Source organism: Acidaminococcus hominis (genome assembly GCF_022484025.1).
Classification (GTDB): Bacteria; Bacillota; Negativicutes; order Acidaminococcales; family Acidaminococcaceae; genus Acidaminococcus; species Acidaminococcus hominis.
The window spans coordinates 2,700,909-2,758,579 of sequence record NZ_JAKVMG010000001.1 but is presented as its reverse complement, the minus strand read 5'-3'; the positions used below and the strand labels follow the sequence as shown (position 1 = coordinate 2,758,579).

Below are 57,671 nucleotides of genomic sequence, written 5' to 3'. Positions count from 1 at the left end.
AGAGAGTTCTTAATGGTATTGCCGGCACCCAGCACCACGGCGCCATTGCTGGAGTTCACCTTGTTGGCAGTACCGCCGATGTAGTTGGCTACGCCGGAATACATGTTGCTGAGGGATTCTGTCATGGATTCATTAGAGTTGAAGGACCCAATGACGGTAGAAAACGCATTTTTCATAGGATTATAAATTTTATCCATGCCTTCTGGGGTTAATGAGAAAGGCGCTGCATGGTACGGAGACGTTTGCACGTTGTAGCTGCCATAGGTGGTTGTGAAACCGCCATTGGTGTAGGAGTTGGTGCCAACCGTAGTAGAAGCCACGCCGCCAAACTGCGGCAACTGGCCCGCGGTGGTATCCCCGATGGCTACATTATTTTTTCTCAACGTAAAGTCACCCACAACAATAGATCCGGTCCGGGCATAGGCATTTTGCCCAATGGCAATAGTGGCAGGCAGGTTTTCTTTTGCCGCAGTATTACCATGAATATGATAGCCAGAACTAGTCTCTGTTGGCGTCTCTCCAAAGGACATAATGGATTCCTGAGTACCGCCGCCCACAAAGGCGATGGCATTTTCTCCAATGGCAATATTCGTGCCGTGATTCACAGGATTAATGTCATAGGTAACCGTCCCGCCGGCACCCTCTAGATCATTATTCACCGTAGGGTAAACAATTTCATCTGCTGCGAAGGTCCGGGGCATGCCAATACCAGCCATGAGCATCAGGGAAGCCAAAATGGAACATACCAGCCGGCGTTTCCGTCCCGATACGCTTCCGCTGCGTTTTCTCAGGCTGTAGGCCTTGCTTTTCTTTGTTCCGCTGTGGTTTACACCATTCTGCCGTTTCATGATAGCACCTCCCCTTGTTGTGCTGTGCGGTTCTTTTCCTCCTCTCGGTAATTGATGTTTTTCTTTTCTTGGAAATAGTGTTCTGAATTTACTGATATTTTTTGCTAGATTTCTGTCTTTTTCTCCTGATAGTTCTTGTGGTATGAGGAAATCAGCCGTTCATCCCGTTGTGCACTAAATAAAGTACATTTATACTTTATTTATCAGAATACTTTACCCTATATGAAACATTTTACAAGTATTCTTCCCTTCTTACTGACATTATAGTACTAAAGTGCATATTTTACAAATACACTATTATTTGTAAAATGAATTTTCTATAGCTTTTTGTAATAGAATAATTATTGTTTTCTATAGCAGCGGATGCTAAATGACTAAAACGGATAACAGCGTGGTATGGATAAACGTTATTGATGATGCAGGTATGAAAATTTGGCTAGGAACCCCATCCCGGACACGAAAAGCCGAGATTACTCTATTCATGCAAGATTTGGATACTTCCCTATAAACGAAATTCCGGACGCTTCGTTTGGGAAAGCGCCCGGAACTTCAGGGAGTTGAACATATGAGGTTGGATAAACTTCTCATCTATATTCACAGCGCAGAAGCGCTGGGAAGGTTGCTGCGGTGAAGCAGCCTAGGATCGTGGCAAAGTGGTTTTTATGCCATTAAACAACACAGCTTGCCAGCCGCCGGCATCATAAGGCGAAGTCTGGACCTTGTTGGCAGGTGCGTTCGTATCAGCTGCTACAGAAGCTGTCGGAACAGGATTCGTTGCAGAGGAAACGGGCTCTGCTGCAAAGGCCCGAGGCACGCCAATACCTGCCAGGAGTATTAGGGCTGTCAAAACAGAGCCTACCAAACGGTGTTTCAGTCCCCGTACGCTGCTCAAGCTATCTGTATAACCGATCTGTGTCTTTTCTTGTGCCATTCTATTCTGCTGCTTCATAGTAGTCGCACCTCCCAGTGTTATGCTATGTGTTTTCTTCTTCAAATTTCGTTTGTTCAATCAACTTAACATATTTCTTCTGAATTTACTGATAATTTATGATTTCAATTTCTTCTTGTGTTTCCAGCTAAGACACTTGCACTGAGGAAATTAACCGCTGTGGTATGGTGTCTACTTATTTAATTACTTATGTACTTAATTTAGTGCATTTTTTAAAATTAAATAAACATATTTGTAGTATTTTCCTTCCTTCTATTTGCATTATAGTACAGTTTTTGACATAACACAAATACCATTTTGCTTGGAAAATTTAGTTTTGATAAAATTTTCGAATATAATTATTCTTATTTACTGTGGAGGTTAACGTAATTATTTACTAATTGAGAATGGTATGCTATGAATAATATTATTTGTGGTCGTAAGGTCAGCATACCTAAAGTGATGTGGTGCCGGGTAGTCCCGTTCCTTTTTTGATATTAGTGCGGTCAGCGAACTTCCTGGTGCTGGTGCCGGGAATCCCCGCTCAGTCAGCCACTAAAGTGGCTGACAGCTCCCCCAGCGGTTCGCCGTGTTCCAATCAGCTACGTCCTGACGGACTTGCTTCTTGGACGGCTATCGCATGGGCCTTATTGACCAAACAGCCACTTGCAGAATTTGTTGGGCTGTTTGGATGCGGCCGCATAAAGGTAGGAGCCTTTAAATGGTCGTGCGGTCCACGGGAATGGGAGGTGACCGGGCCCGCAAAGCGGGCAGGAGCATATGCCCCTATTGGCGCCTACGGCGCCATTTTCCCCGGAGGGGAAAGGTCTGTCCCCTTTTGGGGCTAGTGCATGAAGGACGGTAGCTCAACTACAGAAAATTTGGCCGTAGCCAAATTTTAGCTGGAGAAAACTCTGTAACGGATTTTTGGTCGACATTCTCAACGGGTGTAGTGCAAGCATCCTACTTTTGAACCCCATCCTTGCCCCGCTCTATAGTTAGGGCGGGGCGTTCCTTCCCCTTCTCCAGTGCACGAGCAGTGCACTGGTAAGTGGAAGGCAACGGCCGGTGGCCGCAAAAGGCTTTGATAAACTTCTATCGTCGCCCATGGCGACACTTCCTTCACGCTTGAAGGAAGCTTCCATAGCAATTACTGGTCATCTTCTTATCAGCACCATGTTTTAGATTCTACTTGACCAGTGGTGGACTGGAAGCCTACCACAAGCGTGTGGTAGGTGTCAGCCGCTAGGCTGACGAAGGAAGTTTAAAGCCATATTTTATGCTTCAAAAAAAAATATAATCATATTGCTATTTCAATATTATTAGAACTCTCTTCGTCGCCTCCCGGCGCCACCTCTCTCACCTTTGATTGATGTCAACAATTCAGCACAACCACGTTTCTAAAATTACATTTTTCTGAGCACAACGTGGGGGAAACCAAGAAATCAAAAGTGCATTATTATTGCGAATTTTTCTCTAGAAGCTGACCTCGCGCGCTGGCGGGCGCAGGTGGCACTCGCCCTTCCCGTCGCACGTTGTGCGACACCCTCCCCATAGTGGTTCGCATTGGACCAATCAGCTGCGCTCTTCGAGCTTGCTTCTTGGAATGCTATCACAGAGGTCGCATTAGCCGGTCCTCCATTGCTGCCTTGATGTGGACGACCGGATGCGACTCCCAAATGTTGAGGGTTATAAGACGGAGAGTGCTCCTTCTGCGGCCAAAGGCCGCTAATAATTGATAAAAAATGATACCTGGATTAAACTTCTATCGTCGCCCCCGGCGACACTTCCTGAGCGGTTCGCTGCTAGCCAGTCATTTTCGCCCTACGGGCTCAATTTCTGGGCAGCTATCACATGGCTCGCGTATTCCAAACAGCTTTTGGAATACTTGTAGCGCTGTTTGGACGCGAACGCAACGTTTTACGGTCGCATCCAAATGTCAATCAGTTCCCCGAGGACATTTGGTATATGCGACCTATGTGATAGCCGTCCGTGAGCCGAACCCGTAGAGTGAAGGAGAACGGAGCACGGCGAACCACTCAGGAAGCTTCCAAGACACCACTGGTCAAGTGTTAATCATTACGATAGGCGTTACCACTACATGAGCTATCAAATCACCACTCGTAAAGGCCAGCACGTCCTCTGCCCTCCCCGCCTACCAGGAAGGGGAGGGACGGGCCATACCAAGAATCCATGGGCCCTGGGTGGGGCAGGTCCCTTCCGTACCCTTCGGCCGCAATATGGGTTGGGTTCGCTGGGTGACTGCTCTCTAACCGGCTTTCGCTTCATAAGAAAAGCACTGCCAGAAATGGAGTTCCATTTCCGGCAGTGCTTTTCTTATCTGGCATTGCTTTTTCTATTCTTATTTTCCTATCCGCAACAGTTCCTGGGCAAAGGTGCGGGTTCTTTCTGTCTTTTCTTGGTCCAGAAATACGGTGTTGTAGCCCAGGTGGCGTTCGCAATGGGCGCCGCAGTAGTGCAGCTGGCTATGGCGGCAATAGCGTTTCATGCCTTCTTCAAACAGGTCGGCGCCTTTTTCGGGGCGGTAGCCGCAGGTGAGGAGCAGGGCCAGGTTCTTGCCTTTCCACAGGGAGGGGCCGCGTTTGTCGCCGTAGTACATATTCAGGGCGTACACCAGCCGGTCCAGCAGGGCTTTCATGGGCGGGGTGCAGTACCAGGAATAGATGGGGGTTGCCAGTATCAACAGGTCGCTGGCCAGGATTTGGGGCAGCAGGGGGTTCAGGTCGTCCTGTTGGACGCAGGCGGCGGTGCTCCAGTCTTTCTGGCACCAGCGGCAGGCGGTGCAGGGGCGGATTTCCAGGTCCGGCAGGTTGATTTCGGTGACTTCTGCTCCGCTCTGGCGTAGTTCGTCAGCCAGGATTTTTTCCAGGGTGTTGGTGTTGCCCTGGGCCCGGGGGCTTCCTTTAAAAATCAGGACTTTCATGGTTATCCCTCCTTAGGCTCTGGGATACTGGTTGATGCAATAGGCCTGCATCAGGCTGTTTTCGCTGTTTTGGTAGGTATGGCGCAGGCTGGCGTCAAAGCGCAGGCTGTCCCCTGCCTCCAGGGTAAACACCTGGCCGCCTACAGTCATGGTGAGCTGGCCCTGCTTGACCAGCAGATACTCCAGGGCCGGGGCGGGGTGGCCTTCGGTCATGTGGCTGGCGCCGGGGTCCAGTTCCAGCAGGTAGATTTCAAAATCTCGGTCCTGGCTGGTGGGATAGTAGCAGCTGATCCGGTACTGGCCGGCTTCGTCCAATTGGGGGCGCAGGTCGGTATAGGCCACTTTTTGGACATTTTCCCGGGGCGGCTCCAACAGGGCCGAATAGGTGACGTGCAGGGCTGTGGCAATTTTCCAGATGGTATTGATGGTGGGGTTGGCTTTGCCGTTTTCCAGCTGGGACAGCACGGCCTTGGACACGCCGGTTTTCAGGGCCAGCTGGTCCAAGGACAGGCCCTGTTCCTTGCGAAGCTGCTGGAGGTTGTTGCCTATGATGGCAGAGATTTCCATATGGGGTCTCCCTCTCTGATGCCCGCACTTTTGCATTGCATAGCAGGGCACTATGGGTTATAATGTTCGATATAATGAACTTACGTTTAATATATCATTTTATCAGGGAGGAAGCAAGATGAAACTTAAAGCGCTGAAAGCGGCTTTCCCTTTTACCATACCGATTTTTGCCGGCTTCTGGTTTCTGGGCATGGCCTATGGGATTTACGCCCGGAGTGTGGGCTTCAGTTTTTGGTATCCGATGATTATGAGCATGACGATTTTTGGCGGCTCTTTGGAATTTATCACGGTGAGTATGCTGCTGATGCCCTTTGCGCCTCTGCAAACCTTCATTGTTTCGCTACTGGTCCAGGCCCGGCATCTGTTCTACGGGATTGCCATGCTGGACCGGTTCAAGGGGTTGGGGCTGAAGAAATACTACCTGATTTTCGGGATGTGCGATGAAACGTTTTCCATCAACTATACTGCGGATATTCCGGAAGACGTGGATAAGGGCTGGTTCATGGTATTTGTGACGTTGCTGAACCAGTTCTACTGGGTGTCCGGGGCTACGTTGGGCGGGCTGTTGGGGTCCTTTATCCGTATGGACACCAAGGGTATCGAGTTCGTGATGACGTCCATGTTTGCGGTGATTTTCGTGGAACAGGCCCGGAAGGAAACCACGCCCCTGCCGGCCCTGGTGGGCTTTGCCAGTGCCTTTGTGTGCCTGTGGCTTTTCGGGCCCCAGTCTTTTATGATTCCTACCATGCTGGCTATTTTGGCGCTGCTGACCCTGCTGCGCCGGCCTATTTCCCAAAGAGAGGAGAATTAAGATGAACCCATCCCCCATGCCTTTATTTGAACAAGGAATCACCATTGCCCTGTGCGTTGTGGGCACCATGCTGACCCGTTTCCTGCCCTTTTTGATTTTCTCCTCCAAGAAGCCCACCCCGCCCTACATTCAGTATTTGGGCAAGGCCCTACCCTGTGCAGTCTTTGCCATGCTGGTGGTGTACTGCCTGAAGGACGTGTCCCTGTTTACCGGCAGCCACGGGATTCCTGAGGCCATTGCGCTCTTGGTGACTGTTATCCTCCAATGCTGGAAGCGGCAGATGCTGATCTCCATTGCCGGAGGCACGCTGCTGTATATGTACCTGGTGCAGCAGGTGTTTGTGTGAAAGGATAAAGGCGTATCGTTCACTATCGATGAAGCTGTGAACGATACGCCTTTTTGGTGCAGAAAACGATGTAATTTTTGGGTTGATGCGGTCAGCGGGGTGTAGGTGTGGGGCGGGCCCATCCGAGGCGCTGCGCACCCCACCTTCCCGCAGTTGGACTGCTGTTGCTGCGGGAAGGCAAGCGGCCGGAGGCCGCAAAAAGCTTTGTTAAACTTCTATCGTCGCCCCTGGCGACACTTCCTTCACCCTTGAAGGAAGCTTCCATAACCGCCTCTGGTCAATTGTTAATCGTTACGATGGCGTCTCCACTACTGTAGCTAGCAACACTCTCATAACTGCGGCCGCCGGCCCCATGCCCTCCCCGCCTCCCAGGAAGGGGAGGGACGGGCCATACCATGCATGCAAAGGCCCTGGGTGGGGAAGGTTCCTTCTGCGGCCAAGGGCCGCAATACGTTTTGAGCTTTCTCCGTCAGCTTTTGGCTGACACCTCCAGGCATAGTACCAGCATAACAAAAAAAGCTGTAACATCAATGATGTTACAGCACCTGTTTTATATTGGTGCGGCCAAGAGGAATTGAACCTCCACGGGGTTGCCCCCACTAGCTCCTGAAGCTAGCGCGTCTGCCAGTTCCGCCATGGCCGCATGCAAACTATGGAATTGTAAAAGGTTGTCGCGTAAGTAATTGGTGCGGTTGGCGGGACTTGAACCCGCATGAGGTTGCCCTCACCAGCCCCTCAAGCTGACGCGTCTGCCTTTCCGCCACAACCGCAAAGTTGTGTGATTGTGTTTCGGTAAAAATTTGGTGCGGCCAAGAGGAATTGAACCTCCACGGGGTTGCCCCCACTAGCTCCTGAAGCTAGCGCGTCTGCCAGTTCCGCCATGGCCGCTTGTGTCTTATCTCGACAACAACGAAATTATATCATGTGGTTTGAACTTCGTCAACACTTTTTTAAAACTTTTTTTGAGAAATTTTTCCGGTGGTTTTGGCCCTAGTAATCTTTCAGGGAACGCTTGTATAACTGCTGGTAGCGATCCCGGTCCGCCAGCACTTTTCCAACATAGGACCGGGTCTCGCCCAGGGGTATCTGGGATATGTCTTTGAAGTCATAGTCCCAGCCGTACTGCTCCATCCACTCTTTGACGGTGCCCCGGCCTGCGTTGTAGGCGGCCAGCATGAGCACTTCGTTGCCGTGGAATTCGCTTTCCAGCTCGCTGAGATACCAACAGCCGAACTTGATGTTCAGTTCGGGCTTCAGCAGCAGTTCATCCCGAAAATTGGGGAAATCCGTACTCCGGGCAATCCAGGCGCCGGTTTCCGGCATAATCTGCATCAGGCCCAGGGCTCCCGTGTGGGATTCCGCGTCCGCCTTGAAGCCGCTTTCGTTTTTGATTACGGCTACGGCCAGGAACGGGTCCACCCGGTATTGGGCGCTGTACAGATGAATTTCCCGGGCGTAGGGCCAGTTATACACCAGCTTCTTTTGGGCAAAGTCCGTCCGCCAGACAAAAAAACTGGTAGTCAGCAGCAGCAGAAATACCAGCAGTGCTGGCAAGCAGCCCGGCCCTCGTCTCCGTCTTCTCGTTCTCAATAGGATCCCTCTCCAAATAGGCAAAACTGCCCTAAGGCAGCGTTTTTCAACCAAAACAACCAATAATAGCCAATGATGCTATCTATATATTGTAACAAATTTTGCAGGCTACTTTCAACCATTCTTTGTTACAAATCGGTGACCCCTGCTAAACGGGTTCTGTAAAGAGGCCTAGCGCTGGGCTTTCTGCTGGGCCAGCACCTTTTCCAGGGCGGCCCGGGTCTGGGCATACAGGTCCTCCCGGGTACCGGAGTTGTCCAGGATTACCTGGGCGCGTTTTTTCTTTTCTTCTACGGGAAGCTGCCGGTCAATCCGGTCAATGACTTCCTGCCGGGTCATGCCTGACCGGAGCATGGCCCGCTGTATCTGCTGCTCCCGGTCCAGCACCACCAGCCACACCTGGTCCGTCAGGTGGTCCCAGCCGGTTTCCAGCAGCAGGGGTACATCCAGCACGGCCACGGGTGCTGCTGCGTACTGGCGCAGGAAGGCGTCCCGTTTTTGGGCAATGGCCCGGTGGACGATGGTGTTCAGGGTCGTTAGGGCCTTGGGGTCGTGGAAGGCCAGGTCCGCCAGCTTTCCCCGGTTGAGCTCTCCAGCCGGGGTAAGAATGCCGGGGCCAAAGGCCTCCTGGAGCTGCCGCAGGGTGGGTGAACCGGCCGCCTCCACCTGATGTCCGGCGGCGTCTGCGTCAAAAACGGGGATACCCAGTTCTTTCAGGTAGGCGCTGACCGTGCTTTTGCCTGAGGCAATGCCTCCGGTAAGTCCAATAACTGTCACTGCTCTCACCTACTTCTGGCAGTGGGGACAGTAGACGCTGCCCCTGCCTGCCACTTTGATCTGCACCAGGGGTGTGCCGCAGCGGAAACAGGGCTTGCCCTTCCGGTGGTACACCTGAAGGTACTTTACGTTGTCCCCCATTTCGCCATTGGCGTCCTGGTAGTTGCGGAAGGTGGTGCCGTGGTTTCTCAGGCCCTGGGCGATGACCTGGTTCACCCCGTCCACCACCTGCTGCCATTCTTTTTTGGTTATGCGGTTCACCCGGCGGGTGGGCCGGATGCCGGCGGCAAACAGGGCTTCGTCGGCGTAGATGTTGCCCAGGCCGGCAATATGGCTCTGGTCCAGGAGGAAGGCTTTGAGCACGGTGCTCTTGCCCTTGGCCAGCTGCCGCAGGTATTCCGCTGTCAGTTCGGGGGACAGGGGCTCCGGCCCCAGGGCCTCGTAGCCCGGGTCCCTTTTGTCGTCCTGGCCCAGGAGCTCCACCACCCCAAAGGTGCGAATATCGGTAAAGTACAGGTTTTCGTCCCCGCTGAGGAAAAAGGCCAGCCGGGTATAGGGCGGCTCGGGGTCGCCCTTTTTCCCGGCCAGCAGGGCACCGGTCATGCGCAGGTGCACCAAGAGATACCGGTCGTCTGCCAAATGGAGGGTCAGGTACTTGCCCCTGCGGCCTACACGGGTGATTTGGGCGCCCTGGACGGCCTTGGCAAAAACCTCCGGGGCCGGGTAATGGACCATTTGGGCAGGTCCAGCCGGACGCCCAGGATGGTTTTCCCGTCCACGTGGGGGCCCAGGCTCAGCCGTACTTGTTCTACTTCTGGTAATTCCGGCATGCTTTCACCGCTTCCTTATTTGGCCAGGGCCCAGTTAGTGCCGGTGGCTACATCGGCCACCAGGGGCACCTGGAGCTTTACGGCCTGTTCCATGGTTTCTTTCACCAGCTTGCCCACCTGCTCGGCTTCGTCCTGGGTGACTTCCAGCACCAGTTCATCGTGAACCTGGAGCAGCACCCGGCTCTTGACGCCGGCTTCCTGGAGCTTCTTTTCCACCTGGAGCATGGCAATCTTGATGATGTCTGCTGCGGTGCCCTGGATGGGGGTATTGATGGCGGTGCGTTCGGCAAAGCTGCGCTTATTGAAGTTGGAGGCGTGGATGTCCGGCAGGTAGCGCCGGCGGCCGAACAGGGTTTCCACGTAGCCCAGGTCCCGGGCCTTTTGTTTTTCCCGTTCCATATATTCCTTGACGCCGGTGTAGCGGGCAAAGTAGCTGTCGATGTACTGGGCCGCTTCCGCCCGGGAGACCCCCAGCTGTTTGGCCAGGCCAAAGTCGCTGATGCCGTAGATGATGCCGAAGTTCACGGTTTTGGCCTTGCTGCGCATATAGGGGGTGACTTCCTCCAGGGGCACACCAAAGACCTCGGAGGCGGTGCGGGCGTGGACGTCCTGGCCATGACGGAAGGAGTCCAGCAGCAGCTCGTCGCCGGCAATGCTGGCCATGACCCGGAGCTCCACCTGGGAATAGTCGCAGGACAGCAGCAGGTCGTAGCCTTTGCCGGGGACAAACATGGCCCGCATGCGCTTGCCCACTTCCGTACGGGTGGGAATGTTCTGAAGGTTGGGTTCCGTGCTGGACAGCCGGCCGGTGACCGTGGCCATCTGGTTAAAGTGGGTGTGGATCCGGCCTGTCACCGGGTTGATCAGGGGATGGAGGCCCAGCAGGTAGGTGGACAGCAGCTTGGACAGCTGCCGGTATTCAATGAGGGTTTCTATCAGGGGGTGTTCGCCCTGGAGGGCTTCCAGCACGGACACGTCGGTAGAATACCCGGTTTTGGTCTTTTTGATGATGGGCAGGCCCAATTTTTCAAAGAGGATGACGCCCAGCTGCTTGGTGGAGTTGACGTTGAACTCCTCCCCTGCCTGGTTCCAGGCCTGCTGCTCCAGGGCAGCCACCCGGCCGGTCATTTCCTTGGTGACTTCTTCCAGCATGGCTTCGTCTATGGCGATGCCCCGGTATTCCATCAGGGCCAGGTTTTCGGTCAGGGGCAGCTCGATGTCCTGGTACAGCTGGGTCTGGTTCCGGTCCTCCAAAAAGCCCCGGAGGAGGGGCACCAGGGCTGCCGCGTCCTGGGCGGTGCCGCCGTGCCCATGGGGCAGAAAGGTTTCCGCCAGCCGGGTGAGCTCATAGGAATTTTCCCCGGGTTCGTACAGGTAGGCGGCCAGTTCCGGGTCGTCTGCCACGCCCAAAAGGTGACTTCCCTGCTCCAGCATATATTTGTACAGTTCCTTGGGATTGGGAATGGCTTTTTTCACCACAGGGTCTGCCAAAAGTTCCAGGGCAGCGGCCTTGCTGCTGTCCGTAACCTTCCAGACGTACTCCTTGTCCCCCAGAACCAGGTTCAGCTGTTCCAGGGTACGGTGGGGCAGGTCGCCGGACAGGGCATAGGTCAGGGCCAGTTCTTCGCCGGCCTGACGGATTTGCTGCAGCAGGTCCTGGGCCTCTGCCTGGGTGGTGATTTCCACCTGGGGCAGGGCCGGGGCAGCAGCTTCCACCTGGGTTCCTGCAGCCTCAGCGGCGGCGTCCCCTTCCTGGCTGCCCAGCACGGGCAGAAAGCGGTTCCACAGGTTCTTGAACTGGAGTTCCTGCATCAGCTTCCGGCTTTCGGCGGTCATGCCGGTCAGGGCGTAGGCCTTGGGGTCCCGGCTGATTTCCGGCACGTCCAGGCAAATGGTGGCCAGATCCTTGGACAGGAGCGCCTGGTCCCGGTAGGTTTTGAGTTTTTCCTGAAGGGACTTGCCTTTGACGTCGGCGGCATGGTCCAGGACGTTTTCCACGGTCTGGTACTCCGTAACCAGCTTCAGGGCCGTCTTGGGGCCCACCCCCGGCACGCCGGGAATGTTGTCGCTGGTGTCCCCCATGAGCCCTTTCAGCTCGATAATCTGCCGGGGCACCAGGCCCTGGTATTCGGCCTTAAAGGCGGCCTCGTCGTAGATGCCCAGGTTGGAGATGCCTTTTTTGGTAAAGTACACCTGGACATTGTCGCTGATCAGCTGGAATTCGTCCCGGTCCCCGGTGACAATTTTCACCTGCACATCCTTGGGGGCGGAGGCAGCCAGGGTCCCGATGATGTCGTCGGCTTCGTAGTTGTCCACTTCCAGGGTGGGAATGCCCATGGCCGTTAAAAGGCGAATGGACAGGGGGAACTGCTCTTTCAGTTCCGGGGGCGTAGCTTTGCGCTGGCCCTTATAGGCTTCGAATTTCTCCGTCCGGAAGGTTTTCCGGGACTTGTCGAAGGCCACGGCCATGTAGGCCGGTTTCAGCTCCTGGAGGAGTTTCAGCAGCATATTGCACAGGCCGTACACAGCTCCCGTAGGCACCCCGGTGGGGCTGGTCAGGGGAGGCAGGGCGAAAAAGGCTCTGTGAATCAGACTGCTGCCGTCTATAATCAGGAATGTTTCTTCCATAGTACACCATCCTTTGCTCAGATACTTCCATTATACGATATCCCCGGACCCCATGCAAAAAGCATTTTGTTTGGGGTTGCCAGCTAGTGGCGTTCCTCAGTTTTGCTTATTGTTCCTGCAAAAAATTTTAGCCATTTTTGCGGCTCACTTTCCCACCAGGAGAAAGCGGAAGGCCGCCAACTAAAAATAACCTGTATTATTTAGTACAAAAATGGTATAATTTATCCATAAAATTTGGTATTCTGTCAGGGATTCTTGACGCACCGTGGAGTTGGTGATACCATTTTTATACTGTTTTTTTATTTGCCGCATATTTCAGGTGCAGCAATATCTTAGGAGGTCTTTATTATGGAGTACAAGTTTGCCAAGCGGATGGATTCCATGCAAGCATCCGCAGTAAGAGAAATCTTAAAAGTAACCCAGCGTCCGGAAGTGATTTCCTTCGCTGGCGGTCTGCCTGCCCCAGAGCTGTTCCCGGTAGACGAAATTGCCAAGGTTTGCGCTGAAGTCTGTAAGGACGAAGGCCGCAAGGTGCTGCAATACGCTACCACCGAAGGCAATCCTGGCCTGCGCCAAAAGATTGCTGACCGCACCAACAGAAAGTACAAATCCAATCTGAAGGCTGAAAACATCCTGATCACCACCGGTTCCCAGCAAAACCTGGATCTGGCCGGCAAGATTTTCTTTGATGAGGGCGATGTTGTGCTGATGGAAAGCCCCACCTATCTGGCTGCCATCAATGCGTTCAAGGCTTACGGCCCGGAATTCAAAGAAGTTCCTACCGATGAAAAAGGGATGATTCCTGAAGAACTGGAAAAGATTTTGGCTTCCACCCCTAAGATTAAGCTGATTTATGTCATTCCCGACTTCCAGAACCCGACCGGCATTTGCTGGACCCTGGAACGCCGCAAGGCATTTATGGACCTGATCAATAAATATGAAGTTCCTGTACTGGAAGACAACCCCTACGGCGAACTACGCTACGATGGCGAAACCCTGCCGTCCCTGATGAGCATGGACACCAAAGGCCTGGTCATGGGCATGGGCACGTTCTCCAAGACCTTCTGCCCCGGCCTGAGAATTGGCTGGCTGGCTGCCAACACCACCCTGCTGGCTGAATTTGTGAAGGTAAAGCAAAGCGCCGACCTGCACACCTCCGCTTTTGACCAAGCCATCATCGACCGCTACATGGACGAATACAGCCTGGACGAACACGTCAAGGAAATCAACGCCTTGTACAAGCATCGCCGTGACCTGCTGATCAAGACCATGGAAGAAACCTTCAAGGACGGCACCACCTGGACCCATCCCGATGGCGGCCTGTTCCTGTGGCTGACCTTCCCGGAAGGCGTCAGCGCCCGGAAAGTCTTCGACAAATGCATCGAAAAGAATGTGGCCGGCGTGCTGGGTGAATTCTTCTACCCCAACGGCCATAACGACCATCATATGCGCATCAACTATTCCAATATGCCTGACGACAGAATCGTGGAAGGCATCCACAGAATGGCTGCTGCCCTGCAGGAAGTTAAAGAAGGAAAATAAACTCTGCGGTTGAAAGAGCTGTGAAAAAAAAGCTTGCGAACAAATTTGCGTTCGCAAGCCTTTTTTTATTGTTCGTTATAGCCGTTATCTACACCTCAAAACTTCCTCCGAGACCCTGCGGGCCCCACCTCCTTAGCGGTTCGCGGCTCGCTGCTCAGCTGCGTCCTACGGACTTGCTTTGCAGGCCGCTATCGCATGGGCCTTATTAACCAAACATCCTTTGGAAGGATTTGGGGATGTTTGGATGCGGCCGCAACGCTTTACGGTCGCATCCAAATGTCAATGCTGTTTTTCAAGGACATTTGGAATATGCGACCTATGTGATAGCCGTCCGTGAGCCGAACCCGTAGGGTGAAGGAGAACGGAGCACGGCGAACCACTCAGGAAGCGTTCATATCCACTACTGGCCATGTGATAAAAAGGTATATTGCAATCATCTACGTACTATAATTTCTTTTCCTATACCCGTTTAGCACATGGCTCTATGGGCCTAAGACTGGCCCCTTCAAACGTTGCGCTCACATCCAAGAGCAAATCAGTTAGTCAAAAGGCTCTTGGTTCATGTGAGCCATGTGATAGCAGCCCAAGAAGCGAGCTCGGAGAGCAAAGCTGATTGGAGCGCTGCGAACCACTGGAGGGGCTGGCAGCCTGCAAGGCTGACTGAGGAAGTTCAAATTAGGCCGCAAACAGCCCGCGGCTTATCCTACGGGCTTACTTTGCCAGCAGGTGTACAAACTTTGGTTCCTACTCTTTCCAACAGGGTGTCTCAAGGCCCAGGACTTTCTGGCTGTCAAAGGGTGCCTTGGGGTCCCGGTCCTTGCGGACGTAGTCCTGGCAGGCGGCCTGGACCAGGGCAAAGCCTTTGTGCAGCAGCGGCACGTTGCAGTACACCATAAGGATATTGGCCAGGTCGGAGAAGGCCCACAGGTTCCCCAGGTCGTAGCCGGCGATGTTGACCAAGATGCCAAAGGCGGCTACCAAAAGGCACAGGCCCCGGACGGCATTGGTCAGGGTCTGGCTGCTCCCCAGCCGGGCGGCGGCGATTTCGGAAAAGGACACCATGCCGATGAGGCAGGTGTAGGCAAACAGGCAGAAGCACAGGGTCAGCGCCAGGGTCACGGCCAGGTTCAGGCTGGTACCCGGGGTGAGTTCCGCCACGGAAATCAGATACTTGGGAAGTTTCCCCGCTTCCGTCCAGGCTGCCGGGTCCTTGGTCCACACATGGGCCATGACGATGATAAAGCCGGTCATGGTGCAGATGATATGGGTGTCCAGCATGACCCCGGCCGCAGCCAGCAGGCCCTGTTCACAGGGGTGGTTGTCATCAGCGGAAGCGGCGGACATGGTGATGGTGCCCTGGCCGGCTTCGTTGGACATGAGGCCCCGCTTCACGCCCTGGACCAGCACGGTGCCAAAGACGCCCCCAAAGAAGGCATCAGGCCGAAAGGCGCCCCGGAACACTTCCTGGAAGAAAAAGGGCACGGATTGGACATTGGCGAAGATCAGCAGCAGCACGGTGCCCACGTACACCACGGCCATCACCGGCACCATTTTATTGGTAGCCCGGGTGACCTTCTGGATGCCCCCAAAGGCCAGTACTCCGGTAAAGACCAGCACCACCAGGGCGGCGGCGTAGTAGAAGAAAGAATTGGTAGGAATGGTGCTGCCGGTGACCATTTCGGCGATGGCTCCCAGGGAGGACACCACGTTGAAGCCTTGGGCGGGCAGGCAGCCCAGGGCATAGAAGATGTACAGGCAGGAGAGCAAAATCCCCGCCAGCTTTTTGCCTCCTAGCAGTTCCCGACCGTAGAAGGGCAGACCCCCTACAAACTCCCCGCCCCAACTGGGTCACCTGGACAAAGCCCAAGCGCAGGGTGAAATACACCCCGGAGCCCACCAGCACCAAGATGGCCAGAGAAAAGCTGCCTAAAAGGGGCAGACTTTTGTACCAGCCGAACATAGTAGGAAAATCCCAAAAGAAATCCGATAACGGCCCTACAAAGTGCAGAACCGAATTGACCCAGGCAAAAAGCCCTTCCATGTCCACCATCTCCCTTGTTATTTTGTAAAATAATTTTCTGAATAATTACTCTTCTACTATAGCACATTCTTCCAGCCAGATACATGGCTGGAGCTATTTTCTTTTTTCCCCGCTCTACTTTGTACAATTGATGTAATTCTTGCCTTTTTAACTGAGTTTTCATTTTTTTGCTGGGATGCTTCCTAAAACGCTAAAACATATTACGAACCTATAATGCCTACGGCATTTTCAAAGAAGCTTTTATTGCGGAAACTAATCTTATAGATTATAAAAGGAGTAAAGAGGAATGAGAGACTGTAGATGATGAGAATAAGGAAATGGCCTACACTTCTCACAGATCATTTAGCTGATAATCAATTGATTTAGCGTTAAAAAGAGAGGCTGAAGAATAAGAAACAATAGCTGAGGGGCACAAGGAAATGGCCTACACTTTTCACTGGTCATTTTGCTGATAAGCGTTTGGTTAAGTGTAAAAAGGGTATGATGAGGAATAAGAGACGGTAGATGATGGAAATAAGGAAATGGCCTACACTTTTCTGCGAAAAGTGTAGAGGTGTTTTTGGGAATATATGGCCCGCGGGAGCGGGCGGAAACCCCATCCTTGCCCCGCTTTATGATTGGGGCGGAACGGAAAGAGTTTATAATTGAAGGCGGATTGGGCCTACACTACCATGGTCCTTGCACTAGCCCATTGCAAGGAACGGAAACAATGGAAACACGCCTACAAGGCCCCCTGTTATCCCAGGGGCCTTGTATCATTTCATCTCTATACAAAAAATGGCACTGCTCTACGCAGTGCCAAAAAACCGGAAAACATGTTGCAGGTGTTTTCCTATCTTGTTATAGCTGCCGCCTTACGCAGCCGTTTAGCCTTTTCCTCCGCTCCCCCAGCTGTCCTTATTTCCCGAACTCCGCGTACAGGGCAGGCAGGATCTGGGACAGGCGGGTAAACTCGATCATATCGTGCATGGACATGGCAAAAGCGCCTTGAAGCAGTGCTTCCTCCGGGACTGCCGGGGCCTGTTTGAGGGCTGCTTCCACTTGCTGGGCGAGTCCCGTCAGCTTTGTCATGCCCCTGTGGGTCCCCAGCCAGTAGTGGGAAATCAGTTCCAGGCCGCCGGGGACTTCCCGGCCCAGGTGGAACATCATGCCGGAGGGCACGCCGGGGCTCTGGGGCAGATCGGACCAGCCGCTGGCGCTAAAGCCATAGCCGCCCTGCTGCCAGGTTTCCTGGGTAAGTCCCAGGGCAAAGGGATCCCGGAAATGGATAGTCACATTCAGGAGCTGGTCGCCGGTGAGCTCCACCACCTGGTTGGGATTTTCCGGGTCATAGAGCTTTTCGGCGTAGGTTTTGGCTGGGTCTTCCAGCCGTTCTGGATAGGGCACCCGGTTCCGGACATGGGCATAGGGGGACCAAAGAGCGTAGCGCTCGTCATGCCCCATATGCCAGGCAAACCACCATTCCAGCATCTGGGCAGTGGCCCCGGGGAAAAAGTGCCGGCTGAAGGAGCAGATGATCCGGCCACTTTCAGCATTTCCCAAAAGCCCGTACCCGGCCACCGGCAGGTTGTAGGGCTGCTGGAACAAGCGGTTCAGTTCTTCCCTAGTAGGCGCAAACAGGGCTTTTTCCGGCAGGGGTGCCCATTTCAGGGCTTCCACCATAGCCACAGGGACTTCCAGAGTGTCGGCCAGGTATTTTTCGTAGGGGGTACCGGCCACCAGTGCCCGGTTCTTTTGGTGCTGGGCCACATATTCCGGTGGATACCAGGTCAGCAGGGTATTTTTTTCAGCGTTCATACAAATTCCTTCTTTCTTCAGGCAGGTTCCGGCAATTTCCGGGTACCTGCCAAAAAAATACCCCTCCGCTAGGAGAGGTACTTTTTTGTTATGACTGCGAAACTTCTCACAGGGAGTTTCGTCTTATAACCGTTCTTGCAGTTCTGCCAAAATGGCTTTCTGTTTTTCCAAAGCTTCCTTGCCCAGGGCGATTTGCTTGGCATTTTCACTGGGGGCAGGGCCGCCGTAGGAGGTCCGGGCTGCTACGCAGTTTTCGGGCTTCAGGCATTCCAGCAGGTCTTCTTCAAACAGGGGGCACATAGCTTTGTATTCTTCCATAGTCAGCTGGCCCAGATATTTGTGCTCGGCAATGGCTTTGGCCACGGCCTTGCCCACCACTTCATGGGCTTTGCGGAAGGGCATGCCCTTGCGCACCAGGTAGTCGGCCAGGTCGGTGGCGTTGGAGTAGTCCAGATGGACGGCTTCGGCCATGCGTTTTTCGTTGACGGTCATGGTCAGGATCATATCCCGGTAGACGGTCAGGGAGAACTTCACGGTATCCACCGTATCGAAGAAGCCTTCCTTGTCTTCCTGGAGGTCCTTGTTGTACGCCAGGGGCAGGCCTTTCACGGTGGTGAGCAGTGCCATCAGGCTGCCAAACACCCGGCCGGTTTTGCCTCTCACCAGCTCGGAGATGTCCGGATTCTTTTTCTGGGGCATCATGGAGGAACCGGTGGCGAAGGCATCGTCCAGCTCGATAAAACCGAACTCCGTGGAGGACCACAGGCACATTTCTTCACTGAGCCGGGACAAGTGCAGCATCAGGACGGAAGCAAAGGACAGGAAGTCCAGTACGTAGTCCCGGTCGCTGACGGCGTCCATGCTGTTGCCGTACACCTGGGAAAAATGCAGTTCCTTGGCCACCTGGAAGCGGTCAATGGGCAGGGTGGTGCCGGCTACGGCACCTGCGCCCAGGGGCATGATGTCGGCGTCTTCCCACACCCCATGGAGGCGGCGGAAATCCCGGCGCAGCATATTAAAGTACGCCAGCAGATGGTGTCCAAAGGTAATGGGCTGCGCTCTCTGGAGATGGGTATAGCCGGGCATCAGGGTCTTCAGGTGCTTTTCCGCCATGGTCAGCAGGGCTTCCTCAAAGCGGATCAGCAGGTCAATGACCTCGGTGACTTCCCGTTTCATGTACATATGCATATCCAGTGCCACCTGGTCGTTGCGGCTCCGGGCTGTATGCAGGCGCGCACCGGCGTCCCCGATTTTTTCCGTCAGGGCGGCTTCCACGTTCATGTGGATGTCTTCCAGCTCGGTCTGGAACTGGAAGGTGCCGGCTTCGATTTCGGCCAGGATTTCCTTCAGGCCCTTTTCAATCTGGGCCACGTCTTCCTGGCTGATGATTCCGGTATTGCCCAGCATATGTGCATGGGCAATGCTTCCCCGGATATCTTCCTTGTACAGCCGCTGGTCGTATTCAATGGAGGCGTTGAACGCATCCACCAGGGCATTGGTATCTTTACTGAATCGTCCACCCCAAAGCTTCGCCATTATTTCAACTTCCCTTGTTTCATCAGAGCTCTTACCGTCAGCGGCAGGCCAAACAGGTTGATGAAGCCTTGGGCATCAGCCTGGTTGTACACTTCGTCTTCGCCGAAGGTGACGTATTCCTTGCTGTACAGGGAGTACGGGCTGGTAGTGCCGGCGGTGATGATGTTGCCTTTGTACAGCTTCAGTTTCACAGTACCGGTAACGGTCTTTTGGGTTTCGTCCACGAAAGCCTGCAAAGCTTCCCGCAGCGGGGAGAACCACATGCCATCGTAAACCAGTTCTGCATAGCGGATGCCGATGGTTTCCTTATAGTTGAAGGTAGCCCGGTCCAGGCAGATGTTTTCCAGTTCGTTGTGGGCATAGTAGATGATGGCGCCGCCAGGAGTTTCGTAGACGCCTCTGTCCTTCATGCCTACCAGACGGTTTTCTACCATGTCGCTGATGCCAATGCCATTGCGTTTGCCGATTTCGTTCAGGGTTTCCATCAGTTCTACAGCGGACATTTTCTTGCCGTTAACGGCAACCGGTACGCCCTGTTCAAAGTCCAGGGTAATGTATTCGTCCTTGTCCGGAGCGGCTTCCGGAGTCTGGGTCATGATGTAGATTTCGGATTTCGGTTCGTTGGCCGGATCTTCCAGGTCGCTGCCTTCGTGGGACAGATGCCAGATGTTCCGGTCCATGCTGTAGTCCTTTTTCTTGGTTACAGGCACGGGAATGTTATGGGCAGCTGCATAGTCGATGGCGTCTTCTCTGGATTTGATATCCCATTCTCTCCAGGGAGCAATGACTTTCAGTTGGGGAGCCAAAGCCTTGATGCCCAGTTCGAAACGCACCTGGTCGTTGCCTTTGCCGGTAGCGCCGTGAGCGATAGCGTCAGCGTTTTCCTTCAGGGCAATGTCCACCAGGTATTTGGCGATAATGGGACGGGCAATGGAGGTACCCAGCAGGTACTTCTTTTCATAAACGGCACCGGATTTTACCATGGGCCAAGCATATTCCTTCAGGAATTCTTCCTTCAGGTCCAGAATGTAGGCTTTGCTGGCACCGGATTTGATGGCTTTGTCATGGACAGGAGCCACTTCTTCCCCTTGGCCGATATCAGCCGTTACGGTGATGACTTCACAGTTGTTGTAGTTTTCCTTCAGCCAGGGAATGATACAGGAAGTATCCAAACCGCCGGAATAGGCCAATACGACTTTTTTAATGTCTTTTTTATCCATGCTATGCAATCTCCTTTTCGTTAATACGCTATCTACATACTTTACAACACTTCGTCACTCATTAGCAAGGCCATAATGGCTTTTTGTACATGAAGACGGTTTTCTGCTTCGTCAAATACCGCAGAATGGGGTCCTTCGATGACCTCGTCGGTGATTTCTTCCCCTCTGTGGGCAGGCAGGCAGTGGAGCACCATGGCGTCCGGCCGGGCCACGCTCAGCAGTTCGGCGTTGATCTGGTAGTCGTGGAGGGCTTTCACCCGGACTTCCTTTTCCGCTTCTTCGCCCATGGAAGCCCAGACGTCGGTGTAGAGGACGTCGGCGCCTTTGGCAGCTTCATACAGGTCTTCTTCTACCTTGATGGTGCAGCCGGTGATGGCTGCGTCCATTTTGGCCATATTCACAATCTGGGGGTCCGGCTGGTAGCCCTTGGGGCTGGCGCAGACCATGTTCATGCCCACCTTGGCGCAGGCGAACATCAGGGAATGGGCCATGTTGTTGCCGTCCCCTACGTACACCAGCTTCCGGCCCTTGAGCACGTCCTTGTATTCCAGGATGGTGAACATATCGGTCAGGGCCTGGCAGGGATGGAGCAGATCGGTGAGGCCGTTGATGACCGGAACACTGGCATAGTCGGCCAGTTCCTTGACGGCTTCGTGGGAATAGGTCCGGATCATAATGCCGTCCACAAAGCGGGACAGTACCCGGGCGGTATCTTTTACCGGTTCGCCCCGGCCAATCTGGGAGGTGGACTCGGTCATGTAGATGGGGTGGCCGCCCAGCTGATGGAAGCCGGTTTCAAAGGAAACCCGGGTCCGGGTGGAGGCTTTGGAGAAAATCATGGCCAGTGTTTTGCCCTTCAGGTATTCATGGGGTTCGCCCAGTTTTTGTTTCTTTTTCAGTTTGCGGCTGACATCCAGGATGGTGGCGACTTCGCCTACAGACAAATCATGGATGGAAATCAGATCTTTATTTCTTAAAGCCATGTTCTTCCCCTCGTTTTCTTTAGAAGTCTGCCAGGAGTTCATCCAGACCCTGGAGCAGTTTGTCGATGTCTTGTTCGGTAATAATCAGCGGCGGTACAAAACGCAGGACGTTCCCCGCCGTGCAGTTGATGATAAGGCCTTTTTCCAGGCAGCCCTTTACCAGGGAGGCGCCGGGTTTGGAAAGCTCCGCCCCCAGGATCAGGCCCATGCCTCTTACGTCGGTGATTTTGTCCGGATACTTGGCCTGAAGGCCTTTCAGCCCGGCCTTAAAGTATTCGCCGGTTTTGGCAGCCTGCTCGTCTAGGTGCAGCTTCTTCATTTCGCTGATGGCCGTATAGCAGGCGGCGCAGGACAGGGCGTTGCCGCCGAAGGTGGACCCGTGGTCCCCAGGGGCGAACACGTGGGCCAGACGCTCGGTGACCAGGAAGGCTCCCATGGGGAAGCCGCCGCCGATGGCTTTGGCGGTGGTCATTACGTCGGGCTTAACGCCGCTGTACATCCAGGCAAACCAGAAACCCGTGCGGCAGACGCCGGTCTGGATTTCGTCAAACATCAGGAGGGCATCGTGCTTCTGGCACAGCTCCTTGGCTTTTTCCAGGTAGCCGGCCGGAGGTACGTGGACCCCGCCTTCCCCTTGGATGGGCTCCAGCAGCACGCCGCAGACCTCATCGTCCATGGCCGCTTCCAGAGCCTTCACGTCCCCAAAGGGCACGTACACAAAGCCTTCCGGCAGAGGGTTCAGCCCTTCGTGGTAGTGTTCCTGGCCGGTGGCGGTCAGGGTTTCCATGGTGCGCCCGTGGAAGGAATCCAAGGCGGTAATGATCTTGAATTTCTTGGGGCTCTTTTTCACGCCGTATTTCCGGGCCAGCTTGATGGCCCCTTCGTTGGCTTCGGCGCCGCTGTTGCAGAAGAACACCCGGTCGAACTGGGCGGCTTCGCACAGCTCCTTGGCGGCCTTGGCCTGGATTTCGGTGTAGAACAGGTTGGAGCAGTGCAGCAGCTTGCCAGCCTGTGCGCTCACGGCGTCCACCAGGGGCTTGTAGTTATAGCCCAGGGCGTTGACGGCAATGCCGGCCAGAAAGTCGGTGTATTCCTTGCCGTCGGCGTCGTAAAGATGAACCCCTTCCCCGTGGTCCAGGGCAATCTGGTTTCTGCCAAACACCGGCAGATAATAATGGTCCGTTTGTTCAATAATTTCTTTTGTATTCATCGGCACAATCTCCTGTATATTCTTGCATTAGTCTCTGACCACTTCGGTACCCACGCCCTTGTCGGAGAAAATCTCCTGGAGGATGGAGTGTTCCTGGCGGCCATCGATGATGTGGGTCTTCACAGCGCCCCCGGACAGGGCGGCGATGCAGGCCTTCACCTTGGGGATCATGCCCCCGTCGATGCTGCCCTTCACAATCAGTTCCTGGGCCTTTTCAAAGGTCAGGGTGGACAGGAAGGTGGACTCATCGTTGTGGTCTTCGTAGATGCCCTTCACGTCGGTGAGCATCAGCAGCTTTTCGGCCTTCAGGGCCCCGGCTACCTCGCCGGCTACGCTGTCGGCGTTGATGTTGTAGGTCTCCCCGTCTTCCCCAATACCGGTGGGGGCAATGACGGGAATGTAGTCATGGGCCAAAAGCAGGTTGATCAGGTCCGTATTGACCTTTTCCACCGTGCCCACGTAGCCGATGTCCACCAGGTTCACCTGGCCGTTTTCGTACACATCAGCCAGATGTTTCTTGGCTTCCAGCAGGCGGGCGTCCTTGCCGTTCAGGCCAATGGCGTTGCCCCCCAGAATATTCAGGCGCCGCACCAGGTCAGTGTTGGTTTTGCCCACCAGGGCCAGTTCGGCGATTTCCACCGTTTCTTTATCGGTAACCCTAAGACCGCTGACAAACTCGGATTTCTTGCCGGCTGCCTTCAGCATGGCGGTAATTTCCGGGCCGCCGCCGTGGACCACCACCGGCTTCATGCCGGCGCAGTGCAGGAACACGATATCTTCCAGCACCTTGTTTTTCAGCTCATCGTTCAGCATGGCGTTGCCGCCGTATTTCACCACAACCGTTTTGCCCTTGAAAGCGCTTAAATATGGCAGTGCTTCAACTAAGATATTCATTTCGTTGTTTTTTATCTGCATATTTCTTCCTCCTCAAAATGGGTTTCCCGTTTTGTCCGACCCTCATCGGTAGTCGGAGCCATAGTTGGCACGCTTCACCAGGACACGAGTTTTTCCGTCGTTCACCCTCGGCTGCGGGCAGGGGAAAACGACCTTTACCACTATGCAATTGTCCAAGCCGTCATCCCCTCCTTTGTCCTTATGGTGAATTATTATACACTTTCGTGCATAAATTCGCAACCGTTTTTTCCACTTTTTTTAGGAATTTCCTGTCCTGATAGTACTATTATTATAAGCCTTTCAGCAGGAATCTACACGTTTTTGGTGAATAAGTTCAGAGAAAATTGTTATAATAGGAAAGAACAAGCGTTTTTTCTATTTTTTTGCAAAATCCGGCCCTGCGCCCTACCTAACAGGAGGTCTTATGCGGAAACTGCTTTATCTTCTCATTCTGCTCTCAGCTGCACTCTGCTACTATCTTACCCGCCCTGTGGTGCATACGGGGGCCGGCCCTGCCCCGGTGCCCGCCTACGCTGCTGCCGCGGCGGCCCAGGAGGACCCGCTCACCCGGCTGCTGCCGGGAATCGACGTGCCCCGGCCCCTGCGCCTGGTGTACCGGTCCTGGCACCTGAAGGAAATCACCCGGAGCCGGATCCCGGCGGAAGACTGGGTCCCCTTAAAACGGATGTCCCCCTGGCTGCCCAAAGCCCTGGTGTCCGTGGAAGACAAACGGTTCTACTCCCACCACGGCATTGACCCGGACGGCATTTTCCGGGCCATCCTGATGAATATCCAGGCAGACGAGGTAGTAGAAGGCGGCAGCACCATCACCCAGCAGGTGGTGAAAAACAACCTGCTCACCTCAGAACAGTCCCTGGAACGGAAAATCCTGGAAGCAGGACTGGCGCTGGTGGTGGAAATCCACTACAGCAAGGACGAAATCCTGGAAATGTACCTGAATACCACCTTCCTGGGCGCAGGCGCCACCGGCGTGCAGCAGGCCAGCGAAACCTACTATGGCCTGGAGCCCAGCCAGCTTTCCCTGTCCGAGGCCGCTGCCCTGGCCGGCCTCCCCTACGCCCCCTCGGCCCTGAACCCCTTTGACAACCCGGAAGGCTGCCGGGAGCGGCGGAACCTGGTACTGGAACGGATGAACGAACAGGGCATGATTACCGAAGGAGAAATGCGGGAAGCCCAGCGGCAGGGGCTGCATTTGCGGTGATTTGAAATGAAACTTCTATCGGCGCCTTGTGGCTCCACTTCCTACAGTGGTTCGCTGCAAGCCAGAGTGGTTCGCGGCTCGCTGCGCAACTTCACCCTGCGGGTTTGCTTTGCAGGCCGCTATCACATGGGTCGCGTATTCCAAATATCTTTTGGGTAATTTATGACGATATTTGGACGCGACCACAACGTTTGCAGAAAGCATTCTATTCCGCTACTTGTCAAGTAATAAAGTCAGGTAGTGCAGATATTTGCAAACTATGTTGCTTTGCTATACCCGTTTAGTACATGACTCGTAGTGGTCTAAGACTGGCCCCTTCAAGAGTTGCGCTCACATCCAAGAGCATGTCAGTTTATCAAAATGCTCTTGGCTAATGTGAGCCATGTGATAGCAGCCCAAGAAGCAAGCCCGCAGGGCGCGGCTGATTGGAGCGCTGCGAACCACTAAGGGGCTGGCAGTCCGTAGGACTGACTGAGGACGTTTATTAGATACTGTTATAAAAAGTAAAAAAACGGCTGGCGAACTTTTTCTGTTCTCGCAAGCCGTTTTTTCTTTCGGGGATAAGTATTATTTCACACCCTCTATTTTCTTTTCTTCAACTATACTCTTCCAGCAACCGTTTGCTGTCCTCTTTGGGAGGATAGCCAAACATCCGGGCATATTCCCGGCTGAATTGGGAAGGGCTTTCGTAGCCCACCCGGAAGGCCACATCGGCAGCTTCCGCCGTTCCTTTTAACAGCAGCAGCCGGGCTTCCTGAAGCCGCAGCTTCTTTTGGAATTGCAGGGGGCTCATGGCGGTAACTTCCTTGAACTGCCGATGCACGGTGGGCACACTGACCCTGGCTTTTTGCGCCAGTTCCTCCACCCGGATGGTTTCGTTATAATGCGCAATAATATACTGAACAATTTCCTGCATCTGATAGGCCTTGCTGTCCTTCAGGGCAAATTGCCGCAGACTGGCTCCCTGGGGGCCCAGCAGCAGGTAATAAAGGATTTCTCTGGTATAAAGCGGCGCCAGCACCGGAATATTTTCCGGGGTATCCACCAGACGTACCAACCTTGCCATAGCATCCATCAAAGGCAGTTCCAAAGGACTCACATAAATGGCCCGGTCCTGCTTCTTTTGGGGCTTCTCCCCAGGAACCGCCGGCAGCAGCTCCACCAGCTGGTCCAAAGTAAATTCCAACTTCAGGGAAATATACGGCTCTTCCCGGGTGGCTTCCAGAATCTGCCCTGTCACCGGCAGTCCCACTGCGGAAACCAGGTAGTCCGAAGGGCCATACTGAAAGCGTTCCTCGGCCAGGCCGATTTCTTTTCGCCCCTGAAGAATGATGCAAAGGGAAGGCTTTTGGAATAGGGCCTCCGGTTCCGTGGTGACATACTGCCGCACAAAATACAGGGAAGGGACCGCCGTTTGAATCCAGCTGTTCTCCTTTACCTGGCGTTCCACAATGCCAGCCAGTTCTTTTCGATATGCAGCCAGTTTGTCTTCCATACGCTCTCTCCCTTCTGCCGGCAGGCCTTTTCTGCCCAGCCCAACCGGTCTTCTCCGCCATATTGTAGCAGTTCTTCCCCGGCCCCGGCAAGTCCGGCTGGGTCCTTGTCCAGCGCCTGGAGCTGATTGCCGCTGCTTATAATTTCGGATAAACTCTGGTCTTAGGCCCCAGATAGCCTTTGATGATTTTTGGAGGATTTTCCAGGGCATCTTTTGCGTGGAGATATTTGGGGTTAATGGCCACACTGTTGGGATCCACCCGGTAGTCCCCATAGCCAAACATGGTGGTGGAACCATAGGTGGATTCCGGCGGTCTGATAGAGGGCACCAGAGCGCTTTCACCTCTGTCCAGGGCATCCTTCACAGTAGCAATGAGATTATCCAAATACTTGATGTCCAGCGGCAGGGGATTGTGGCCGGTGAAAATACGTTTTGCCCGTCCGTTCAACTTGTGCTTCAGGTCCACCAGGGCCGTGTAATACCGGTCCATGGAGCATTCCAGCCCCACGTCGTCCAACAGTCCGGAGTTGGGGCCGAGGGGGTCGTTGCTGCCCAGGGAATCGGAGGAGTACAGGTCCCCTGTCTTTGCGTCCAGCAGCACCAGGCTTCCCACCGTATGGCCGGGAACAGCGTAGGCTGTCAGCACCGTATTGCCCAGGTCGAATTTGTCTCCCTCTTGAGGATCCAGGGTACCTTGGGGAATGTTGTCCCCAAACCAGCTCAGGTCCTTGTGGGGCACATACACCTTGATATGTTTATCCAGGAAGTTTTGGGTCTGGGCAGCATGGTCTGCGTGCCCATGGAGGGAAATCACGTCAAAGGGCAGTCCCCCGTCCAGCTTTTGAATCAGGGAATACAAATCCCCCTTGGCGTCCAGGCCGCTGTCAATGAGCAGAGCCCGCTGGGAGCCCACCACCAGGAACATATTGACCCGGGCGTAATCTGAGATTCGAATCAGGGCAGGGGTATCAGGGGCCGCTTCCCGGAGCACCTCATAGCTGAAGTACCCAGGCTGGTGTACCACAAAATTATACCTGAGGGTGGCCACGTCACTGGGAGCCGCACCCTTGGAAAAGGCAATGGCCTTGACCACTACGGTCTTCTCCGTCCCGGGTTTCTGGCTGGCCCCGGCGCCGAATTCCAAAATGGGGATGGCACCCTTGGCAGGGTCAAACACCGGACTGTCCTGGGTGGGCTTCGTACCGTCCAGGGTATAATGGATCTCCGCCCCTGGGGTGGCGGACCCTAGCCGGATATGGCTGTAGCTGATTTCGTAGGTGCCCGGCATAGGATACGCCCCGGGCTGGGCGGTTTTGGCCTGGCTGGTCCGAACGGGCAGAGCAACACCAGAAAGGGCGCGCTGACCGGTCCCAGCGGTACTGGGGCTCCCGTTCTCCTTTGCCAGAAGGGCCTGGACAAGCGCGGCCTGCCCAGCCCCCACCGTCTGCGCTGCCGGCTGTGCAGCCGCGGCCAGAGCTACAGGCACGTCACCGAGCTGGCCAAAAAAGCCAAAGGCTGCTGCAAAACCGGCAGCCACAATTCCTGCCTGCATTGCCTTTCGCATGCTTTACCCCTCCTGTTTCGTCAGCGGCAAATCGCCGTATTCCGTCCAGACAAAATCGGCCATCCTTTTCTTGATCAGCCATTTGCCGTCCTGTTTTACGTAGGTATCGTGGTAGCGGGTACCCCCGGAACGTTTCACCTGTCTGCCGTTTTGGGTGCTGATCAGCACCACGTAGCAATAGCTGGTGCCCGTTGCCGTATTGCCCTTGATATCCACCACCTGCTGGCCGTTGATGTGGTATACCACGTCCTGGGTTTTCAGGAAATCATCAAAGGCTTTGCCAATGTTCTCCCGGCCGGTCAGTGAGGTCATCAGTTTCCCATCGGAATAATTCTCCACCACCGCATCCTTTGTAAAAAGGGCTTCCTGGGCAATGCCATTTTTCTCATCGGCTAGGATGGAAAAGGTGTCCACCAGTTCCTTTAGGGCCAGCTTGTCCGCCAGGACGCTGGTGGCTTCCCTATTAGAGGTTGCACCCGCCTGTACCGCCGCCGCTTCCACTGCCGGCATAGGAGCCGGCTGTCCAAAAAGTACCAGGAGGGCTGCCAGTCCTGCTGCGGCCCCCAGCTTCGTCATTTTTCTCATAGGAATTCCTCCTTATTTTTTGTTTTTCAAATTTTTATCCAGAAAAGCCAGAATCACCTGCTCCACTTCTGGCTGGGCCCAATAATGGTCCGCATGCCCCGCGCCCTCTACCACATAACGCTGGGCGGGAATGCCTTTTTCCTGCAAAGCGTTGTAGAGCAGTTCGGTTTGACTGGGTGAAACCACCTGGTCCTTGTCCCCATGGAGCAGCAAAAACGGTGCCGTTTTGGGTGAAATATACGTTACCGGATTGGCGGCTTTCACCGTGCTTGGAGTAGCCTGGACGCTGCCGCCCCCTTTGTCCGAAAAGGAAGTGCCGTTGATAAACAACGCCTGAAGTGCGGCCGGGGATGCGTGGCGCTGCTGTTCCTCCTTGGAGAAATCCGCAGCTACCTTGCTAAGGTCCGAAAGCCCATAGATATCAATGGCGGCCTGCACGTCACTGCTTTGGTCCAGATTGTCCCCCTGGTCAAAGGCCTTGTACCCGTTGGAGGTGCCCACCATAGCGGCCAGGTAGCCGCCAGCGGACTCACCCATGACCGCCATACGATTGGGATCAATATTAAAGTCCCGGGCATGGGCCCGAAGATACCGGAGGGCCGCCTTCACGTCCACCACTGGGTCAGGAAACATCCCATTGGGAATCACCCGGTACTCTACACTGGCCACAAAATACCCGTGCTCTGCCAGATGCACCCGCTGCTGCAAATAATTTTCTTTGGGCGAAGCCGTGAACCCCCCGCCGGTAACAAACACCACCGCCGGCAGCTTTTCCTTGCTTTCCGGCTGCAAAATATCCATTTTCAAAAAGCTCTTGGGCCAATCAAAATACTGGGCATACGTAATATCCGAAATGGCCCGGACCTGCGGCCGGGTGAGACTGAATTTCAAGTGCTGGCTGGGAGCCGCTGCTTCCCCAGGCACCATTAGGCCCGTAAGGCCCGTCAGCAGGACTGCCAGGATATAAAACAACCTTTTTCTCAGCATTTCGCCGCTCCTTTCGTTTCCATTTGGCTATCTATTGCATCAAGGGGACAAAGGAGAAAAGCCCCACCCCCTTGTTGTTTTTCCAGCTTTCCCTACTGTTATTATGGACCTTTGAGACGCCCTGCCGGTAGACCATTTCTCTCACTGCTCTTGCCTATTCCTATCATTTTTAAAAAATTGGAACTGCCTGCAGCCCTGCTTCCTTTTTCCATCCCATAAAAAACGACCTGCCAGCTCTTCTTGAGTTGGCAAGTCGTTTTTTGCTTTTTATTTCTTCAAAAACACCCATTCTTCCGGGGTAGACCGGGCTGCGTCATACTGGTAGCCGCCGCTGCCGTGGAACTGCTGCAGCACTTCCGGGTCGTCCGAGCCTTCCTGGGCCAGGTACCGGACCATTTCCCCCCGGGCAATTTTCACGTAGACGCCTTTTTGGACGATTTTCTCCCCTGCCAGCTCCCCAAAGGTGCAGGTAATCAGCTGGTCCTGGGGCGTCAGATGCGGGGTAATGGCTTTGCTGTATTCTTTGGAGGCCAGGTTCACCACAATCCGGCTTTCGTCCAGCAGGGCCTTGTACAGCTTGTCCCCCCAAAAGGCGTACAGGTTTTTGGTGCCCGCCACCTGGGCTTTGGCCTGCATTTCCAGCCGGTAGGGCACCACCCCGTCCAGGGGCCGCAGGAGCCCGTAAAAGCCGGACAGAATCCGCAGGTGCCTGCTGATATAGGCCAGCTCCTGATCCGCAAAGACCACCGGCGCCATGTACTGGTACTGGATGCCCTGGTAGGCCAACAGGGCCGGAGAACGGAAAGTTTCCCGGTCCATAGCAAGAAGCCGCTCATGGTTCAGCTGGGCAATTTCGTCATTGCAGCCCCAAAGCCGGGTCTGCTGCTCCAGCGTCAGAGCCTGCAAATAGTCCTTCACCTGCCGGGCTTCCCTGAGGAAGGCGGGCTGGCTCAGGGGCAGAGTATTCTCCCGGTCTTCCTGCATTTTTTTCGCCGGGGAGATGATGATGCGCATTACAGTTCGGCCAGCATCTGGGCCGGGTTATCACCGGGTTTCACCTTGTCCAGGGCCCGGGTAATGATGCCGTTTTCGTCAATGAGATAGGTGGAGCGCACCACACCCATGGAAACCTTGCCGTACAGTTTCTTTTCCTTCCACACGTCGTAGGCCTGGATCACCGTCTTTTCCGGGTCCGACAGCAGGGTAAAGGGCAGGTTGTATTTCTCCTGGAACTTTTTGTGGGAGGCCACGCTGTCCTTGCTGACCCCCAGCACCACGGCGCCCTTTTCGGTAAACTGGGGATACAGCTCCCCAAAGCCGCTGGCCTGACGGCTGCACCCCGGCGTATTGTCCTTGGGATAAAAATACAGCACCACTTTTTGGCCCCGATACTCTTTCAGAGAATGCATTTGTCCGTCCTGGTCCGGCAGGGTAAAATCCGGAGCCTGGGTTCCAACTTCCAGCATAGCTATCCCTCCTTGGGTTCTTAGGCGTTGTCCGCCATTTTATTGCGCATAATGCGCTTGTAGATTTCCACGCCTGGCTGATCGTAGGCGTCCACATCGGCCAGTTCCCCTTCGTAGGCGATGCTCAGCATCAGGAAGAAGAACAGCTGGCCCAGAAAATATTCGTTCATGTAAGGCAGATTGTAGCGGGCACTGAGCCGGTGGTCACCGGCCAGGGCTTCCTCGTTGGCTTCCAGGGCAATCTGCAGGGCCCGGCCCACGTCCATTCCCTCGTACCGCTGGTAGCCATCGATTTCCGGGAAGGAGTTGTGGATGAACACCTTGTTTTTCATATCGTTGATGAACAGGAATTGGACCACCTTGTCCCGGCGGCCGTCCTGGTGGAGCTGGGTCTGGGCGTGCATATCCGTGGTGCCAATGGCCACCACCGGCGTGCGGCCGTAGAACACCGGGTTCCCCTTCCGGTCCAGACGCTTGCCCAGGGATTCTGCCAAAAGCTGCACATACCATTCCCCCAGGGCCTTCAGCCGCATGGCGTAGGGCATCATAATTTCAATATGGCAGCCGTGGAACTGGGCCGCAGCATATTTCAGCACCGCATTATAGAAGGCCGGGTTTTCCTGGGGCTTTTCGCTTTGGCACCATTGGTCCATATCCCGGGCCCCCTGGAGAAGTTCTTCCAGGTGCATGCCCAGTACCGCAGCCACAATCAGTCCCGGGGTGGACAGCACGCTGAAGCGGCCGCCAATGCCCACCGGCACGTCGAAAATCGGCCAGCCGTACTTCCGGGCCAGACGGTTGAGCGGCCCCTGTTCCAGGGTCTTGTCCGTGACCACCGCCACCCCCATGCGGAACAAGGTCCGCTGCTTTTCCAGGGTATCATAGAAATACAGGAAGGCCGTGGTGGGTTCCAGGGTGGTGCCGGATTTGGAAATGGGCACCAAAAGCACCTGCAAAGGCCGGCGCTCGCCATTGCGTACCTGCTGGGCCTGAAGGAGCAGCTGGTTCATCACAGAATCCAGGTCCTCTGCGTCCAGGTTGTTGCCGCTAAAGAAAATCCGGGGCATCCGCAGCCCGTCTTCCCGGGCCCAGTATTCACTGGTGAAGCAGTCGTAGAGCACCTTGCCCCCCAGGTAGGAGCCCCCTACCCCGCAGAAGACCACCGCATCGTACTTGCTGCGTACCTTCTGGCCAAAGTCCGTCAGCTCCTGGAGCAGCTCCTGGGTATTGGGGTAGCCTTTTTGGAGATAGGGCAGCCGGGTAAAATACACCGGTTCCGGGGTACCGTCCTTGGACAGATGGTGCACCGCCTGCCCGGTTTCCCGGATCAGCCGCAGGCCCTGGGCTGCCGCCGTGATTTTATTTTGTAATTGGTCCAGTTCTTTGTCCGTCACCTGCTCTGGTCCCAGCATATTGGTGAAATCCAGGCAAAAGCCGGAAGGCAGGGTGATGCTTTTTCGTAGTTCCATAGTGGTTCGCTCCATCTCTCTGGAAAAATACTTTGCTATATTTATAATGATACCATGTTCTTACTCTATGGGCAAAAATTTCCTCATGAATCCCGGAAAAATAAAAAAAATGGATACCCGTTTTGGCCAAAATATGGTATGCTTTTTTCAGATATTTAAACAGGAGGCAGCGATTATGACCAAGGGCGTTAACCAAAAGCTCAAACTTCTTCTTTTATATCAATATTTCACCCAGGAAACAGATGCCGACCATGGGGTAACCCTGGCAGACATTACTGCATTTTTGGCCAAACAGGAAATCCATGTGGACCGGAAGACCCTGTACCAGGATTTCGAAGAGCTCCGGGCCTTTGGTCTTGATATTGCAGCCAGCAAGGAAGGCATCCGCTACACCTACCGGCTGATCAATCCCCAATTTGAACTGCCGGAACTGAAAATGCTCATCGACTCTGTCCAATCGGCCAAGTTCATTTCCGATACCAAGTCCAAGGAACTCATTGCCAAGCTGGAACGGCTGGCCAGCAAGCCCATGGCCAGAAACCTGCGGCGCCAGGTACTGATTACCGGGCGGACCAAAACCATCAACCGCAGCGTCTACTATACCATCGACCGGCTGCACCAGGCCATCAACAGCGGAGTCCAGGTTTCCTTCCATTATATGAAATGGAACATCCACAAAACCCTGGTGGCCCGTAACCACGGCCGCCGCTTCCTGGTCAGCCCCTGGGCCATGGTCTTAAACGACGACAACTACTACCTGGTGGCCTACGAACCCATCGACGACTGCATCAAACACTACCGGGTGGACAAGATCAAGGACCTGGTCCAGCTGGAAGAACCCCGGGAAGGCCAGGAAGAATTTGAGAAATTGGACCTGGCCCGCTACGCAAATATGCATTTTGGCATGTTCAACGGAGAAACCGTGAAGGTTGACCTGCGGGCCAAAAACGGCCTGGTAGGCGTACTCATCGACCGGTTTGGCCAGGACGTAATGATTATCCCCGATGGACCGGATCACGTAACGACCACCGTAGAAGTGGCCGTCAGTCCCCAATTCCTGGGCTGGATTACAGCCCTGAAGGACGGCGTAGTCATCACCGGACCGGAAAAAGTCCGGGACGAAATGCGGGAGCTGGGCCGGCTGCTGCTGCATCTGTATCGGGACTAAATAAGTAAAATTGAAATCTCCTGCTCAAGATCATACAGATTTTGGGCAGGAGATTTCAATTTTGTGAATTGCTCCACGGTCTAGCGCCGGTTCTTTCCCCTGATTTTTTGTTGTACTCAGGAAGAAGAATAAGAACAACTTTCAAATATAATAGACGAAAAGACTATAATTGCGTTTACTTCAAGTAGAATCCTTGGTATATATTGTACTTATCTTAAATTGCATGTATTCCATCTGGAATTTTTTTTGAACTAGTAAAAATTCCGTTACATTCATCTCTCATAGTACATGATTGACATTCAGGAATAAAGCCTTGTTTCCACTGAGATATACTAAAAGTACTATATTTTCTTATTTCGTAAGGTAATAGGCATAAAGGAAGATTGTAAATTGATACAGGTATATCCCGATAATCCAATATTTTGGTTGCTTCAATTAATTCTTGCATATATGATTTTGGTTCGATCCATACATCCTCTATATTGTCGTATGCTCTTCCACACACTTCCATCCCCATTAATGCCACATGCACAGCCATTGGTAAATTCCACCCAATAAAATTTGCCAATTCAGTTAAATTAAACACATTTTTACTAGTGAGGACGATTCTAATTTCTATAGGAACTCTAAATGCAGATAAATTATATATTCCGTTTATAGTTTCTCTAAAAGCACCTGATACCCCTACGATTCTATCATGTACTTCTGGAATAGAAGAATACAATGGAATCGCATATACAGTATTAAAAGGAGCCCTATCTATAAAACTTTGGGTAAAAGACTTATTATTAAATTTTCTCCCATTGGTCAAAATAATTGGTTCTACATAGGTGTATCTTTTCAAGGTCTCCATAATTTCAAATATCTTAATTCCTACAGTAGGTTCCCCACCAGAAATACATATTTCTCTCAAGCTTTTTTTAGGAATGCATGATAAAATTTCAAGGACCTCATCGGAGTAATCAAGCGGGGTTTGAGGTTGTGGGCACATAATACATTGAGAATTACATGCTTCAGTTACAAACAGTACATTTTGTGTCGAACTAGCATTAAATACACGTTTCACTGTACCATCAGGGCATAATTTTAATATATCTCCATCATTAATATCCAACATTCCTTCTTCCGGTAAATTATAGATAATTGGATATGGTGTATTTACATGTTCAAGCATAGATATACTAGCAAACCTGTATACTTCATTTATTTTTTTTGTTTCTTTAATATACTTAGGCTTAATCCAATTCAATATATTAGACTTATGTGAATACGAAGCAATAATGGGATTAGTAATATTTTTAGCTATACCCTTTATTTGCCACATTGCCATTCCTCCATAGGTCTTCTAAATACCCAAGACCATAATACTGCAATTGTTTTGGGATCATTTTCTTTAATTAAATCCAAAATTACTTTTATCATTCCCTTATTTTTTTCACAAAATTGACTTATATACCGCTTGCCTAATAAATCCCCTGATTCAACAAAATTTCTAATTGGATCAGCACCACAGTATTGCTGATAGGCACATGTCCAACATCCTGGCATGCATTCAACGCAACTATTTAAAACCAACTCTTTTATCATGGAGGAATTAAAAATATCTAAATACGCATCTTCACATACATTTCCCATTTTAAAACTGGTGTCTCCCATTGTTGCTAACATTCTAGCTTCATCAGTGGGATATACATCACCATTATAATAATATATTGCTCCAGAAATACCTGCTCCTGCCGGAGATTGCAAATCAACAAATCCGGTAGAAAAAGGAGTCATAATGCGTTGAAACAGTAAAGCTGCATAGGATTCTATAAAAAATATCCCCTTTTTATTGAGTTCTATGATGTAATGAAGAGCCTGCCTATATTTTTCTAAAAACTTATTCGTAGAATATCCTAAATCATTTTTATTTTTTACTGCGTATCCATATGGATTAAGCGCCCTGATAAATATATTACCAAAGTCATGCTGTACATAATAATCAATTACTCTCTCCAAACAATCGATGTTATCTTTTGAAACGGTTAACAATGCATTTACAGCAGAACCCTTCATTATTTCTCTTGCTCTACTCAAATTACTTGTAAAACAATCATAAGCACTTTTTCCATTTCTTCCTTTTCTATGCAAGTCATATAATTCTTTAGGCCCATCGCATGATGTAGAAATACCGACATGATGTCGATTTAAAAACTCTAATTGAGCATCCGTTATTTCAAATAAATTAGTACAAATTACAAAAGTGAGACGTTTAGAAGGCAGCTTTTTAACTCTTTTTTCACCTTCTATTACAAAGAATTCCAATACAGGCCAATTTAATGAGGGCTCACCTCCTTGAAATTCTATTTTTATATCATCAGAAGGAGATTGTAAAATAATATCTAATGTCTTGTCAGCAATTTCAAGTGACATATCAGTGTTTTTGCAAGATATTCCTTGTGAACTTGCATGGCAATAATCACATAAGCAGTTACATCTCAAAGTAAGAACTACCATATGTAAGGAAGTAAAATAATTAAGGTAGCTTTTTCTACTTCTCAACTTTGTTGCTAATAACATTTCTATAGTTTCACTATCTTCACAATTTCCAAGGATGTGGTGTGTATATAATTTTTCTTTTGCACTTATTGTGAGTTTTTCATACTGCTGTGCTGCCAAACATGCAAAATCGTTATATGAGAGAAATACTGCTTCTCCTACAAGATTTACAACTATAAAATCCTCTCCATAATGATCAAAATAAAACGGGTATTCTTGTATATTCATTTATTTATAGTCCTCAACGGAAAAAAGGCTTTTTCGTATATCTGATTTCTAATAGATTGTGTCCTTCTTAAAATATCAATCCGCAGTTGTTCATCAATAAAATCAGCCATAATATTTTCAAGATCTCTTGGCAGCGGCTCCATACCTTCACCTTTATTTTTTACAACAAAAGATATTTCATCCTCTCCAATGGGATTGAATGTTATAAAAAATTTCTTATTATATTTATATGCTATACTAAAAATAGTTTCTCTTTCAAAAAGTTTCTTGCTTAATATAATCTGAAATCCGCCATTTATTTTCTTATAATTTTCCATGTTTTCACCTAATAGGCTCTTCACGTTTTATTGTGGGATGGCAGATTTCTGCCATCCTTCTTTTATGTCTAGCAACATCCCACTGTCGCAATCTCTAGACAGTGCCGTTTCGTATAGATGGTAATGCTGAATATCGAATCAGAGTGAAAAAATATTCATCATTTTTGTATCCATACCCTATTCGTTTTGCAACCTTAATCTTGTTATTGAAGCCTTCAAGCTTTCCTGTGGTAATCGGATGGGCTGAGTGAGCAATCAAACCCTCTTTGCGCTTTCGCTTTAAGCGGGCAAACTTTTGCAGCTGCGGTATGTTGCTCTCCTCGGCTCCTTTAAACCATTTTTCCCATTCTACGGCAGCTAAATCGGGGTTTCTAAGCTCGAATAGATCACTTAGTTCCTCTTTCATTGTATGGCAAACTGTCAAATTTTCATGTTTTTTAAGGATTTCCTTGAGATTTTCTGCCTTTTTATCGCTTAGTGTTTCTTCCTTGCAAAGCAGCGTCCAGCGAGCTTGTTTTACTTCCTTGTAAAGCCGATTCTCCTCTTTAATTGAATCCTCTGCTTTTGTTGCCTGCTCTTCAGCAATATTCTCTGTAATCCCAAGCTTTAGGTTATCGGCTTTCTCTTTGTGCTGTCTTGCTTCCTCCAGCCTTACGGCTCCCAGCACATCTCGTCCATACTGGGCTTGCATATGGTAGCGGTCGTATACTATTGCCGCATGAGGCAGATACTTTTCTACCAGGGTGTTGAACGATGCGTTCATGTCCATTGCGACAGCTTCTACTTCAGACAAATACTCCAGGTCTGTCTCTTCAAAAAACTTTGTAAAGGCAGCTATAGAGCGTCCCGCACCAACCCAGAGGATGTCTCCCATATCAAGGTCCATAACACAGGTTGCGTAAGTATGGCCTTTGTGCATTGCAAACTCATCAACGGCAAGATGCTTAGGACGGTAGCCACTTTTGCGAAGTTCCTCGCTTCGCGTTTTGAGAGCCTCGTCCATAATTTCCTTATGGATTTTAGAAACTGTTCCCCAATGGATACCGGTCAAATCGCTGACTGCTTTAATCGTCATTTGATGCATAAGCAAAATCTTGATCCATAAAGCGGCACGAGAAGTGACTCTGGTTCCAGGATACTTAAAGGTTATGTTTTCATTGAAGGTATGCCCGCATTTTTGGCACCGGTAGCGGTGGAATCTCACACGAAGAATCCGTGGCTTTCCGGGTATCCAGGGCATGTCTTTAAGTGTAGTTACAGGGTTGTCATGGACATGGACCTTACCGCCGCAGCAAGGGCATACAACGTCGGCTGTAGGCCGGGTACTATTTACATCTATGATCTCTTCAAAAAGAGAAGCAATACTCGTAGGAATATTAAAATTGTCCTGTATGTTTTTGCATAAATTTGCTATACTTGAGGTTGAGAGCACGTGGATCATTCCTTTCGTAGTTTTGTCGCTATTACTTAGAATGGAGCATCCCGTGCTCTTTTTCAATACCTTTTTTCAGTTTTTAAATTCTGTCTTAGATTTCGTATCCCCCAATTTTCCGTGATGAGCCAAATAATAGGCAAGCTAAAACGAATTAGCTTGCCTATTTCAATTACCAAGTAATGAAAGATTAATATCCACAATTTAAAATAATATCAATAATAAGAGGAATAATGAGAAGAATGGGAGTAGTGGGAGGAATGGGAGTAGTGGGAGTAATGGGAATAATGGTAAGCCAAAAGCGAATTTTCTTCTACACTTTTATCATTTAATAACAATCTTTCATTTATTATCTGTTTTCCCATGCTTTGTGTTAAAATAATGCCGGATTCATCAGGAATATTCAGTTCAAACTTGTTAACATTTAAATCAGTCAAAGTAACAAAACCAAAAAAAATCCCCACAGAAATAAAAAACGCACTTACCTTCTTTTTAAAATTCAATATATTCCCCTCTTTTTATCATTTTTTGTATTGTATCATGGATGTAATTTTTTATCAAGAATGTAGTAGTGTTTCTATGCGTCAGTGTTTTCTCAGTAAATCCTTCATCCCAATACAAATGCTGTAATTCTATTCATCTGCAATAATTCAGCTGACAATCTAGGAACCCCGAATGGTCGCTGTTTTGCCCTAGTACTTGCAGGCGAATATTAGAAACATGACCTGGCCCGCTACACAAATATGCATTTTGGCATCTTCAACATAGAAACCGTGAAGGTTGAATATTCCGGGTCAAAATACAGCACCAATCCGGTGGTTGAAAATCATGAATCCAGAAATTCGGAAAATAGATTCCGGTCGAATGGAAATCACTTAATCAGGCCTATTACAGTGCTGCGCTGCTGTGCATAATTCAACTTGGAAGCACACCCCTCTTGCCGGATTCTTCCAGACTTGACATTTCCCGCCAAGGACAAGCGTTATGCTGGCATCCTTGACGGGAAATGTTAAGCCTGGGTCAATTCTGGTTAAGCGGCTGTGTAATTCTCAGAATTTTCGAAATAAATCTGAACCCTATCAAGGTTTCAATCTGCAATCAGAACCGCCTATCTTATTTTTAAATCATTTTCGAAACGCCGGAAAGTGATTTCCAATATTCCGGACTGGTGATTCCCAGTTGTCCGGACTCATGCTTCCCGAGAGCCGAAATATACAGGAATAGCCCAGCGTCAACACCAAAACATTCACTAATAACTTAGTTCCATCTTTGCAAAGGTAAGGAATCTTTTCTTTCCAATCCAGTTGGACCTGCTCTCCAGGAACTGTTTCATAACGAACCGTATTTGTCTAGCTCAACGTTCGCTTGTTTTGAGAAAAGTAATCCTGAAATTCAGGAATGGAAGAAATGTAGGCCCGGAAAGTTGACTGTGCCCCATTTAGCCCATGGTCATCCTTAATGTACTGCCACTAGACTCGTTTATAGTAGAATCTCTGTGAAGTATCCTTTGCTGCGAGCATATCTTTGATAATGGGCTTATATCTATCAAATTAGGAAGGGTGGTTTCCTTCTTTACTGGGTTCACTCTGTTCATACCAACGTTTAACAATTCGTCTATTCTTTTTTAATTCTCTTGCCAGTTCGCTAAAAATTGATTTAGTCTCAACCACGTCATCGATCATCTTCAGTTAGAGTAAGTCGTCAAGTGATTTGACATCAAAGCTTTTTCCGTAATCCAATACATATTGCATAATACCATCTCATGCAATAGTATCCTCGATTTCAATAGCATGTACATTGTTATAAAACCACTTTTTGACCTATTTATGTAGCATTTACACGCTTCCCCGTGCGAGGAGCGATAGGCCTATGAAACCTATAATATCGTGGCCGAGCTTATCTCAATCCACGCTCCCCATGCGGGGAGCGACAATACCAAAAAATCCCGGAGTCACTCAAAACCGGATTTCAATCCACGCTCCCCATGCGGGGAGCGACTGGGCAGGTATTGGAATATATTTTGGACTTGCAATTTCAATCCACGCTCCCCATGCGGGGAGCGACCTGGATGAGAACGGGGAAATCAGTGACCAGGCAAATTTCAATCCACGCTCCCCATGCGGGGAGCGACCGGTCACATCAATATTTTGTACCTGTTTTAAAGACATTTCAATCCACGCTCCCCATGCGGGGAGCGACTGGGCAGGTATTGGAATATATTTTGGACTTGCAATTTCAATCCACGCTCCCCATGCGGGGAGCGACCTGGATGAGAACGGGGAAATCAGTGACCAGGCAAATTTCAATCCACGCTCCCCATGCGGGGAGCGACCGAGCAAGGGTGGTGATTCAAAATGACAGTCGGTATTTCAATCCACGCTCCCCATGCGGGGAGCGACTGGGGGTTGTAGGAGTGTTCTCATCCCGCTCGATATTTCAATCCACGCTCCCCATGCGGGGAGCGACATAACTTGACGCATAGTCTTTGATCCGCTCATAATTTCAATCCACGCTCCCCATGCGGGGAGCGACTGTGTGGTTTGGGGAAACGATTCTGCAGGTAGCGATTTCAATCCACGCTCCCCATGCGGGGAGCGACTTCCGGGGCAGCAGATATTGACAATGTCACGATTATTTCAATCCACGCTCCCCATGCGGGGAGCGACTGGACTGGATCCGGAAGTCAATGACAACCAGATTATTTCAATCCACGCTCCCCATGCGGGGAGCGACCCTGACCCGCTGCGGGATCACTTTTTCTGATGCAATTTCAATCCACGCTCCCCATGCGGGGAGCGACCAGTGATTCCTCTTCAGGGGCAGTATCTCAACAATTTCAATCCACGCTCCCCATGCGGGGAGCGACCTTGAAAGTAATCTCTGTCAGCCCCGTGGCCTTCAATTTCAATCCACGCTCCCCATGCGGGGAGCGACGGTGGACGTGGATGGAATGACGTCCAGCGTGATTATTTCAATCCACGCTCCCCATGCGGGGAGCGACGGTCATGGTCTGTCTTGTACCATACCTGAGCTTGTATTTCAATCCACGCTCCCCATGCGGGGAGCGACGGTCATGGTCTGTCTTGTACCATACCTGAGCTTGTATTTCAATCCACGCTCCCCATGCGGGGAGCGACAGGTCTAAGATGACACAGCTGTCTTTCCCACCGATTTCAATCCACGCTCCCCATGCGGGGAGCGACTCTGTCAACGCCAATTTAAGGTCTGCAACATTAATTTCAATCCACGCTCCCCATGCGGGGAGCGACCGATGGTATGGACGGTGATGACAAATGACCGCTGATTTCAATCCACGCTCCCCATGCGGGGAGCGACATTCTCTTCGGGAGGTATTCCAGCCAAGCCCTATTTCAATCCACGCTCCCCATGCGGGGAGCGTGGCCGGATGCCAGACTGCCTGCGCTACGATTGGATTTCAATCCACGCTCCCCATGCGGGGAGCGAAAAACAATCCAAAGAACCTTGACAACTACATATTATTTCAATCCACGCTCCCCATGCGGGGAGCGAATTGCAAATATATTTTTTTGACACAATTTAGCAAATTTCAATCCACGCTCCCCATGCGGGGAGCGAAACGCCTCCTTTAAACTAAAAACATGATACCACATTTCAATCCACGCTCCCCATGCGGGGAGCGAATCGTGACCGGTGTGACCGTGGGCACCCGTTCCGGATTTCAATCCACGCTCCCCATGCGGGGAGCGACACCAGGATGCTGGATGGAATGGTTATGCCGGAGAATTTCAATCCACGCTCCCCATGCGGGGAGCGACAAATTTATTAAAGGAGGTTGGAGTCAATGACCCTATTTCAATCCACGCTCCCCATGCGGGGAGCGACAAAAGCTGAAAGGGAGAATCAAGGAAATTTTTGATTTCAATCCACGCTCCCCATGCGGGGAGCGACATCATATAGTCACGGGGAGAAAGGAAAGCCCTGAAATTTCAATCCACGCTCCCCATGCGGGGAGCGACTTGGATTGTAGCGAATACAGAGCGCGGGAAATCATATTTCAATCCACGCTCCCCATGCGGGGAGCGACCCCGGCGTCGATGGTCAGCCCGTCAACATACGGGGCATTTCAATCCACGCTCCCCATGCGGGGAGCGACCCTGAACGGCTTGATTTTCGGGGCGGTGATTGGGATTTCAATCCACGCTCCCCATGCGGGGAGCGACGTGGTGGAGCTTCCGTAGATGGCGGAGGAACGGATTTCAATCCACGCTCCCCATGCGGGGAGCGACTGGTCCTTGTTCATCTTTCTCACCTCCCTTCTGGATTTCAATCCACGCTCCCCATGCGGGGAGCGACGCCATATGAGTCGCCAGATTATCGTCTGTATCGGCATTTCAATCCACGCTCCCCATGCGGGGAGCGACCATTGAGCGAGGAGGAACTGGAAACGCTGGAGCAATTTCAATCCACGCTCCCCATGCGGGGAGCGACGAACAAGAACAATTGGCCGCCAGCAACAAGCTCCAATTTCAATCCACGCTCCCCATGCGGGGAGCGACGGCTTTTTCGTCTTTCTGGGTCAGATACGGGCTTTATTTCAATCCACGCTCCCCATGCGGGGAGCGACGGACATGATTGTGATTCATCACACGGGCAATCCGATTTCAATCCACGCTCCCCATGCGGGGAGCGACGGAGCGTATCCGTCTTGATTTTTATAAGGCCGGATTTCAATCCACGCTCCCCATGCGGGGAGCGACTTCTATTATTTGTAGGAGTATCAGGAGGAGAAATTTCAATCCACGCTCCCCATGCGGGGAGCGACTTGACGAATGTATCAACCTCGTAAAAGACCCTGTATTTCAATCCACGCTCCCCATGCGGGGAGCGACTTGATAAATTAGCGGCGATGAATGAAAAGCTGAATTTCAATCCACGCTCCCCATGCGGGGAGCGACAAGCTGCTTCTGCGGAATTGCAGTGGATAGAGATATTTCAATCCACGCTCCCCATGCGGGGAGCGACGTAGGCGCGACAATGCATCGACATATCGTCGTGATTTCAATCCACGCTCCCCATGCGGGGAGCGACCATGCCCAGAGCCACATCACGGGCGGTAGTTGGATTTCAATCCACGCTCCCCATGCGGGGAGCGACGCGAATGGTGAAGCGATCACATGGGGCGACTTACAATTTCAATCCACGCTCCCCATGCGGGGAGCGACGGGCCAGAGGACGAAATGATGGCATTGCCCATTACGATTTCAATCCACGCTCCCCATGCGGGGAGCGACCAAGAGCGAGAATGGCTCTATAAGTTACAATTGTATTTCAATCCACGCTCCCCATGCGGGGAGCGACTGAAGAGCATTACCCGGACACAAGACCTGACGCGATTTCAATCCACGCTCCCCATGCGGGGAGCGACCCGGTCACGTACACCTTGTACATTGCCGCCTTAGATTTCAATCCACGCTCCCCATGCGGGGAGCGACTCTAGGGAGTGTTCTTTTGCCGCCAGAATGTCCAATTTCAATCCACGCTCCCCATGCGGGGAGCGACCTTGATTTATAAAGACGGCGATGGACCTCTTATTATTTCAATCCACGCTCCCCATGCGGGGAGCGACTTGAACGGAACTCCTAGTGTATCGTTCTTAGTTATTTCAATCCACGCTCCCCATGCGGGGAGCGACTTCTGTTTCTGTCTCCATTGCTTGCTCCTATCTATTTCAATCCACGCTCCCCATGCGGGGAGCGACGCGATGATTCCGAAGGCCGTCTTATGGATAAGCTATTTCAATCCACGCTCCCCATGCGGGGAGCGACATCACCGAACTCTCGAAGCGGGAAGGGACCAGAATTTCAATCCACGCTCCCCATGCGGGGAGCGACCGGATACGACAGTGATGGTCAAAATTAACGCATATTTCAATCCACGCTCCCCATGCGGGGAGCGACCCTGCCCATCTTGGGTATTTGTCGATTTCATCCATATTTCAATCCACGCTCCCCATGCGGGGAGCGACTTCCCGTGGTTGTTGGGACTGTTGTTGGCATCCCATTTCAATCCACGCTCCCCATGCGGGGAGCGACTAGAATCTGGTCAATCCAATGCCCTATTTCATGAATTTCAATCCACGCTCCCCATGCGGGGAGCGACGTGTTAACTATCATCAACGCCACGGAAAAACCTATTTCAATCCACGCTCCCCATGCGGGGAGCGACCACCGGGGTGTTGGACTATATCAACAACAACCTGATTTCAATCCACGCTCCCCATGCGGGGAGCGACGACGTACACGTCCGACCTAAGCAAGACGAAGCAATTTCAATCCACGCTCCCCATGCGGGGAGCGACGACGGAAATAAAGAGGAATTGCAGAACGCTGTGATTTCAATCCACGCTCCCCATGCGGGGAGCGACTTGCCAAATCTTCTGCGTCCGGTACAGTCCGGATTTCAATCCACGCTCCCCATGCGGGGAGCGACGCGGCTGACGGTTGGGGAGCTGGACGCCCTTTTTATTTCAATCCACGCTCCCCATGCGGGGAGCGACTCTGTTAGCAGATGTATGGAGTTCTCTTGATGCTATTTCAATCCACGCTCCCCATGCGGGGAGCGACCACAGGAAAGCGACAGTATCCTTATAGGTAGCAGGATTTCAATCCACGCTCCCCATGCGGGGAGCGACCCCCTTCTTGTCTACATAGGAAACTTTCTGTTTATTTCAATCCACGCTCCCCATGCGGGGAGCGACATTGTAATTTTTTCCGTTGCAAACGCCCTCGAAATTTCAATCCACGCTCCCCATGCGGGGAGCGACCACGGTACGGTCAGATTTCTCCGTTGCAATTCGAGATTTCAATCCACGCTCCCCATGCGGGGAGCGACGGCTGCTGTTCTTTTTGGTTGCGGGTCTTCCCGATTTCAATCCACGCTCCCCATGCGGGGAGCGACTCGCTGTCAATGTGGTGTCTAGCACACAGTTCCCATTTCAATCCACGCTCCCCATGCGGGGAGCGACGCAGGTGGTGCGTGGAAGGCGATATGCCAGAAGATTTCAATCCACGCTCCCCATGCGGGGAGCGACCACGGCGGATAAGGCTAATGCAGACGGCAACGGATTTCAATCCACGCTCCCCATGCGGGGAGCGACATTTCGTCCAGCTGTTGTGCCCCAGGCTTACCTGATTTCAATCCACGCTCCCCATGCGGGGAGCGACTTGTCTACACCCGCGTGATTAGCACCTGCAACGTAATTTCAATCCACGCTCCCCATGCGGGGAGCGACCATCTGCTGCTGACTCAAGTACACGCCAGCCGGATTTCAATCCACGCTCCCCATGCGGGGAGCGACAATCGCAGGTGTCAAGAATTCTAATCTCCGTAGAATTTCAATCCACGCTCCCCATGCGGGGAGCGACATTAAAGGGACTACCCACATGATAGGCTTGTGTATTTCAATCCACGCTCCCCATGCGGGGAGCGACTAAATTGGCCTATAATACTAAGGATTTTCAGAGTATTTCAATCCACGCTCCCCATGCGGGGAGCGACCTTATTGGCTGACTTCAGTAATCATATGAGACCAATTTCAATCCACGCTCCCCATGCGGGGAGCGACTGGAACAGAATGATACTAGTGAATTGATTCAATCATTTCAATCCACGCTCCCCATGCGGGGAGCGACAATTTCTCCGAGTTCTTTTTTGGCGTAACTAAAATTTCAATCCACGCTCCCCATGCGGGGAGCGACCCATGGCAAAGGTGAGCGCAAATGCTGACGTTCTATTTCAATCCACGCTCCCCATGCGGGGAGCGACCTTTTTAGCGTTCAGATTGAACAAATTGCCGTTGATTTCAATCCACGCTCCCCATGCGGGGAGCGACACCCCAAAAATGCAGGAAATAAAGATTGGAAGGGATTTCAATCCACGCTCCCCATGCGGGGAGCGACGTCAACAATGACCGAACAGGCCAAACTTCTTCTATTTCAATCCACGCTCCCCATGCGGGGAGCGACCGGAAATAACCGTCCGTCCTTGCGGCTTCACGGGATTTCAATCCACGCTCCCCATGCGGGGAGCGACTTAGCATCAACAACAGGAGCTACTGTTTCCCAGCATTTCAATCCACGCTCCCCATGCGGGGAGCGACCAATCATACCTATCAAGCCACGACTCTCTTGGGATTTCAATCCACGCTCCCCATGCGGGGAGCGACTAGAGGATTCCGGCTATGACCGCCACACAACAAAATTTCAATCCACGCTCCCCATGCGGGGAGCGACCGGAACGCTCTTACCCAGCGGAGTGATTTCCCGATTTCAATCCACGCTCCCCATGCGGGGAGCGACCGGCGTAAGTTTTCCCCGTTCCAACATCCCCGTAATTTCAATCCACGCTCCCCATGCGGGGAGCGACTGGACAAGCTGAACACGAATATCGCTCCTATTGGATTTCAATCCACGCTCCCCATGCGGGGAGCGACTTTCACGGGTCAGCTTGATGCCCTTTCCGTAGGTGTATTTCAATCCACGCTCCCCATGCGGGGAGCGACTAAAGGCAATACTGAATCCGTCCGGTGTGTTAGATTTCAATCCACGCTCCCCATGCGGGGAGCGACCAGAGCTGAATGGAATTAAATACTGCTTTGCAAATTTCAATCCACGCTCCCCATGCGGGGAGCGACTTTGTGCACCGGACAGCTTGATAAACCCACCTTGATTTCAATCCACGCTCCCCATGCGGGGAGCGACAGCTACCTGGCGGGACATAATAACCCCGGAAATGATTTCAATCCACGCTCCCCATGCGGGGAGCGACTGCCATCCAGCAATTCCACCATGTTCAAGTCATCATTTCAATCCACGCTCCCCATGCGGGGAGCGACTGGGCAAAATGTACGAACGCTTGACAGGTCAGCAATTTCAATCCACGCTCCCCATGCGGGGAGCGACCCAACTACCCACCGCTTAGCGCCTGACGGCGCTTATTTCAATCCACGCTCCCCATGCGGGGAGCGACCGGTTGAAATCAACGGTGAAGGCTGGCTGGTTGGGATTTCAATCCACGCTCCCCATGCGGGGAGCGACCTCTGTCATCCTCTAGGATTCCCGCCGATTCCAATTTCAATCCACGCTCCCCATGCGGGGAGCGACTTGGGCTAATTCTCCAATTTATCGCACTCTGGTGATTTCAATCCACGCTCCCCATGCGGGGAGCGACGTAAATTCGAGGATGGGAGCACTCAGGTTCGTCGATTTCAATCCACGCTCCCCATGCGGGGAGCGACGTTCGAACACGCCTTCGGTGGTCAGTGCCAGCAATTTCAATCCACGCTCCCCATGCGGGGAGCGACCATCAGTTCTTCCGGGCTGTATCGTCCAGATTTATTTCAATCCACGCTCCCCATGCGGGGAGCGACGTCTATCAAGCCTTCCCATTCTCCATAGATGCAGTATTTCAATCCACGCTCCCCATGCGGGGAGCGACGTCGCCAATACCGTACTGTTTGGCTTTCTGTTCATTTCAATCCACGCTCCCCATGCGGGGAGCGACATTGTCTTTACATCTGCCCAATCAAGTCCTGTGCATTTCAATCCACGCTCCCCATGCGGGGAGCGACCGTTTCTGGAGAGGGTCAAACACAGGACGGGCAGATTTCAATCCACGCTCCCCATGCGGGGAGCGACGTCCAATACGTAGTTTTTCATGGCTACCACCTAATTTCAATCCACGCTCCCCATGCGGGGAGCGACTTGTCATCGTAAATTGTAACTTTTTGCTCGTTCGATTTCAATCCACGCTCCCCATGCGGGGAGCGACCATCACTGTTTGCCCGTTCAGAGGGATAACGCTGTATTTCAATCCACGCTCCCCATGCGGGGAGCGACGCCTGAGGAGTGTCGTTATCCCAGCTTGCTACGATTTCAATCCACGCTCCCCATGCGGGGAGCGACGAGGATAGTCTTTCAATTCGTTGTTCCCAATCAATTTCAATCCACGCTCCCCATGCGGGGAGCGACTCTGTTCAAGGCCCCGACAAGGGCGATGCCACCTAATTTCAATCCACGCTCCCCATGCGGGGAGCGACGCAGCTTGCCCTTGATCTCAAAATTGTAAGTTGATTTCAATCCACGCTCCCCATGCGGGGAGCGACCCTTGACTACCGCCGTGGCGGACGGAGGTGTGCTATTTCAATCCACGCTCCCCATGCGGGGAGCGACCCGGTGTCGCTGGTCACGGTCTGATAGCCGCAATTTCAATCCACGCTCCCCATGCGGGGAGCGACCCTTTTTAATGACCGTCTTTTTGGCCATCTCGTCATTTCAATCCACGCTCCCCATGCGGGGAGCGACCCTTATGAGTCTTGCCCGTGGCCAGCAGCCAGGATTTCAATCCACGCTCCCCATGCGGGGAGCGACCCTTTTTAATGACCGTCTTTTTGGCCATCTCGTCATTTCAATCCACGCTCCCCATGCGGGGAGCGACGAAACTCAAAAACGTCTTAAGTGCCAACCGGATGATTTCAATCCACGCTCCCCATGCGGGGAGCGACCAGATCCATCTCCTTGGGGAGATCCACCACGTCAATTTCAATCCACGCTCCCCATGCGGGGAGCGACAGCTGGTCACAGTGAGGTGAAAGCCATGAAAGAATTTCAATCCACGCTCCCCATGCGGGGAGCGACTGTCTGCTGCGAGGTCCGGGGCTACCTTTTCCAGATTTCAATCCACGCTCCCCATGCGGGGAGCGACCCATGTTTCTTCATTTCCGGCTTATAGTCTACTATTTCAATCCACGCTCCCCATGCGGGGAGCGACACGGCTGCCCCGGCAATGTAAGGGCCCGCATGATTTCAATCCACGCTCCCCATGCGGGGAGCGACTAAGTGAATTCGCCGGATTCAGCGGACATCAGAATTTCAATCCACGCTCCCCATGCGGGGAGCGACTAGTCACCCCCGTAGTATTTTCTGGATACAAGGTATTTCAATCCACGCTCCCCATGCGGGGAGCGACTGTCCTCCTGGCACCTGGGCACCTCCTTCCACCGATTTCAATCCACGCTCCCCATGCGGGGAGCGACAGCATTTCCACCGCCCCATGAGGTCGGTGATTGAATTTCAATCCACGCTCCCCATGCGGGGAGCGACTGCGGCCCTTGTCAACGGCGCACCCGACCAGCTATTTCAATCCACGCTCCCCATGCGGGGAGCGACTCGGGTCGATAGGTTCCTGGGCCTGTACCGTCTATTTCAATCCACGCTCCCCATGCGGGGAGCGACAACGCATAGCTTGCAGTGCTGTTCACCAGGGTATTTCAATCCACGCTCCCCATGCGGGGAGCGACCATTCTCCCGACGATTTTATCTCTATCGTGGTTATTTCAATCCACGCTCCCCATGCGGGGAGCGACGGTGCTATTTCTGGTTCATCGCCGGGAACTGGTGATTTCAATCCACGCTCCCCATGCGGGGAGCGACGTTCGCACATTGATAATAGGCGTGTTCCCTAGCATTTCAATCCACGCTCCCCATGCGGGGAGCGACGACGTTTTCAGGTATGCCACCATCCGCGACCAGGATTTCAATCCACGCTCCCCATGCGGGGAGCGACCCTGTACAACCTGGATAGATTGACGGCGGCAAAATTTCAATCCACGCTCCCCATGCGGGGAGCGACTAGGGGTTGTGGGCGTGTTTTCGTCCCTCTCGATATTTCAATCCACGCTCCCCATGCGGGGAGCGACACCTCTTGGAGCGTCGTGGTGCAGTTCTGCAATTATTTCAATCCACGCTCCCCATGCGGGGAGCGACGTCAATGGCTTCTAGGATACAACCTGCAAAGTCAATTTCAATCCACGCTCCCCATGCGGGGAGCGACGTTCCGCCTCCTCCCGGACGATTCGTCTGATAGATTTCAATCCACGCTCCCCATGCGGGGAGCGACAGGAGACAACATGACTGAATTTACAGATGGAACAGCATTTCAATCCACGCTCCCCATGCGGGGAGCGACGATTGCCACCACGCCGCTTACTACCGCTGCTGAAAATTTCAATCCACGCTCCCCATGCGGGGAGCGACTGGGTCTTATAATTCCCTGCACTCAGTGAGCTATATTTCAATCCACGCTCCCCATGCGGGGAGCGACCCGTTACCACAAACCTCCCGTGCCCCCTTTCTCTTTATTTCAATCCACGCTCCCCATGCGGGGAGCGACGGAACGAAGTGACAAACACGGACGTCATGTATTACATTTCAATCCACGCTCCCCATGCGGGGAGCGACTCAGACAGGCAAACGAGAAGGCGGCCATAGAGATTTCAATCCACGCTCCCCATGCGGGGAGCGACTTTATCATGAAACTTTAAAGGAGATTACAGCGTATTTCAATCCACGCTCCCCATGCGGGGAGCGACAAAAGTCCACACGGACCATACGTTTTCGATAGATATTTCAATCCACGCTCCCCATGCGGGGAGCGACAGCACCTTTCCTTCTTCATACAATGTTACACCTATTTCAATCCACGCTCCCCATGCGGGGAGCGACCCTGCTTGCGTTACAACGATTACACAGCCCGGTGATTTCAATCCACGCTCCCCATGCGGGGAGCGACCGGCTGACAGCGCAAAGGCGGCGGAAACATCGGCATTTCAATCCACGCTCCCCATGCGGGGAGCGACTAAAACCGATATGATCGAGAGCAAAACCATTATATTTCAATCCACGCTCCCCATGCGGGGAGCGACTCAGCTCTTGCAACCAGCGTGACAACCGGGACGGGATTTCAATCCACGCTCCCCATGCGGGGAGCGACCCCTGGGTATCTTTAGCGAGAGCCATTGCCGCATTTCAATCCACGCTCCCCATGCGGGGAGCGACGTCAAACAAAAAACACTGAATCCATGCGGGATTCAACATATAATTTTGCGAACCTCATAAAGCAAGTCCTCTGGAGCACGCAAAATCGTTATTAAAATTTATAGGAGCTTGTAGTTCGCATTACAGGATTAAGTTTCCATCTGGATTATATCCAGTCTTAATTCCAACATGGATAATTTTACCTGGCTTAACTTTTCCCAAATTGTAAAACCGTAAACTATCCTTGTTTAGATCTATAATGCTTTCAAGTTGCCCCCGCAATGCCACAAACTGTGCTTCATCCAATGAACACTCAAAGACTGAGTTTTGAACACGCTGTCCATGTGCTACGCAGCATTTGGCAACCTGTCTTAGACGTTTTCGGCCAGCGGCAGTTTCAGTATTCACATCATAAGTTACTACAATCCGCACTCTGACCTCACCTCTCATCTCTTAATGCAAGAATGCAGGATATCCATCTAGATCCTGACGAATATACTTAGCCAGTAATAGAGCTTGGGTATAGGGTACCAATCCCCAGGGAATTTTTTCCTTCAGAAAAGGATGTTCTATTTCATCCCGTTTTCGTTCCTGCCAATGTTCTAAAACAGTTTTTCTCCCTTTGTCATTTAACAATACCGCTCCTGATTCTGTCAAATCAAAATCTTTGGCGGCAACGATTCGGTTATTTACTAAATTTAGCACAAATCGATCCCCACAGACGCTTCGAAGTTCTTCCATAAGATCTAAGGCCAATGATTCACGACCAGGACGATCTCGATGCATAAAACCAACGTAAGAATCTAACCCTACAGACTCTAACGCTGAAGCACAATCATGCGCTAAAAGTGTGTAAACAAATGACAACAGAGCATTCATGCGATCTAAAGGCGGTCTTTTATTTCTCTCTTTTAAAAAAAAATGTTTTTTGTCTGTTAGAATCATATCATCAAAAATAGAGAAATATAAATGAGCTGCATTGCCCTCCACTCCACGCAATTCTTCCGTAGAATTAACAGTCTGTACTCCCCGGAGAGAACTCTTCAGATTGGCAATTACTTCTTCAAATTTGGGCAAATCAATACGCATGGGGTGATCGCGAGTGTATCTCATAAGAGTAGAGCGTGCATTATAAATCTTACCGGTAATCATATATTTGGACAATGTACAGCAAAAGGGCTCCTGCTCCGACAATCGATATTGTGCTTTTCTTAGCAATACATTCCCGTGGCTTGCTCCACATACCCTGGCTAAAAAACGCCCATTTGGTTTTAAAAAACAAAACCCTATATTCCGTTTGGCACATTCGCCCAATAATGCAGGAGAAGCGCCTCTATACCCAAAATAGAGAATGTTTTCTAAATTGAGAAGGGGCAGCTGTGCTGCCCTTTCTTGATTTTTCCAAAGAACTATATTTGCGTCTTCCAAGGACAAATATGCATCTTCTGACATTACGAACAATGTGTTTAGCAACTTTCTCATTTTTTACCATCCCCCAGCATATCCTGATAATATTCTGCCACATTACTGCGTTTAAGCAATGAGGGAAGACAGTAATCTTTTAAAGAACAGCTGCTACATCTTTTGCTAGGTTTCACTTTAGGAATAATCCCCCGGGAAAAATAACCATGCATTTCTAACAGAGTATTTTTTGCGGCAAGCCTCAAGGTATCTGTAATTTCTATACGCCTACGGCGCATTAACTCATGATAGAAGAGATCTGCTGCATCAATATGGCAGGCCAGCATTTCTTCCAAGCAAAGAACCTCACAGCACAGCTGCAGCATATCGCTGCCATCATCTTTGTCTTTGCCCCGTTTATACTCAACTGGATTCACCTGCCAAAGACCGCGATGCTTGGGCAAATGGATTCCAATTTCTTCTTGTTCCGTAGGCAGAAACTCTACCACATCACATTGTCCTGAAATTCCTAACTGAGGTGATGCAATTTTCAGGGCTCTCACTGTCATGATTCCAGCCCTTTTCTCAACATAGTCATTTTTATGAGCATTCTTGTGCACCAATTCTCCTTCAGCAGTCAGACGGTTCTCAGCCCAAACCTGCCCAATATGAATGAGTGCCCATTGTCGCCTACAAAATGCAAAGTGCTGAATTCCTGACAGTAAGAGATATTCATCTTCTTTATATGCCATTTTTCCCTTTATTTTTCATTATGTATGGCAATGCACCGGTTTATTCTTCTACTTTTTCCTGTTCAACCATCTCCGTGCAGTGAACCCCGGTCGGCCAATTTGCTGTATCTACTGTTACAGCATAATCTTCAAACGAGCGTGCAACTTTCTGGGCATCCTTCTTTTCTACCTGCACACGGTTAAACAGTTTATAAGATTGCGTATTGCCCAAAACAGAATCATGCTTAAACACATACAGCTTTCTTACTGCCATATTGCCTCTAGCGGCAGAATGGTCATTTTCAAACATATTTACCAATGCTTCCCAAAGCAGCTTTAAGTCATCTTCAGAAAAGCCAGTAGATTTTTGTGCCAGGTTGGCAGAAACATAGCCTTCCATCCGATACAAGCCATAAGGCACGATATATTTCCGTCCCATCTCAGTTTTTTTATTAGCTGCATCTTTCTCAGTAGTGATGGCTACCCGCGTAATGGTAATTTCTTGCGGTGTAATGGGGTCAATGCTCCGGGAAAATCCCAGTTGCACCGGTCCTCTCACCTGGCCACAATTCAGTGCTCCTTTTACGAAGGTGGTCATAACTGCGCCAAAGGTCCGCACGTCATAGAAGTTTTGGCACATGAAATCTTTAATTTTTTTATCGGCATCGGGGTCTTTTTTCTTTATATCTTTAATATCGTTTACATTCAAATACTCCAACGCCGTTTTATCACTGGATTCCAACGGAACAGACTCTTTAATATAAATCTTATAGCCTTTTTCATCTGCCTTGGCATCTTCTACATAGTTGCGGATTTTCCGTTTAATGCAGACGTCCGTTACCAGACCCAAGCCCGTTTCCGGATCTACCCGGGGCATATTCCCTGCATCAGGGTCCCCATTAGGATTTCCGTTCTCCACATCATACAGCACCACAAAATCGTATCTGTTTTGAATTGCTTCGCTCATCATTTTTCCTCCTTTTTCGTAAACCGTTTTTGGGTTTCCTGATAATACCCTAAAATAAATACCCCTTGTTCTTCTTGATTCAACCGACTGGGAATAGGCTTTCCTTGATTCGGCATCACAATTTCATCGGCCAGCGCTTGCAGCTTTTTGGAATAGTAAACTTGTTGTCTTTTTTCCAACTTTGCCAGATGTGCATTAGCCAACTTCATAAGTGTCGGAAAAACAGACCCCGGTGTTGCACAGGCTGCATTGAAATACCGATCCTTAATGGTGGCGTTAATGCCAGGATTAGCGGCTTCCTGCAGTGCCTCAAGAACTGAGAACAAACGCCCCAATACATAGGGCAACGCCTTACAATCTTCATTGACTGCCATAGTTAAATCTTCACCCCATCTTTCAAAATGATTTTTTAATAAGTACGCTTTAATAAAAGCGGCTTTGACATAAGTAATTTTGTTGACAGTAGTCGTCCCATTATCTCCTCTTTCATCCTGGTCAGAGAAAACTCTCAACAAGATATTCTGATACGTAGCTTCTGGATAGGGCTGTCCCTGCAGAATACTCCGCAGCAAACTGCCTGCCAGCAAGGGGGATGATGCAGGATCCTTAGAATGTGGATTAACTGTAGCCTTGAGCAATCTCCACAAAGGAATTTGTTCTTGCTTTTCCCAGCTCGGGCGTACAATTTTCATACGCTGGTGATGCTCTGCAATGTGGGCAATTGTTGCTCCAAAGGTATTGCGATAAAAGAATCGGATGGAAAGACGTGCTGCATTAGGGGCCAATCCCAATACATAAAACGGTTCATCAGGTGACAATGTTACGCCAGAAATATCAGCTTGCTGTCCCTTAGAAATTTTTTCAATCATTGCAGCTAAGTCAGCTTCCGAAATTCCTGCATCATTACCCATACACTCAGAAAAGCCATCTTGATACAATGGGTTGGCATCAGCTGACCAATACACCACGGTATCACCACCCACAAGGCTGCATTTTCTTTCTCGGATTAGATAATTCAAAGCTGCGGAATAAGCAAATGCTGCATATTCTCCTACAGGAGCATTATTGCCCTGTTCCCCATCATGGCCATAGGATTCAAGAGCATTTGTATTAAAAGATACAATAGCGGCTCCGCTAGTCTGGGCCCCCCTCACTCCTTTGATATTAGGGTGAATACGCGCTATAGGAACATTTTTTCTTCCTGTTACTAAACATTGGCCTCTAGTGAAATCACCAATAGAATTTGCTTTAAAGGAATCCCACGCTCTACAAATTTCTTTATCTTTAAGTGGACTATCCTGATTAACAATAAAGATTAAATTTCCGCCATTATTTATGGCATCCGGTTCTGCATTAATCAGAGAATTTTGTTCAGCCTCTAATGGGTTCCAGCAATCAAAAAATTTTAGTATAGCTTTTGCAACTGTAGATTGACAATGGTCCAATATCTTATGATGCAATTCTTTAGCTGCGTTAAATTTTTCTAATTGAACACTTCCTTTTTCATATCCCAATAAATATCCGGCATTATCGCATAAAAAATGTGCTTTCTTTTGCGTTCCTGATCTATGTTCAGGTTCAGGTACTAATAGAAACTTTTTTAAGCTTTTACCATCACTTGTTTCCGCCAAAATTGATTGAAGCTGGATTAATTTACCATCTTCATTCAATACTACTTGATAAGATATAGGCAATTTACTCCAGCCAGGCTTACCTACAAGGCCATCCCTAATCAAAGAATCGTAATAATCTGTCAGGGCTTGTAAGATCATTGATGCACCTCACAATTCCGCAAATCCAGGATGCCATCTTTTAATTCTGCCTTGAAAAACATTGGCGTAATTTGTTCTGGATTGCTATAGTCCATATCATACAGCATATAGCCTAGGGATTGGGTATACGGATAGGGTATCAATACTTCTTCATCCTCTACCAAGCGGAAACAAGCAGGAAATTCTCTGGTTCCAAAGTAAGGTTGATGGTAACATTGTCCCTTTCGTGCCCGACGGGTAAGCATTTCGCGAAATTTCCCAGGATTATCACCTGCAGCGGCCTTATCAGTCATCTCAAAATGGAGAGTGATGCAGTAGCGTACATCTTTTAAAACAGTAGAGGCTCTCTGCATGATATCCTGCCTTGTAACAATCATAATAGGTTTACCTTTTTTAGCATTTGCCTTTACTGAACTTGCACTTAACTTATGCATAAGTTCATTCCGGCGGATGTTGGTGAATTTAATGGGATTGAGTACATCAATTTCATCAATCACATACCGCAATCCTGGATGCCAATAGATGGCCTCTACCAAGCCGCGCGCTGCTGACGGGGTCATTACATCATAGGAAACTCGCTCAGCCTTCATCTCCGGCCGGGTAAAGCAGGCATACGGCCCCCAGCATTCAATCTTCACTCCATAATTCATCCTATCACCTCATTTTGTTCAAATTGCAGCATTACCAACATATTCCCATCCCCTCCTCATGATGGTAATGAAAGCCCATTTTCTCATCATAGACTTTTTCCAGATTTGTCAGTATCGCCAAATTTTCGTCTAGTTCAATTGCATAACCATCATTAATCAATTGTTCATATAAACCTTTAGTATGAAAAAAAGCACCAGAATATACGTTAACACTGTATTTTGCTGCCTTTCTCATCAATTCTCTATTGCGCACACCTAATCGTAGTTGATTTGCAATCACTTCTGCGTTTTCGTCAAGAGGGATAAACACTGTTTTGGTGTGATCCTCAATCAAATGAAAATCTTTGGCGATTTGCGCAAATGACAGTCTGTTGGATTTCTCCAAAATCTTTTTTTCATCCAGGATAACCTCCTTAGCCTGATAAAGATGTTTAAAATAATATTCAATGGCATTAGGAGAAGATATTTCATCTGGTATAAAAGCTTTAGTCAATTGCGTACACTGTCGTTCTTGTTTTAGAAATCGACTTTTTTGACTTTCCTCTGTTTGGAAAATATGGACAATACTTTCTTCTAAAGGATGCTTTCCTTCCCGATTACAGCGCCCACCACCTTGAATGAGAGAATCAATTCCGGTTTCTTCAATATATACAACCGGAAAATCAATATCCACTCCTACTGAAATAATGCTTGTAGAAACAACTCGACAGGTTTCACCAGCCTTAAGGCGTCTTTTCATTTCTTCAATGACTTTATGCCGATGAATTGGGCATAAATCTGTAGATAAATACCAGCAGTTATCCTGATCAGCTACAGCAGCATAAACCTTTTGAGCTTCGGCCTTTGTCAGACATACACACAAGGCTTGCTTGCTACGAGAGATTTGTTCTCCAATAGTTTCGTAGGTCTGCAGACCATCATCCTGGAACTTTGTTCTTTTAAAGAATTTGTACATTTCCGAGATATTGTCCATGATTTCCTTAGGGCGTTCTGCAAAGAAATCATCCAAAGCCGGCTGGGTAGCACTGCACAGAACCTCAGTACATTGAAAGTCTTTTGCCAAACATTCCATTGCTTGAGTAACCGCCTTTAGAAAATTTGTTGGAAGCATTTGGGCTTCATCATAAATTATGACACTGTTTGCCACATTGTGAAGCTTGCGGCAACGAGAAGTTTTATTTGCAAACAAAGATTCGAAGAATTGTACATTAGTAGTCACAATTATCGGAGCATCCCAATTTTCTGCTGCCAAACGTTTTTGCAGCATATCTTCATTAGTATCATCATAGTCTACCTGGCTGTGGTGTTCTAAAACATTTTGATTTCCTAA

At 51.0% G+C, this 57,671-nt stretch carries 39 protein-coding genes, 3 tRNA genes, 1 pseudogene and 1 CRISPR repeat array (2 of these 44 cut by a window edge); of the genes and pseudogenes, 5 read left to right on the top strand and 38 right to left on the bottom strand.

Annotated elements, in window-relative coordinates; all coding sequences use genetic code 11:
* The 4 genes from LKE88_RS12545 to relB form a co-directional block, all read right to left on the bottom strand.
* Positions 1-848, bottom strand: the 5' portion of a protein-coding gene (locus LKE88_RS12545; protein ID WP_118286975.1) for a YadA-like family protein. The gene continues 1,675 nt to the left of window position 1, outside the view; only the first 848 of its 2,523 coding nucleotides appear in the window; the start codon lies at positions 846-848; its stop codon lies beyond the left edge, outside the window.
* 637 nt (positions 849-1,485) lie between these two features.
* A complete protein-coding gene (locus LKE88_RS12540; RefSeq protein WP_118286976.1) occupies positions 1,486-1,797 on the bottom strand; it encodes a hypothetical protein in 312 nt (103 codons plus the stop codon).
* A gap of 2,341 nt (positions 1,798-4,138) precedes the next feature.
* Positions 4,139-4,720 carry a flavodoxin family protein gene (locus LKE88_RS12535; protein ID WP_118286977.1) on the bottom strand — a complete coding sequence of 194 codons (582 nt, stop codon included), beginning with the start codon at positions 4,718-4,720 and terminating at the stop codon, positions 4,139-4,141.
* A gap of 12 nt (positions 4,721-4,732) precedes the next feature.
* Positions 4,733-5,287 carry a type II toxin-antitoxin system RelB family anti-toxin gene (gene relB / locus LKE88_RS12530; RefSeq protein ID WP_158572335.1) on the bottom strand — a complete coding sequence of 185 codons (555 nt, stop codon included), beginning with the start codon at positions 5,285-5,287 and terminating at the stop codon, positions 4,733-4,735.
* 118 nt (positions 5,288-5,405) lie between these two features.
* Here relB and LKE88_RS12525 point away from each other — a divergent pair, with 118 nt between their 5' ends.
* The gene (locus LKE88_RS12525) at positions 5,406-6,098 is read left to right on the top strand and encodes an AzlC family ABC transporter permease (protein WP_105325933.1); all 693 of its coding nucleotides are present in this window, start codon (positions 5,406-5,408) and stop codon (positions 6,096-6,098) included.
* A 1-nt stretch (position 6,099) separates the two neighbouring features.
* Positions 6,100-6,444, top strand: coding sequence for a branched-chain amino acid transport AzlD family protein (locus LKE88_RS12520; protein ID WP_231086474.1), 345 nt, complete (start codon positions 6,100-6,102; stop codon positions 6,442-6,444).
* 556 nt (positions 6,445-7,000) lie between these two features.
* On the opposite strand, the gene LKE88_RS12515 is transcribed toward LKE88_RS12520, so the two are convergent.
* From LKE88_RS12515 to polA, 8 genes are all read right to left on the bottom strand, one after another.
* Positions 7,001-7,087, bottom strand: a tRNA-Leu gene (locus LKE88_RS12515).
* Positions 7,088-7,128: 41 nt separating this feature from the next.
* Positions 7,129-7,214 (bottom strand) — tRNA-Leu (locus tag LKE88_RS12510).
* Positions 7,215-7,245: 31 nt separating this feature from the next.
* A tRNA-Leu gene (locus tag LKE88_RS12505) sits at positions 7,246-7,332 on the bottom strand.
* A gap of 102 nt (positions 7,333-7,434) precedes the next feature.
* A complete protein-coding gene (locus LKE88_RS12500) occupies positions 7,435-8,034 on the bottom strand; it encodes a lytic transglycosylase domain-containing protein (RefSeq protein WP_105325935.1) in 600 nt (199 codons plus the stop codon).
* Positions 8,035-8,205: 171 nt separating this feature from the next.
* Positions 8,206-8,811: a dephospho-CoA kinase gene (coaE, locus tag LKE88_RS12495; protein ID WP_276803775.1), complete on the bottom strand. Its 606-nt coding sequence runs from the start codon at positions 8,809-8,811 to the stop codon at positions 8,206-8,208.
* Positions 8,812-8,820: 9 nt separating this feature from the next.
* Entirely contained in the window at positions 8,821-9,546 is a 726-nt protein-coding gene (gene mutM, locus LKE88_RS12490) for a bifunctional DNA-formamidopyrimidine glycosylase/DNA-(apurinic or apyrimidinic site) lyase (protein ID WP_276803773.1), read from the bottom strand.
* Positions 9,480-9,641: a DNA-formamidopyrimidine glycosylase family protein gene (locus LKE88_RS12485; RefSeq protein WP_276803771.1), complete on the bottom strand. Its 162-nt coding sequence runs from the start codon at positions 9,639-9,641 to the stop codon at positions 9,480-9,482. Before LKE88_RS12485 ends, mutM begins: the two co-directional genes overlap by 67 nt.
* A gap of 15 nt (positions 9,642-9,656) precedes the next feature.
* Complete coding sequence (gene polA / locus LKE88_RS12480) at positions 9,657-12,269, bottom strand: DNA polymerase I (protein ID WP_105325938.1); 2,613 nt, start codon at positions 12,267-12,269, stop codon at positions 9,657-9,659.
* Between the two features lie 348 nt (positions 12,270-12,617).
* Between polA and LKE88_RS12475 the strand changes: the two genes are divergently transcribed.
* On the top strand, positions 12,618-13,811 hold the full coding sequence (locus LKE88_RS12475; protein ID WP_105325939.1) for an aminotransferase-like domain-containing protein: 1,194 nt from the start codon (positions 12,618-12,620) through the stop codon (positions 13,809-13,811).
* Between the two features lie 744 nt (positions 13,812-14,555).
* On the opposite strand, the pseudogene LKE88_RS12470 reads toward LKE88_RS12475, so the two are convergent.
* From LKE88_RS12470 to argB, 7 genes and pseudogenes are all read right to left on the bottom strand, one after another.
* Positions 14,556-15,852, bottom strand: a pseudogene (locus LKE88_RS12470) (alanine:cation symporter family protein).
* Positions 15,853-16,749: 897 nt separating this feature from the next.
* Positions 16,750-17,649: a DAPG hydrolase family protein gene (locus tag LKE88_RS12460; protein ID WP_118286978.1), complete on the bottom strand. Its 900-nt coding sequence runs from the start codon at positions 17,647-17,649 to the stop codon at positions 16,750-16,752.
* Positions 17,650-17,772: 123 nt separating this feature from the next.
* The gene (gene argH, locus LKE88_RS12455; RefSeq protein WP_105325942.1) at positions 17,773-19,185 is read right to left on the bottom strand and encodes an argininosuccinate lyase; all 1,413 of its coding nucleotides are present in this window, start codon (positions 19,183-19,185) and stop codon (positions 17,773-17,775) included.
* On the bottom strand, positions 19,185-20,405 hold the full coding sequence (locus tag LKE88_RS12450; RefSeq protein WP_105325943.1) for an argininosuccinate synthase: 1,221 nt from the start codon (positions 20,403-20,405) through the stop codon (positions 19,185-19,187). The genes argH and LKE88_RS12450 overlap by 1 nt, the downstream gene beginning before the upstream one ends.
* Positions 20,406-20,446: 41 nt before the next feature.
* Complete coding sequence (gene argF, locus LKE88_RS12445) at positions 20,447-21,388, bottom strand: ornithine carbamoyltransferase (protein ID WP_105325944.1); 942 nt, start codon at positions 21,386-21,388, stop codon at positions 20,447-20,449.
* A 19-nt stretch (positions 21,389-21,407) separates the two neighbouring features.
* On the bottom strand, positions 21,408-22,598 hold the full coding sequence (locus LKE88_RS12440; RefSeq protein ID WP_105325945.1) for an aspartate aminotransferase family protein: 1,191 nt from the start codon (positions 22,596-22,598) through the stop codon (positions 21,408-21,410).
* A 27-nt stretch (positions 22,599-22,625) separates the two neighbouring features.
* Entirely contained in the window at positions 22,626-23,513 is an 888-nt protein-coding gene (argB, locus tag LKE88_RS12435) for an acetylglutamate kinase (RefSeq protein WP_105325946.1), read from the bottom strand.
* A gap of 403 nt (positions 23,514-23,916) precedes the next feature.
* Between argB and LKE88_RS12430 the strand changes: the two genes are divergently transcribed.
* Positions 23,917-24,714, top strand: a complete 798-nt coding sequence (locus tag LKE88_RS12430) for a transglycosylase domain-containing protein (protein WP_276803765.1) — start codon at positions 23,917-23,919, stop codon at positions 24,712-24,714.
* A 595-nt stretch (positions 24,715-25,309) separates the two neighbouring features.
* Here LKE88_RS12430 and LKE88_RS12425 read toward each other — a convergent pair.
* The 7 genes from LKE88_RS12425 to LKE88_RS12395 all read right to left on the bottom strand — a co-directional run bounded on the left by LKE88_RS12425 (position 25,310) and on the right by LKE88_RS12395 (position 32,280).
* Positions 25,310-26,209, bottom strand: coding sequence for an AraC family transcriptional regulator (locus LKE88_RS12425; RefSeq protein ID WP_105325948.1), 900 nt, complete (start codon positions 26,207-26,209; stop codon positions 25,310-25,312).
* Between the two features lie 136 nt (positions 26,210-26,345).
* A complete protein-coding gene (locus LKE88_RS12420) occupies positions 26,346-27,773 on the bottom strand; it encodes an FN3 associated domain-containing protein (RefSeq protein WP_105325949.1) in 1,428 nt (475 codons plus the stop codon).
* A gap of 3 nt (positions 27,774-27,776) precedes the next feature.
* On the bottom strand, positions 27,777-28,358 hold the full coding sequence (locus LKE88_RS12415) for a nuclear transport factor 2 family protein (RefSeq protein ID WP_199614653.1): 582 nt from the start codon (positions 28,356-28,358) through the stop codon (positions 27,777-27,779).
* Between the two features lie 12 nt (positions 28,359-28,370).
* Positions 28,371-29,345 carry an alpha/beta hydrolase gene (locus LKE88_RS12410; protein WP_105325950.1) on the bottom strand — a complete coding sequence of 325 codons (975 nt, stop codon included), beginning with the start codon at positions 29,343-29,345 and terminating at the stop codon, positions 28,371-28,373.
* 267 nt (positions 29,346-29,612) lie between these two features.
* Entirely contained in the window at positions 29,613-30,359 is a 747-nt protein-coding gene (gene yaaA / locus LKE88_RS12405) for a peroxide stress protein YaaA (protein ID WP_105325951.1), read from the bottom strand.
* Complete coding sequence (bcp, locus tag LKE88_RS12400; RefSeq protein WP_105325952.1) at positions 30,359-30,811, bottom strand: thioredoxin-dependent thiol peroxidase; 453 nt, start codon at positions 30,809-30,811, stop codon at positions 30,359-30,361. The genes yaaA and bcp overlap by 1 nt, the downstream gene beginning before the upstream one ends.
* A 20-nt stretch (positions 30,812-30,831) precedes the next feature.
* Positions 30,832-32,280: a phosphoglucose isomerase-related protein gene (locus LKE88_RS12395; RefSeq protein WP_105325953.1), complete on the bottom strand. Its 1,449-nt coding sequence runs from the start codon at positions 32,278-32,280 to the stop codon at positions 30,832-30,834.
* 175 nt (positions 32,281-32,455) lie between these two features.
* Here LKE88_RS12395 and LKE88_RS12390 point away from each other — a divergent pair, with 175 nt between their 5' ends.
* On the top strand, positions 32,456-33,448 hold the full coding sequence (locus LKE88_RS12390; protein WP_105325981.1) for a helix-turn-helix transcriptional regulator: 993 nt from the start codon (positions 32,456-32,458) through the stop codon (positions 33,446-33,448).
* Between the two features lie 214 nt (positions 33,449-33,662).
* Here the strand turns inward: LKE88_RS12390 and hxsC are convergent, their stop codons facing one another.
* From hxsC to cas3, 12 genes are all read right to left on the bottom strand, one after another.
* Positions 33,663-34,772 carry a His-Xaa-Ser system radical SAM maturase HxsC gene (hxsC, locus tag LKE88_RS12385; protein WP_158572375.1) on the bottom strand — a complete coding sequence of 370 codons (1,110 nt, stop codon included), beginning with the start codon at positions 34,770-34,772 and terminating at the stop codon, positions 33,663-33,665.
* Positions 34,760-36,217: a His-Xaa-Ser system radical SAM maturase HxsB gene (gene hxsB / locus LKE88_RS12380; RefSeq protein WP_118287288.1), complete on the bottom strand. Its 1,458-nt coding sequence runs from the start codon at positions 36,215-36,217 to the stop codon at positions 34,760-34,762. The genes hxsC and hxsB overlap by 13 nt, the downstream gene beginning before the upstream one ends.
* Complete coding sequence (locus tag LKE88_RS12375) at positions 36,214-36,534, bottom strand: HxsD-related protein (RefSeq protein ID WP_147351169.1); 321 nt, start codon at positions 36,532-36,534, stop codon at positions 36,214-36,216. Before LKE88_RS12375 ends, hxsB begins: the two co-directional genes overlap by 4 nt.
* Positions 36,535-36,628: 94 nt before the next feature.
* Positions 36,629-37,975: an ISL3 family transposase gene (locus LKE88_RS12370; protein ID WP_146109029.1), complete on the bottom strand. Its 1,347-nt coding sequence runs from the start codon at positions 37,973-37,975 to the stop codon at positions 36,629-36,631.
* 206 nt (positions 37,976-38,181) lie between these two features.
* Entirely contained in the window at positions 38,182-38,469 is a 288-nt protein-coding gene (locus LKE88_RS12365) for a hypothetical protein (protein WP_118287103.1), read from the bottom strand.
* Between the two features lie 1,395 nt (positions 38,470-39,864).
* A CRISPR array of direct repeats spans positions 39,865-50,841; the repeat unit is 33 nt; unit sequence ATTTCAATCCACGCTCCCCATGCGGGGAGCGAC.
* Between the two features lie 120 nt (positions 50,842-50,961).
* Positions 50,962-51,252: a CRISPR-associated endonuclease Cas2 gene (cas2, locus tag LKE88_RS12360; protein WP_199614748.1), complete on the bottom strand. Its 291-nt coding sequence runs from the start codon at positions 51,250-51,252 to the stop codon at positions 50,962-50,964.
* Between the two features lie 21 nt (positions 51,253-51,273).
* The gene (gene cas1c / locus LKE88_RS12355) at positions 51,274-52,302 is read right to left on the bottom strand and encodes a type I-C CRISPR-associated endonuclease Cas1c (protein WP_118287105.1); all 1,029 of its coding nucleotides are present in this window, start codon (positions 52,300-52,302) and stop codon (positions 51,274-51,276) included.
* Entirely contained in the window at positions 52,299-52,973 is a 675-nt protein-coding gene (gene cas4, locus LKE88_RS12350) for a CRISPR-associated protein Cas4 (protein ID WP_118287106.1), read from the bottom strand. Before cas4 ends, cas1c begins: the two co-directional genes overlap by 4 nt.
* Before the next feature lie 40 nt (positions 52,974-53,013).
* The gene (cas7c, locus tag LKE88_RS12345) at positions 53,014-53,919 is read right to left on the bottom strand and encodes a type I-C CRISPR-associated protein Cas7/Csd2 (protein WP_118287107.1); all 906 of its coding nucleotides are present in this window, start codon (positions 53,917-53,919) and stop codon (positions 53,014-53,016) included.
* Complete coding sequence (gene cas8c / locus LKE88_RS12340; protein WP_276803759.1) at positions 53,919-55,691, bottom strand: type I-C CRISPR-associated protein Cas8c/Csd1; 1,773 nt, start codon at positions 55,689-55,691, stop codon at positions 53,919-53,921. The genes cas7c and cas8c overlap by 1 nt, the downstream gene beginning before the upstream one ends.
* Positions 55,688-56,341, bottom strand: coding sequence for a type I-C CRISPR-associated protein Cas5c (gene cas5c / locus LKE88_RS12335; protein WP_105325956.1), 654 nt, complete (start codon positions 56,339-56,341; stop codon positions 55,688-55,690). Before cas5c ends, cas8c begins: the two co-directional genes overlap by 4 nt.
* 31 nt (positions 56,342-56,372) lie before the next feature.
* On the bottom strand, positions 56,373-57,671 hold the 3' portion of the coding sequence (gene cas3 / locus LKE88_RS12330) for a CRISPR-associated helicase Cas3' (protein WP_118287109.1). It continues 879 nt past the right edge of the window; the window shows 1,299 of its 2,178 coding nt (coding positions 880-2,178); its start codon lies off the right edge, out of view — the gene reads right to left on this strand; it ends in the stop codon at positions 56,373-56,375.

Excerpts from the sequence above, each read along its gene's own strand:
- LKE88_RS12540 (WP_118286976.1), bottom strand. The coding sequence starts at position 1,797 with ATGAAGCAGCAGAATAGAATGGCACAAGAAAAGACACAGATCGGTTAT.
- LKE88_RS12535 (WP_118286977.1), bottom strand. The coding sequence starts at position 4,720 with ATGAAAGTCCTGATTTTTAAAGGAAGCCCCCGGGCCCAGGGCAACACC.
- relB (WP_158572335.1), bottom strand. The coding sequence starts at position 5,287 with ATGGAAATCTCTGCCATCATAGGCAACAACCTCCAGCAGCTTCGCAAG.
- LKE88_RS12525 (WP_105325933.1), top strand. The coding sequence starts at position 5,406 with ATGAAACTTAAAGCGCTGAAAGCGGCTTTCCCTTTTACCATACCGATT.
- LKE88_RS12520 (WP_231086474.1), top strand. The coding sequence starts at position 6,100 with ATGAACCCATCCCCCATGCCTTTATTTGAACAAGGAATCACCATTGCC.
- mutM (WP_276803773.1), bottom strand. The coding sequence starts at position 9,546 with ATGGTCCATTACCCGGCCCCGGAGGTTTTTGCCAAGGCCGTCCAGGGC.
- LKE88_RS12485 (WP_276803771.1), bottom strand. The coding sequence starts at position 9,641 with ATGCCGGAATTACCAGAAGTAGAACAAGTACGGCTGAGCCTGGGCCCC.
- polA (WP_105325938.1), bottom strand. The coding sequence starts at position 12,269 with ATGGAAGAAACATTCCTGATTATAGACGGCAGCAGTCTGATTCACAGA.
- LKE88_RS12475 (WP_105325939.1), top strand. The coding sequence starts at position 12,618 with ATGGAGTACAAGTTTGCCAAGCGGATGGATTCCATGCAAGCATCCGCA.
- LKE88_RS12460 (WP_118286978.1), bottom strand. The coding sequence starts at position 17,649 with ATGAACGCTGAAAAAAATACCCTGCTGACCTGGTATCCACCGGAATAT.
- argH (WP_105325942.1), bottom strand. The coding sequence starts at position 19,185 with ATGGCGAAGCTTTGGGGTGGACGATTCAGTAAAGATACCAATGCCCTG.
- LKE88_RS12450 (WP_105325943.1), bottom strand. The coding sequence starts at position 20,405 with ATGGATAAAAAAGACATTAAAAAAGTCGTATTGGCCTATTCCGGCGGT.
- argF (WP_105325944.1), bottom strand. The coding sequence starts at position 21,388 with ATGGCTTTAAGAAATAAAGATCTGATTTCCATCCATGATTTGTCTGTA.
- LKE88_RS12440 (WP_105325945.1), bottom strand. The coding sequence starts at position 22,598 with ATGAATACAAAAGAAATTATTGAACAAACGGACCATTATTATCTGCCG.
- argB (WP_105325946.1), bottom strand. The coding sequence starts at position 23,513 with ATGCAGATAAAAAACAACGAAATGAATATCTTAGTTGAAGCACTGCCA.
- LKE88_RS12430 (WP_276803765.1), top strand. The coding sequence starts at position 23,917 with ATGCGGAAACTGCTTTATCTTCTCATTCTGCTCTCAGCTGCACTCTGC.
- LKE88_RS12425 (WP_105325948.1), bottom strand. The coding sequence starts at position 26,209 with ATGGAAGACAAACTGGCTGCATATCGAAAAGAACTGGCTGGCATTGTG.
- LKE88_RS12420 (WP_105325949.1), bottom strand. The coding sequence starts at position 27,773 with ATGCGAAAGGCAATGCAGGCAGGAATTGTGGCTGCCGGTTTTGCAGCA.
- LKE88_RS12415 (WP_199614653.1), bottom strand. The coding sequence starts at position 28,358 with ATGAGAAAAATGACGAAGCTGGGGGCCGCAGCAGGACTGGCAGCCCTC.
- LKE88_RS12410 (WP_105325950.1), bottom strand. The coding sequence starts at position 29,345 with ATGCTGAGAAAAAGGTTGTTTTATATCCTGGCAGTCCTGCTGACGGGC.
- yaaA (WP_105325951.1), bottom strand. The coding sequence starts at position 30,359 with ATGCGCATCATCATCTCCCCGGCGAAAAAAATGCAGGAAGACCGGGAG.
- bcp (WP_105325952.1), bottom strand. The coding sequence starts at position 30,811 with ATGCTGGAAGTTGGAACCCAGGCTCCGGATTTTACCCTGCCGGACCAG.
- LKE88_RS12395 (WP_105325953.1), bottom strand. The coding sequence starts at position 32,280 with ATGGAACTACGAAAAAGCATCACCCTGCCTTCCGGCTTTTGCCTGGAT.
- LKE88_RS12390 (WP_105325981.1), top strand. The coding sequence starts at position 32,456 with ATGACCAAGGGCGTTAACCAAAAGCTCAAACTTCTTCTTTTATATCAA.
- hxsC (WP_158572375.1), bottom strand. The coding sequence starts at position 34,772 with ATGTGGCAAATAAAGGGTATAGCTAAAAATATTACTAATCCCATTATT.
- hxsB (WP_118287288.1), bottom strand. The coding sequence starts at position 36,217 with ATGAATATACAAGAATACCCGTTTTATTTTGATCATTATGGAGAGGAT.
- LKE88_RS12375 (WP_147351169.1), bottom strand. The coding sequence starts at position 36,534 with ATGGAAAATTATAAGAAAATAAATGGCGGATTTCAGATTATATTAAGC.
- LKE88_RS12370 (WP_146109029.1), bottom strand. The coding sequence starts at position 37,975 with ATGATCCACGTGCTCTCAACCTCAAGTATAGCAAATTTATGCAAAAAC.
- cas1c (WP_118287105.1), bottom strand. The coding sequence starts at position 52,302 with ATGAGAAAGTTGCTAAACACATTGTTCGTAATGTCAGAAGATGCATAT.
- cas4 (WP_118287106.1), bottom strand. The coding sequence starts at position 52,973 with ATGGCATATAAAGAAGATGAATATCTCTTACTGTCAGGAATTCAGCAC.
- cas7c (WP_118287107.1), bottom strand. The coding sequence starts at position 53,919 with ATGAGCGAAGCAATTCAAAACAGATACGATTTTGTGGTGCTGTATGAT.
- cas8c (WP_276803759.1), bottom strand. The coding sequence starts at position 55,691 with ATGATCTTACAAGCCCTGACAGATTATTACGATTCTTTGATTAGGGAT.
- cas5c (WP_105325956.1), bottom strand. The coding sequence starts at position 56,341 with ATGAATTATGGAGTGAAGATTGAATGCTGGGGGCCGTATGCCTGCTTT.